The sequence below is a fragment of the Streptomyces sp. NPDC056600 genome (genome assembly GCF_042792855.1).
Lineage (GTDB): Bacteria > Actinomycetota > Actinomycetes > Streptomycetales > Streptomycetaceae > Streptomyces.
Window position 1 is genome coordinate 1 of sequence record NZ_JBHTVQ010000056.1, and the last position, 47,012, is coordinate 47,012.

Annotated in this window: 35 protein-coding genes and 2 tRNA genes; 4 read left to right on the forward strand and 33 right to left on the reverse strand. The window is 73.8% G+C overall.

Going from position 1 to position 47,012, the window contains the following annotated elements; genetic code table 11:
• Nucleotides 1-61: 61 nt before the first annotated feature.
• The 17 genes from holA to ACFRAV_RS24610 all read right to left on the reverse strand — a co-directional run bounded on the left by holA (nucleotide 62) and on the right by ACFRAV_RS24610 (nucleotide 17,648).
• Entirely contained in the window at nucleotides 62-1,051 is a 990-nt protein-coding gene (gene holA, locus ACFRAV_RS24530) for a DNA polymerase III subunit delta (RefSeq protein WP_382558445.1), read from the reverse strand.
• A 62-nt stretch (nucleotides 1,052-1,113) separates the two neighbouring features.
• Entirely contained in the window at nucleotides 1,114-1,359 is a 246-nt protein-coding gene (locus ACFRAV_RS24535; protein WP_382558417.1) for a hypothetical protein, read from the reverse strand.
• Nucleotides 1,360-1,409: 50 nt separating this feature from the next.
• Nucleotides 1,410-2,288, reverse strand: a complete 879-nt coding sequence (locus tag ACFRAV_RS24540) for a YceI family protein (RefSeq protein ID WP_382558418.1) — start codon at nucleotides 2,286-2,288, stop codon at nucleotides 1,410-1,412.
• Between the two features lie 328 nt (nucleotides 2,289-2,616).
• Nucleotides 2,617-5,292: a ComEC/Rec2 family competence protein gene (locus ACFRAV_RS24545; protein ID WP_382558419.1), complete on the reverse strand. Its 2,676-nt coding sequence runs from the start codon at nucleotides 5,290-5,292 to the stop codon at nucleotides 2,617-2,619.
• The gene (locus ACFRAV_RS24550) at nucleotides 5,289-6,197 is read right to left on the reverse strand and encodes a helix-hairpin-helix domain-containing protein (RefSeq protein ID WP_382558420.1); all 909 of its coding nucleotides are present in this window, start codon (nucleotides 6,195-6,197) and stop codon (nucleotides 5,289-5,291) included. The genes ACFRAV_RS24545 and ACFRAV_RS24550 overlap by 4 nt, the downstream gene beginning before the upstream one ends.
• A gap of 522 nt (nucleotides 6,198-6,719) precedes the next feature.
• Nucleotides 6,720-7,565 (reverse strand): DegV family protein, encoded by an 846-nt coding sequence (locus ACFRAV_RS24555; RefSeq protein ID WP_382558421.1) that lies wholly within the window; start codon nucleotides 7,563-7,565, stop codon nucleotides 6,720-6,722.
• 108 nt (nucleotides 7,566-7,673) lie between these two features.
• Nucleotides 7,674-8,429: a hypothetical protein gene (locus ACFRAV_RS24560; RefSeq protein ID WP_382558422.1), complete on the reverse strand. Its 756-nt coding sequence runs from the start codon at nucleotides 8,427-8,429 to the stop codon at nucleotides 7,674-7,676.
• A gap of 179 nt (nucleotides 8,430-8,608) precedes the next feature.
• The gene (gene leuS, locus ACFRAV_RS24565; protein WP_382558423.1) at nucleotides 8,609-11,500 is read right to left on the reverse strand and encodes a leucine--tRNA ligase; all 2,892 of its coding nucleotides are present in this window, start codon (nucleotides 11,498-11,500) and stop codon (nucleotides 8,609-8,611) included.
• 287 nt (nucleotides 11,501-11,787) lie between these two features.
• Nucleotides 11,788-11,860: transfer RNA gene (locus ACFRAV_RS24570), tRNA-Ala, on the reverse strand.
• Nucleotides 11,861-11,985: 125 nt separating this feature from the next.
• Nucleotides 11,986-12,219, reverse strand: coding sequence for a hypothetical protein (locus tag ACFRAV_RS24575; RefSeq protein WP_108955357.1), 234 nt, complete (start codon nucleotides 12,217-12,219; stop codon nucleotides 11,986-11,988).
• 150 nt (nucleotides 12,220-12,369) lie between these two features.
• Nucleotides 12,370-13,152, reverse strand: a complete 783-nt coding sequence (locus ACFRAV_RS24580; protein WP_382558424.1) for a hypothetical protein — start codon at nucleotides 13,150-13,152, stop codon at nucleotides 12,370-12,372.
• Nucleotides 13,153-13,301: 149 nt separating this feature from the next.
• Nucleotides 13,302-13,374: transfer RNA gene (locus ACFRAV_RS24585), tRNA-Ala, on the reverse strand.
• A gap of 111 nt (nucleotides 13,375-13,485) precedes the next feature.
• Nucleotides 13,486-14,160 (reverse strand): histidine phosphatase family protein, encoded by a 675-nt coding sequence (locus tag ACFRAV_RS24590; RefSeq protein ID WP_382558425.1) that lies wholly within the window; start codon nucleotides 14,158-14,160, stop codon nucleotides 13,486-13,488.
• The gene (gene rsfS, locus ACFRAV_RS24595; RefSeq protein ID WP_382558426.1) at nucleotides 14,157-14,606 is read right to left on the reverse strand and encodes a ribosome silencing factor; all 450 of its coding nucleotides are present in this window, start codon (nucleotides 14,604-14,606) and stop codon (nucleotides 14,157-14,159) included. The genes ACFRAV_RS24590 and rsfS overlap by 4 nt, the downstream gene beginning before the upstream one ends.
• A 282-nt stretch (nucleotides 14,607-14,888) precedes the next feature.
• Complete coding sequence (locus ACFRAV_RS24600; RefSeq protein ID WP_382558427.1) at nucleotides 14,889-16,730, reverse strand: LCP family protein; 1,842 nt, start codon at nucleotides 16,728-16,730, stop codon at nucleotides 14,889-14,891.
• A gap of 16 nt (nucleotides 16,731-16,746) precedes the next feature.
• Nucleotides 16,747-17,400 carry a nicotinate-nucleotide adenylyltransferase gene (gene nadD, locus ACFRAV_RS24605; protein WP_382558428.1) on the reverse strand — a complete coding sequence of 218 codons (654 nt, stop codon included), beginning with the start codon at nucleotides 17,398-17,400 and terminating at the stop codon, nucleotides 16,747-16,749.
• Nucleotides 17,401-17,486: 86 nt separating this feature from the next.
• Complete coding sequence (locus ACFRAV_RS24610; RefSeq protein WP_382558429.1) at nucleotides 17,487-17,648, reverse strand: hypothetical protein; 162 nt, start codon at nucleotides 17,646-17,648, stop codon at nucleotides 17,487-17,489.
• 162 nt (nucleotides 17,649-17,810) lie between these two features.
• Here ACFRAV_RS24610 and ACFRAV_RS24615 point away from each other — a divergent pair, with 162 nt between their 5' ends.
• Nucleotides 17,811-18,824, forward strand: a complete 1,014-nt coding sequence (locus tag ACFRAV_RS24615; protein ID WP_351114499.1) for a M48 family metallopeptidase — start codon at nucleotides 17,811-17,813, stop codon at nucleotides 18,822-18,824.
• 48 nt (nucleotides 18,825-18,872) lie between these two features.
• Here ACFRAV_RS24615 and ACFRAV_RS24620 read toward each other — a convergent pair whose 3' ends face one another.
• The 5 genes from ACFRAV_RS24620 to proB all read right to left on the reverse strand — a co-directional run bounded on the left by ACFRAV_RS24620 (nucleotide 18,873) and on the right by proB (nucleotide 24,099).
• Entirely contained in the window at nucleotides 18,873-20,039 is a 1,167-nt protein-coding gene (locus ACFRAV_RS24620; RefSeq protein ID WP_382558430.1) for a hypothetical protein, read from the reverse strand.
• A gap of 93 nt (nucleotides 20,040-20,132) precedes the next feature.
• Nucleotides 20,133-20,822, reverse strand: a complete 690-nt coding sequence (locus ACFRAV_RS24625; RefSeq protein WP_382558431.1) for a hypothetical protein — start codon at nucleotides 20,820-20,822, stop codon at nucleotides 20,133-20,135.
• A 122-nt stretch (nucleotides 20,823-20,944) separates the two neighbouring features.
• Nucleotides 20,945-22,246: a glutamate-5-semialdehyde dehydrogenase gene (locus ACFRAV_RS24630; RefSeq protein WP_382558432.1), complete on the reverse strand. Its 1,302-nt coding sequence runs from the start codon at nucleotides 22,244-22,246 to the stop codon at nucleotides 20,945-20,947.
• Between the two features lie 99 nt (nucleotides 22,247-22,345).
• Nucleotides 22,346-22,813 (reverse strand): hypothetical protein, encoded by a 468-nt coding sequence (locus ACFRAV_RS24635; protein WP_351114495.1) that lies wholly within the window; start codon nucleotides 22,811-22,813, stop codon nucleotides 22,346-22,348.
• Between the two features lie 158 nt (nucleotides 22,814-22,971).
• Complete coding sequence (gene proB / locus ACFRAV_RS24640; RefSeq protein ID WP_351114494.1) at nucleotides 22,972-24,099, reverse strand: glutamate 5-kinase; 1,128 nt, start codon at nucleotides 24,097-24,099, stop codon at nucleotides 22,972-22,974.
• 267 nt (nucleotides 24,100-24,366) lie between these two features.
• Between proB and ACFRAV_RS24645 the strand changes: the two genes are divergently transcribed.
• Nucleotides 24,367-26,376: a hypothetical protein gene (locus ACFRAV_RS24645; RefSeq protein ID WP_382558433.1), complete on the forward strand. Its 2,010-nt coding sequence runs from the start codon at nucleotides 24,367-24,369 to the stop codon at nucleotides 26,374-26,376.
• Nucleotides 26,377-26,628: 252 nt separating this feature from the next.
• On the opposite strand, the gene ACFRAV_RS24650 is transcribed toward ACFRAV_RS24645, so the two are convergent.
• The 8 genes from ACFRAV_RS24650 to galE form a co-directional block, all read right to left on the reverse strand.
• Nucleotides 26,629-27,936, reverse strand: coding sequence for an MFS transporter (locus ACFRAV_RS24650; protein WP_382558434.1), 1,308 nt, complete (start codon nucleotides 27,934-27,936; stop codon nucleotides 26,629-26,631).
• Nucleotides 27,933-28,421 carry a MarR family winged helix-turn-helix transcriptional regulator gene (locus ACFRAV_RS24655; protein WP_382558435.1) on the reverse strand — a complete coding sequence of 163 codons (489 nt, stop codon included), beginning with the start codon at nucleotides 28,419-28,421 and terminating at the stop codon, nucleotides 27,933-27,935. Before ACFRAV_RS24655 ends, ACFRAV_RS24650 begins: the two co-directional genes overlap by 4 nt.
• A 135-nt stretch (nucleotides 28,422-28,556) precedes the next feature.
• Complete coding sequence (locus tag ACFRAV_RS24660; protein WP_382558436.1) at nucleotides 28,557-30,596, reverse strand: hypothetical protein; 2,040 nt, start codon at nucleotides 30,594-30,596, stop codon at nucleotides 28,557-28,559.
• Nucleotides 30,597-30,796: 200 nt separating this feature from the next.
• Nucleotides 30,797-32,296, reverse strand: a complete 1,500-nt coding sequence (locus ACFRAV_RS24665) for an SDR family NAD(P)-dependent oxidoreductase (RefSeq protein WP_382558437.1) — start codon at nucleotides 32,294-32,296, stop codon at nucleotides 30,797-30,799.
• A 271-nt stretch (nucleotides 32,297-32,567) separates the two neighbouring features.
• The gene (gene obgE / locus ACFRAV_RS24670) at nucleotides 32,568-34,007 is read right to left on the reverse strand and encodes a GTPase ObgE (RefSeq protein ID WP_382558438.1); all 1,440 of its coding nucleotides are present in this window, start codon (nucleotides 34,005-34,007) and stop codon (nucleotides 32,568-32,570) included.
• A gap of 130 nt (nucleotides 34,008-34,137) precedes the next feature.
• Nucleotides 34,138-34,392, reverse strand: a complete 255-nt coding sequence (gene rpmA / locus ACFRAV_RS24675; RefSeq protein WP_108955339.1) for a 50S ribosomal protein L27 — start codon at nucleotides 34,390-34,392, stop codon at nucleotides 34,138-34,140.
• A gap of 14 nt (nucleotides 34,393-34,406) precedes the next feature.
• Nucleotides 34,407-34,727, reverse strand: a complete 321-nt coding sequence (gene rplU, locus ACFRAV_RS24680; RefSeq protein ID WP_351114485.1) for a 50S ribosomal protein L21 — start codon at nucleotides 34,725-34,727, stop codon at nucleotides 34,407-34,409.
• A gap of 219 nt (nucleotides 34,728-34,946) precedes the next feature.
• Nucleotides 34,947-35,918: a UDP-glucose 4-epimerase GalE gene (gene galE, locus ACFRAV_RS24685; protein WP_382558439.1), complete on the reverse strand. Its 972-nt coding sequence runs from the start codon at nucleotides 35,916-35,918 to the stop codon at nucleotides 34,947-34,949.
• A gap of 190 nt (nucleotides 35,919-36,108) precedes the next feature.
• Between galE and ACFRAV_RS24690 the strand changes: the two genes are divergently transcribed.
• Both ACFRAV_RS24690 and ACFRAV_RS24695 read left to right on the forward strand, forming a co-directional pair.
• Nucleotides 36,109-39,003 (forward strand): CDP-glycerol glycerophosphotransferase family protein, encoded by a 2,895-nt coding sequence (locus ACFRAV_RS24690; RefSeq protein WP_382558440.1) that lies wholly within the window; start codon nucleotides 36,109-36,111, stop codon nucleotides 39,001-39,003.
• Complete coding sequence (locus tag ACFRAV_RS24695) at nucleotides 39,000-40,139, forward strand: glycosyltransferase family 4 protein (RefSeq protein ID WP_382558441.1); 1,140 nt, start codon at nucleotides 39,000-39,002, stop codon at nucleotides 40,137-40,139. Before ACFRAV_RS24690 ends, ACFRAV_RS24695 begins: the two co-directional genes overlap by 4 nt.
• Nucleotides 40,140-40,280: 141 nt before the next feature.
• Here the strand turns inward: ACFRAV_RS24695 and ACFRAV_RS24700 are convergent, their stop codons facing one another.
• From ACFRAV_RS24700 to ACFRAV_RS24710, 3 genes are all read right to left on the reverse strand, one after another.
• Entirely contained in the window at nucleotides 40,281-44,687 is a 4,407-nt protein-coding gene (locus tag ACFRAV_RS24700) for a ribonuclease E/G (protein ID WP_382558442.1), read from the reverse strand.
• Between the two features lie 248 nt (nucleotides 44,688-44,935).
• Complete coding sequence (locus tag ACFRAV_RS24705; RefSeq protein ID WP_382558443.1) at nucleotides 44,936-45,697, reverse strand: TIGR03936 family radical SAM-associated protein; 762 nt, start codon at nucleotides 45,695-45,697, stop codon at nucleotides 44,936-44,938.
• A 46-nt stretch (nucleotides 45,698-45,743) separates the two neighbouring features.
• A complete protein-coding gene (locus tag ACFRAV_RS24710) occupies nucleotides 45,744-46,916 on the reverse strand; it encodes a hypothetical protein (RefSeq protein WP_382558444.1) in 1,173 nt (390 codons plus the stop codon).
• Nucleotides 46,917-47,012: the final 96 nt, after the last annotated feature.

Sequence of the window (47,012 nt, forward strand, 5' to 3'; positions counted from 1 at the left end):
GACCGGGAAGGATCCCCGGTGGCCCGCCGCCGTTCCGTGCGGCGCGGGCCGCTCCACGCTCTCAGTTCCGGCCGCGGGAGCGGGCGGCGCGGGCGATGGTGACGACGGCCTTCTCCAGCGCGTACTCGGGGTCGGCGCCGGCTCCCTTGACCGCGCCGTCCGCCTCGGCGACGGCGCGCAGGGCGACGGAGACGCCGTCCTCGCTCCAGCCGCGCATCTGCTGACGCACCCGGTCGATCTTCCACGGCGGCATGCCGAGCTCGCGCGCCAGGTCGGCGGGGCGGCCGCCACGGGCGGAGAGCAGCTTGCCGATGGCCCGCACGCCCTGGGCCAGCGCGCTGGTGATGAGGACGGGCGCGACGCCGGTCGACAGCGACCACCGCAGCGCCTCCAGCGCCTCGGCCGCCCGCCCCTCGACGGCCCGGTCGGCCACGGTGAAGCTGGAGGCCTCGGCGCGGCCCGTGTAGTACCGGCCCACGACCTCCTCGTCGACGGTGCCGTCGACGTCGGCGACCAGCTGGGAGACGGCCGAGGCCAGCTCCCGCAGGTCGCTGCCGAGCGCGTCGACCAGCGCCTGGCAGGCCTCGGGAGTGGCGGAGCGCCCGGCGGCGCGGAACTCGCCGCGGACGAAGGCGAGCCGGTCGGCCGGCTTGGTCATCTTGGGGCAGGCGACCTCCCGGGCCCCCGCCTTGCGGGCCGCGTCGAGCAGGCCCTTGCCCTTGGCGCCGCCGGCGTGGACCAGCACCAGGGTGATCTCCTCGGCGGGCGAGGAGAGGTACGCCTTGACGTCCTTGACGGTGTCCGCGGAAAGGTCCTGGGAGTTGCGGACCACTACGACCTTGCGCTCGGCGAACAGCGAGGGGCTGGTCAGCTCGGCGAGGGTGCCGGGCTGCAGCTGGTCCGGGGTGAGGTCGCGGACGTCGGTGTCCGCGTCGGCGGCGCGGGCCGCGGCGACCACCTCCCGCACGGCGCGGTCGAGGAGGAGATCCTCCTGGCCCACGGCCAGGGTGACCGGCGCGAGGAGATCGTCTTGAGCTGTTTTCCTGGCCATCGGCTCCAGCATCCCACGCGTCGCCGACAGCCCGGGCCGGGCGGCCGGGGCCGCCCGTCCGGTCACGGTTCCTCGCGCCAGCCGTCCCACTCACCGGCGAACCCGTCGAGGGCGGCGGGGTCCAGCTCCTCGTCCTCGTCGGCCAGCACGATCAGCCACTGGGCGTCCTCGGCATCGTCCTCGCCGGCCAGGGCGTCCCGGACGATCCGCGGTTCCTCGTCCACCCCGAAGCGGTCGCCGAGGGCCTCGGCCGCCTCCTGTGCCGCGTCACGGTCGGGGAACACCAGCACGTGTCTCACATCGTTCACGCGGACATTTTGCGACATGCCCCGCCGGGCCCCCGCCCCGCCCCCGCCCCTCAGCTCTTGGGAACGACCTGGATGTCCATCTCGATCCGGATGCTCGGGCCGACCGCCGCGATGCCCCGGGCCAGCATGGCCTGCCAGGTGATCGTGAAGTCGTCCCGGTGCAGCTCGGTGCTGGCACGGCAGGCGGCCCGGGTCTCGCCCTCCACCCCGGTCCCGACGCCCAGGTACTCGGTGTCGAGGGTGACGGTGCGGGTGACGCCGTGCAGCGAGAGGGCCCCGGTCACGTGCCAGCGGGAGCCGCCCCGGTGGACGAACCGGTCGCTGTAGAACTCCATCGTCGGGTAGTTGGCGACGTCGAGGAAGTCCGCGGAGCGCAGGTGGTCGTCGCGCATCCGGACCGCCGTGTTGATGGAGGCGGCGTTGATCACGACGTGCATGGCCGACCGGTCCATGGTCTCGCCGATCCGCAGCGCCCCGGCGAAGGAGTCGAAGCGGCCGTGGACCCGCGCCAGGCCGATGTGGCGGGCCGTGAAGGCGATGGTGCTGTGGCCCTGGTCCAGCTCCCACTCGCCGGGGCGCGGCAGTTCGGGCGGCGGGGCCACCTCGAGCCGGATGTCGCCCAGCGCGGCGAGCTGGTCCTCGAGCACCTGGACCGTCGACCGGTGCGGCAGGAAGCCCTCGGCGGACACGGCGACCCGGTACTCGCCCGGCGGGACCGCGGCGAGGAAGCTCCCGAACGGGTCGGTGCCGCCGCCCACCGCCTTGCGGCCGAGCGAGTCGGTGAGCGTGAACTCGGCCCCGGCGACGACCTCGTTGACGGGGTCGATCACCCGGCCGACCACGACTCCGGCCTGGGAGGGTATGCGCAGGGCGGACAGGACGCCGGTGCCGGTCGTCCGGTGGGTCCTGCCGGTCAGCCAGCGGATCATCGGCGTCGGCCTCTCTGCGCTGCGGGGCGGGTGCTTCTCGGTAACATGCGGGTCCTCCTGGGGTGATCGGGCTCGTACGTGAGGTTGCTCGTGCGGGTGGGGCTCGTGCTGGTGCGGCTCGTACGGGTGGGGCTGCTCGTGCTGGTGTGGCTGCTCGTGCCCGTGGGGTGCGTACGGGTCGGGCCGGTACGGTCGGGCACGGTGAAGACGCCCTCCGGGGTGCCGGATTCCGGCGGGTGGCGCTCGGGTGCCGGTCGCCCCGCCGTGCGGGATCCCCGCCGTGCGGGATCCCCGCGGGTGGCGCCGGGTCCCGGTGCGGGGCCCGGGGTCAGCCGGGTCCGGCCGTGGCGGCCCGGAGGCCGCCCTTGCCGCCGACGACCGCCAGCGCTCCGTCCCGGTCGGTCCGCAGCACCAGTGCTCCGCGGGCACGCAGCGCCGCCACGGTGGACGGTGCGGGATGCCCGTAGGAGTTGTCCCTGCCGCAGCTGATCAGGGCCAGGCGCGGCGTCAGACGGAGCATCAGTCCGGTGTCCTGATGCGGCGATCCGTGGTGGGCGACCTTGAGGACGTCGACCCCGCCCGGTCCGGCGAGGAGGGGCGAGGCGGCCAGAGCGCGCTGGGCCGGGGGTTCCAGGTCCCCGAGCAGCAGCAGTCGCAGGCCGGCGGTCCGCACCAGCAGGGTGACGCTGGCGTCGTTCGGGGTGAGCGCCCCGGAGTCCGCCGCCGAGGGGTGGGGGGCGGCCGCGGGCCAGACTACTCGCCACCGCAGCCGCCCGGTATGCCGTTCCTGTCCGGCGAGGGCCTGTGTGACGGGGATCGCAGCCCGGGCGGCGGTGCGGTGTACGAAGGCCGCCTGGTCGACGGGGTCCGGCAGCCCGGTGACCGCGATCTCCGCCACCGCGCGGCCGCGCAGCACCCCCGGCAGGCCCGCCACGTGGTCGGCGTGGAAGTGGGTGAGCACCACCAGCGGGATGCGCTGGACGCCCAGCGTCCGCAGGCACCGGTCGACCGGTTCGGGCTCCGGACCCGCGTCGACCACGACCGCGGCGCCGGCCCCGGCGTTCAGGACCAGGGCGTCGCCCTGCCCGACGTCGCAGACCACCATCCGCCAGTGCGGCGGCGGCCATCCGGTGACCAGCCGGGTCACCTGGGGCGGGCGCAGCACCGCGAGCACCAGCAGCAGACCGCACCCCGCGCACAGCAGCGGGCGCCTTGGCAGCCGGCGCGCCGCCGGCAGCACGGCCAGGGTGACGGCGGCCAGCAGCGCGGCACCGCCCCAGCCCTCGGGCCAGTCCACCCCGGCGCCCGGCAGCCCCGCCCCGGCCCGCGCCACGTCGACCACCCATCCGGCGGGCCATCCCGCGCACCGGGCCAGCAGCCGTGCCACCGGTATGGCGAACGGCGCGGTGAGCAGCGTGGCGAAGCCCAGGACGGTGGCGGGGGCGATCGCGAACTCGGTGAGCAGGTTGCAGGGCACCGCGACCAGGCTGACCCGTCCGGAGAACACCACCACCACCGGGGCGCACACCGCCTGTGCCGCGGCGGCCGCGCCGAGCGCCTCGGCGAGCCGGGGCGGGACCCCGCGGCGGCGCAGCGCCTCGCTCCAGCGGGGGGCGAGGAGCAGCAGCGAGCCGGTGGCCAGCACGGACAGCAGGAAGCCCGGGCTGCGGGCGAGCCAGGGGTCGTACAGCACCAGCAGCAGCACGGCGGCGGCCAGCGCCGGGACCATCGCCCTCCGCCGCCCCGTCGCCAGGGCGAGCAGCACCACCGCCCCGCAGGCGGCGGCCCGCAGCACGCTGGGGTCGGGACGGCAGACCACCACGAAACCGAGGGTGAGCGCGCCGCCGAGGACGGCGGTGGACCGCAGGGTGAGACCCAGCCGGGGCGCCAGTCCACGGCGTTCGGCGCGCTGGGCCGTACCGGGCGGGCCGAGCAGCAGGGCCAGCAGGATCGTCAGGTTGGAGCCGCTGACGGCGAGGACATGGGCGAGGTCGGTCTCCTGGAAGACGTGGTCGAGCTCCGGGGTGATGCGGGAGGTGTCCCCGACGACGAGGCCCGGCAGCAGGGCGCGGGCGTCCGGTTCGAGGCCGTCGGTGGCCTCGCGCAGTCCGGCCCGCAGGCGGCCGGCGGTCCGCTGGGCCCGGTCGGGGCCGGCGACCACGCGCGGGGCGCGACCGCCGCGGCTTCTGAGCACCGCCGCGAACCGGTCGCCGCCGGAACGGGCGGGCGCGAGACGGCCGGTGACGGCGAGGCGGGTGGACGGCAGCAGGGCGAGCCACCGGGCGCGCGCCTCGCCCGGGTCCGCGAGCAGCAGTACGGGGGTGTGGAGGGCCGCCGCCTGCCCGGACGGCCCGTCCAGGCGGCGGATCTCCGCGTCGACGAGAACGGTGGGCGGCACGGAGCGGTTTCCGGTCACCCGGGGACGCGCGAGGCGCGGGTCGGAGGTGAGCAGCACCTCGGCGGTCACGGTGGCCTCACGGTCGGCGAGGGCCGGCACGGGACCGCTGCGCAACTGCGCGCCGTGCAGCCCCGCGGAGGCGGCGGCCCCGGCCGCGCAGAGCAGCACCGCGGCCACCGTCACCCGCGGCCCGGGCCGCGTGGCCGAGGGTGCCGACGAGGCCGACAAGGCCGACGCGGCCACGGGGGCCGGCTCCGTGGGGAGCTGCCCGAGCCGCGTCGCGGGCGGCGCGGACGGCCCGGGTCGCCTTCCGGGTGCTCCGGACCTCCTCACGGCGGGCCCTGGCCCCGTCGCGAGATGGTCCGGCGTTCGAGGGCTGCCCCGGGCGCGGAGCAGGGCCAGGGCGGTCACCAGTCCGGCCACGGCCACCGCCCAGGCGACCGCCGTCGGCGCGGGCAGGGTGACGGCGGCGGTCCCCCAGGCGGCCAGTGCCGGGCCGACCAGCCGGAGGTCCGCGGGGCCCTCCTGCCGCGGGTGCGAGGCGCCCCGGGGTCCGGCCTCGGCGTGGGCGGGGACGCGCTCCGTCGCCCGGGCCGGGCCGGTCACGGCCGGACCAGGTCACGCAGGTCGGCGAAGCGCCGGTCGCCGATGCCGTTGACCTCACGCAGCTCCTCCACCGAGCGGAACCCGCCGGAGCTGGTGCGGTGGTCGACGATGTGCTGGGCCAGTACCGGGCCCACGCCGGGCAACGCGTCCAACTGCTCCACGGTGGCGGTGTTCAGCGACACGGGGGCGGCGGGGCCGGGGGCTCCCGCGGCGGGCGCCGGGCCGGAGGCGGGCGGCGCGGCCCCCGGCTGCGGGTCGATCCCGACCAGCAACTGCTCGCCGTCGACCAGGAACCTGGCTCGGTTGAGCACGCCGGTGTCCGCCCCCGGCCGCACCCCGCCCGCGGCCCGCAGCGCGTCCGCCACCCGGGATCCGGCGGGCAGGCTGTGCACCCCGGGGTCACGGACCTTGCCCCCGACGTCCACCACGATCGGCGGAGCCGTCGCCGGCCCTGACGCGGCGGCGGGCCGGGGCCGGAACGGGCTCGGTTCGGCCCCCGTGACACCGCTCGGCGGAGCCACCGGCCGGGGCCGGGCCGCCAGGTGGTGCTGGAGGGCGAGGGCCACCGCGAGGGCGAGCAGCGCGGCGAGGGCGACGACGCCCCGCCGGTGCAGCGCGCAGGTCGCCCGCAGCCACGGCGGCAGCCGGTCCCGCACCGCCTCCAGCCGGTCGGCGAACGCCCGCCCCGCCTCGGGCCCGGTCTCCTGCGCCGACGACGCCGGGACGGGCTCCGGGAGGGGCGCCGGGACGGGCGGGACCGGCGCGCCGCCGGGCGTCACCGCGAACAGCGCCGCCGCCCGGTGCCGCGTGACCTCCGCCGCCTCGGGGACCCGACGGTGCCGGCCCCGTCCGTGCCCCCCGCCCGCCCCCACGCCGGTCTCAGCGCGGGAGGGCGTACGCGGCATCGCGCGCAGGGCGGCGGGCCTGCTCCCCGGGGGCGGTGCGTCGCGCGCCTCGGGGCCGGCCGTCCCGGTTCCCGGTTCGGGTTCGGCCCACCACGGCCGCCGGGCGGCCCGCATCGTCGCGCCCCCTCCCCCGGGGGCCCTCCCCGACAGCGGCACGGTCCCGGCCACCGGCGGCGCCCCGCCGGTCCCCGGAGCCCGTCCCGGAGCCGGTCCCGGCACCCGCCCCGGAGCGGCCCGGGGCGGCAGGCGTCGCACAGCCGAAAACCCGTCAGCCGCGGCCGGACGCGGCACCCCGGAGGCGGCGCCAGGAACCGCACCGGCAGCGGCGGCGGCGCGCGGCATCGGGAAGGAAGGAGACGTGTGGAGTGAGGTTCCCGTGGTCATGGGCCCAGGATCCGCCGATACCGCACATCGCGATGATCAAGGTGGAAACCTGTGGACGACCGCCCCGGCTGTGGACAACCGCGTCACCCCAAGGAGTGACCCCGAGGAGATCACCCCGAGGAGATCACCACGCGGAGATCACCGCGGGGAGATCACCACGGCCAGCAGCCCCGGCCCCGTGTGCGCCCCGATGACCGCGCCCACCTCGCTGACGTGCAGGTCGGCGAGGCGCGGGACCCGTGCGCGGAGCCGGTCGGCGAGGGCGAGGGCCCGCTCGGGTGCCGCCAGGTGGTGCACCGCCATGTCGACCTCGGCCGCGCCCGCCCGCTCGGCGGCGATCTCCTCCAGCCGCCCGATGGCCCGGGACGCCGTGCGCACCTTCTCCAGCGGCTCGATCCGCCCGTCGGCCAGCTGCAGCAGCGGCTTGACCGCCAGCGCGGACCCGACGAAGGCCTGGGCGGCCCCGATGCGGCCGCCGCGCCGCAGGTACTCCAACGTGTCGACGTACAGGAACGCCGACGTCGCCTCGGCCCGCTTCTCCGCGGCCGCGACCACCTCGTCGACGCCGCCGCCCGCCTCCGCCGTCTCGGCGGCCGCCAGGGCGCAGAAGCCGAGCGCCATCGCCACCATCCCGGTGTCGACGACGCGCACCGGCACCGGAGCCTGCCGCGCGGCCAGCACGGCGGCGTCGTAGGTGCCGGAGAACTCGGCGGACAGGTGGAGCGAGACGATCGCCGAGGCTCCCGTCTCCGCGATCCGCCGGTAGGTCTCGGCGAAGGTCTCGGGGCTGGGCCGCGAGGTGGTGACCGGAAGCTTCCTGCGCAGCGACTCGGCGAGCGAGCGTGCGGAGATCTCGGTGCCCTCCTCCAGCGCCCGGTTGCCGAGGACCACGGTCAGCGGGACGGAGGTGATGCCGTGCCGGGCCGTCGTCCTGGGCGGCAGGTAGGCCGTGGAATCGGTGACGATCGCGACATGGCGGGACATGGCTTGGAGGTTACCTGCCGTACTCCCCGCCCGGCATGCCACCCCGGTGACAGGGGCGTTACCGCGCCCGGGCCGGACGGGTCGTCCGGCCCGCGGGGGCCGCACGGGTCAGGTGGTGCTCTCGGGACGCGCCTGGGGCTGCTTCTCCCACGGGTTGGGGGTGCGCGGCCGCGACGGGTCGAGGGCGGCCGGGCCGGTCCTCGGGCCGGAGGCCGGCCGGCGGGCGGCCCGCGGGTCCGGAGTCCTCTCGCGGCGCGCCCCGGGGTCGTGCCGCCGCTCACGGCCGGCGGGCGGCTCCGGGGCCGCTTCCGGCGCCTCGGCCCGGTCCCAGTGCCGCAGGGCGCCGGCCTCGACGTCGATCTGGGCGCTCAGGGTGTCCAGGTCGTCGGCGGCGAACCGGTGCGCCCGGTCCAGGGCGGCCCAGCGCAGGGCGTCGGCGGAGCTGACGATGCGGTCGGTGCGCTCGCGCAGGCCGGGCAGCCGGTCGGCGAGGGTGGCGCGGTCGGGGTCGGACTCCAGCCGCTTCAGGTCGGCGTCCAGCTCACGGCCGTGGACGCTCAGCCGGTCGAACAGGGCGGCCGACTCCGCCAGCGAGCCGTCCTCCGGGGAGCCCGCCTCCAGCGCCTGCTGGGTGGCGCGCAGCGAGGTGCGCAGCTTGAGGCGCAGCTCGGCGACCTCCCCCGCCGGCCCGGGACGGCCCAGCGAGCGGGCCCTCAGCGTGGTGTCCTCGACCGTGCGGCGCGCCTGGGTGAGGGTGCGGTCCACGCCGCGCCGGGCGGCGCCGACGGCCTTCACCGTCCCCCAGACCGCCAGTGAGACGAGCAGCACGAAGATCACCGCGATCACCGCAAGGATCACATCCACCGCAGTTCCTCCTTCTCGCCCGGCCGTCCGGTGAGGGAGTACGTCCTCTCCCCACTCTCCCACGGTAAACGCCAGGGGCAGGCCCCGAGTTCCACGGAACGCCGGTCCTGCCCCTGATCCTTCCCCGGTTCCGCAGGCCCTGCGTCCCCTAGGGGACCGGCTGCCCGCCCGGGCGGCGCCTACGCCGGGACGATGTTCACCAGCTTGGGTGCGCGGACGATCACCTTGCGCACGCCGGCCCCGGCCAGCGCCGCGACCACCTTCTCGTCGGCCAGGGCGATCTTCTCCAGCTCCGCCTCGGAGACGGACGGCGAGACCTCCAGGCGGGCCTTGACCTTGCCCTTGATCTGCACGACGCAGGTCACCGTCTCGTCGACCAGGTAGGCCGGGTCGGCCACCGGGAAGTCCTGGTGGACGACCGAGCCGGTGTGGCCCAGGCGGCGCCACAGCTCCTCGGCGATGTGCGGGGCCAGCGGGGCGATCATCAGCACCAGCGGCTCGGCCACCGACCGCGGCAGGGCGCCGCCGGACTTGGTCAGGTGGTTGTTCAGCTCGGTGATCTTGGCGATGGCGGTGTTGAACCGCATGCCCTCCAGGTCCTGGCGGACGCCGTCGACGGCCTTGTGCAGGGCCCGCAGGGTGTCCTGATCGGGCTCGGCGTCGTCGACCACGGTGACCTCGCCGGTCGCCTCGTCGACGACGTTGCGCCACACCCGCTGCAGCAGGCGGTACTGGCCGACGACCGCGCGGGTGTCCCACGGGCGGGAGACGTCCAGCGGACCCATCGCCATCTCGTACAGGCGCAGGGTGTCGGCGCCGTACTCGGCGCAGATCTCGTCGGGCGTGACGGCGTTCTTCAGGGACTTGCCCATCTTGCCCAGCACCCGGGAGACCTTCTCTCCCTGGTACCAGTAGGCGCCGTCGCGCTCCTCCACCTCGGCGGCCGGCACGGCGATGCCCCGGCTGTCGCGGTAGACGAAGGCCTGGATCATGCCCTGGTTGAACAGCTTGTGGAAGGGCTCGGCCGAGGAAACGTACCCCAGGTCGAACAGGACCTTCGACCAGAACCGCGCGTACAGCAGGTGCAGCACCGCGTGCTCGGCGCCGCCCACGTACAGGTCGACGCCGCCGTGCGGCATGCCCTCGCGGGGGCCCATCCAGTACTGCTCGATCGCCGGGTCGACCAGCTTCTCGTCGTTGTGCGGGTCCAGGTAGCGCAGCTCGTACCAGCAGGAGCCGGCCCAGTTGGGCATGGTGTTGGTCTCGCGGCGGTACTTCTTCGGCCCGTCGCCCAGGTCCAGGGTGACGTTGACCCAGTCCTCGTCGCGGGACAGCGGGGTCTCCGGCCGGGTGTCCGCGTCGTCCGGGTCGAAGGTGCGCGGCGAGTAGTCGTCGACCTCCGGCAGCTCCAGCGGCAGCATCGACTCGGGCAGCGGGTGCGCCACGCCGTCCTCGTCGTAGACGATCGGGAAGGGCTCGCCCCAGTACCGCTGACGGCTGAACAGCCAGTCGCGCAGGCGGTAGTTGACGGTGCCCTCGCCGATGCCCCGCTCCGCCAGCCAGGCGGTGATCCGGGCCTTGGCCTCGACGACGCCCAGGCCGTCCACGGAGACGTCCTCGCTCGCCGAGTTGATCAGCTTCGCGTCGTAGGAGGCGAATGCCTCGTCCCAGTCGGCCGGGTCGGTGGAGCGGCCGTCGGTGGGCTCGACCACGCAGCGCATCGGCAGGTCGAAGGCGCGGGCGAAGGCGAAGTCGCGGCTGTCGTGGGCCGGGACGGCCATGATCGCGCCGGTGCCGTAGCCCATCAGCACGTAGTCGGCGATGAAGACCGGGATCCGCTCGCCGTCGACCGGGTTGGTCGCGAAGACGCCGGTGAAGACGCCGGTCTTGTCCTTCGCCTCGGCCTGGCGCTCGACGTCCGACTTGGACGCGGCCTGCGCGCGGTAGGCGGCGACCGCCTCGGCCGGGGTGGCGTGACCGCCGGTCCATGCCTCGCGGGTGCCCTCCGGCCAGGCGGCCGGGGTGAACTTCTCCACCAGCGGGTGCTCCGGCGCCAGCACCATGTAGGTGGCGCCGAACAGCGTGTCCTGGCGGGTGGTGAAGACCGTGATCGCGGCGGCTTCGCCTTCGGCGGCGACGGGGAAGTCGACGCGGGCGCCCTCGGAGCGGCCGATCCAGTTGCGCTGCTGCAGCTTGATCGCCTCGGGCCAGTCCAGCCCGTCCAGGTCGTCCAGCAGGCGGTCCGCGTAGGCGGTGATGCGCATGTTCCACTGGCGCAGCTTGGCCTTGAAGACGGGGAAGTTGCCGCGCTCGGAACGGCCGTCGGCGGTGACCTCCTCGTTGGCCAGCACGGTGCCCAGGCCGGGGCACCAGTTGACCGGCGCGTCCGAGGCGTAGGCCAGGCGGTACTCGCTCAGCAGGTCGGCGCGCTCGACGGCGGACAGCTCGGACCAGGCACGGCCGCCGGGAACCGCACGCTCGCCGCTCTCGAACTGCGCGACCAGTTCGGACACCGGGCGGGCCTTGCCGGCCTCGGTGTCGTACCAGGAGTTGAAGATCTGCAGGAAGATCCACTGGGTCCAGCGGTAGTACTCCGGGTCGATCGTGGCGAACGACCGGCGCTTGTCGTGCCCCAGGCCCAGGCGGCGCAGCTGCGCCTTCATGTTGGCCATGTTGGCCTCGGTGGAGACCCGCGGGTGGGTGCCGGTCTGCACCGCGAACTGCTCGGCCGGCAGGCCGAAGGCGTCGAAGCCCAGGGTGTGCAGGACGTTGTGCCCGGTCATCCGCTGGTGGCGGGCGTAGACGTCGGTGGCGATGTAGCCCAGCGGGTGGCCCACGTGCAGGCCCGCACCCGAGGGGTACGGGAACATGTCCATGATGAACTTCTTGGGGCGGGCGGCGACCTCGGGGTCGCCCGCCAGGTCGCCGGACGGGTTGGGGGCCTCGTAGGTCCCCTCGGCGTCCCAGAAGTCCTGCCAGCGTGCCTCGATCTCGGCCGCCAGGGCGGCCGTGTAGCGGTGCGGCGCGACCTCCGCCGACTCGGCGGCGGAAGCGGGGTTCGTCTCGCTCATGATCCTCAAAGCTCCTGATCGACGTCGTCTCTGCTTGGCGTGGCCCGGAAATGAAAAAGCCCCTCGCACAGGAGGGGGCGCCGCGCCGATGCCGGCCACGGAATCTCGTGGTGGCCGGGATTGATCAGCGCGGCTCGCTAAGCAGAAGGCGTACGGCACGCATGGCGTCAGGGTACCGCAGCCCTCACAGACGCTGCGACGGACTTCCGGCCCTCGGAAACCGGGCGGGAACGGGCCGGGAACGCCGAAGGCGAGCCATCCTTCCGGATGACCCGCCTTCGTCACTGTGGAGCTAAGGAGAATTGAACTCCTGACCTCCTGCATGCCATGCAGGCGCTCTACCAACTGAGCTATAGCCCCTTGCGGTGCGCCGTCCGGGCTTCCCTCTGCGGTTCCCCCGGCGACACAGAGAACATTACATGACCGTGGGGGTGGGACACCAAATCGTTTCCGGTCTGTCCCGTTCGCCTGGAAGGTCGCGCCTCTCAGGCGGTTTCGAACGAGTAGAAGCGCTTCAGCGTGCAGAGCTCGTCGAGGAGCCGGCCGTAGATCGGTTCGCCCTCGAGCTCACGGTAGGTCTCGATGGGGTCGCCTTTTATGATCAGCGCCCTGGCGCACTCCTCGCACCAGTACTGGTACTCCTCGTTGACCGGCTCCATGTCCCGCACGATCGGCGTGCCGCTGCCGCACCAGTCGCACTTCCTGCGGTGTGCCCCCACGCGCCAGCTCCCTCCCGTCGGACCGTGCTCCCCTTCCGGCCGTCCGATTCTGCCACGTGGGCCGGTGGCCGGACGGGGACGACGCCGGGGCGGCGGGCTCATCGCCATGCTGATAGGAAAAGATCCCGCCCTTCGGACGGGATCCCTTCCCTACCGCACGTCCACGTAGTCGCCGCTCGACGAGCTGGCGCCGGTGGTCGTGTTGCCGTAGTACCGCCACCGCCAGGTGCCGTCCTGGCTCGCGGTGACCGTCGTCCTCAGCGCGCCGCTGCTGCTCGCCGTGACCTTCTTCACCGTGGTGTACGTCGAGGAACCGGCCGGCTTGAACTGCAGGCTCACCAGGCGCCCGCCGTAGGTGTCGTACCGGTGCTCGGTCCAGTTCGCCCGCTGCACGGTGCCCTTGACGGTGATCGTCCCGCCCTTGGCCACCGGCTCCGGGGAGGCGTTGTGGCTCTGGACGCGGGAGGCCCGCTGGAGGGTGACGGTGGCGGACGTGGTGTCCCCGTCGTACCCCTTCTCGTACCGTCCGCCCAGGCCGTAGGTCTTCCACACCGTGGCGTCGCCGTTCACGAGGTCGTCGTTCACGGTATGGGTCAATATCCACCGCGGGTCGACGCTCGCCGTCTCCTCGCACCGGTTGTAGATGTAGCCGGACTGGACGGTGGTCGCGCAACCCCAGCGGATCGAGGAGTTCACGAGCAGCCGCTCGCTGTTCGTGTCGATGGTCCCCCGGTACGCGTCGACGTCCCAGAAGTCCAGCTTGACGGTGCTGCGCACGGTGTACGTGAGCGGCACCTCGACCGGGTTGGTGATGCCGACCACGATCGGCTTGCCCTCGTTGAAGACGATCTCCGAGAAGGAGATGTCTCCCTCCGCGGCCTGCGCGTTCGGCGTGCCGAGCAGCGTGGCGACGAGCGCGGTCGTGCCTGCCACCAGGACACGACCGAGTTGTGCGGTTCTTTTCATCCCGCCCCTGGTTCTGTGAGGAAGGCCGGTCGGTTGTCGACCGGCGGCGCACACTCTAGATCACGGAAAAACGAAGATCCCGCCCGGTCTGACGACCGGACGGGATCCTCCGAATGTGGAGCTAAGGAGAATTGAACTCCTGACCTCCTGCATGCCATGCAGGCGCTCTACCAACTGAGCTATAGCCCCTTGCTGTTCTCTCCGCCGCTCGGCGGGGCGAACGAGTAGAACTCTAGCCTGTGACCAGCCGGAAAGTGAAATCGGCCGGTCCCGGGCCCCGGACGGGGCCCGGGGACGCGGTCAGGTGTCGTCGCCGAGCACCGGCTCCGGCAGGGAGCCCGCGTTGTGCTCCAGCAGACGCCAGCCGCGGGCGCCCTCGCCCAGCACCGACCAGCAGCAGTTGGACAGGCCGCCCAGGCCCTCCCAGAGGTGGGCGTCCAGGCCCAGCAGCCGGCCGATGGTGGTGCGGATCGTGCCGCCGTGGCTGACGACGACCAGCGTGCCGCCGGCCGGAAGCTTGTCGGCGTGCCGCAGCACGACCGGGGCGGCCCGGTCGGCCACCTCGGTCTCCAGCTCGCCGCCGCCGCGCCGGACCGGCTCGCCCCGCTTCCACGCCAGGTACTCCTCACCGTGCCGGGCGAGGATCTCGTCGTGGGTGAGGCCCTGCCAGACGCCCGCGTAGGTCTCCCGCAGGCCCTCCTCCTGGACGACCTCGAGGCCGGTCAGGGCGGCCAGCTCGGAGGCGGTGTCCACCGCGCGCCGCAGGTCGGAGGCGACGATCGCGTCCGGCGACAGCCCGGCCAGCAGCCGGGCGGCGCGCCGGGCCTGGGCGCGGCCGGTGTCGGTGAGGTCGACGTCCGTGGTGCCCTGGAAGCGGCGCTCCAGGTTCCACGAGGTCTGGCCGTGGCGCCAAAGGATCAGGCGCCGGCCGCGGCCGGCACTCCTCGCGGCGAGCTCTCCCGGGCCGACCGTCACCAGAGGTCACCGTCGTCGAGGCCGGCCTCCTCCTGCGCGGCCCGCTCCTTGGCGTGCTCCTCGGCCTTGCCGCGGGTCGCCTTGGCGTCCTCCGGGAGCTCCAGCTCGGGGCAGTCCTTCCACAGCCGCTCCAGGGCGTAGAAGACGCGCTCCTCGCTGTGCTGGACGTGCACGACGATGTCGACGTAGTCGAGCAGGATCCAGCGGGCGTCGCGGTCGCCCTCACGGCGCACCGGCTTGGCGCCGAGCTCCTTGCTCAGCCGCTCCTCGATCTCGTCGACGATCGACTTGACCTGGCGGTCGTTGGGCGCGGAGGCGAGCAGGAAGGCATCCGTGATCGACAGCACGTCGCTGACGTCGTAGGCGATGATGTCGTGCGCGAGCTTGTCTGCCGCGGCCTGGGCGGCGGTGGTGATGAGCTCGATGGATCGGTCGGTGGCGGTCACTGCCTGGCTTTCCGTCGTCGGACTTCTACCTGTCCAGGGTCTCACGGACGGCCCGGGCCTCCCCACGGATCACCGCGAGGCCATGGCCACACGCCGCCCGTGCCACACGTTCGCCGGGGTCCGCAGCCCGCTGCCCGCAGCCCGCCGCCCGCCGGCGGACGGACCCGGATCGCCCGGTCGCCGGCGCCGGTCACCGGAAGCCGCACCGCCACCGCGCCCCGGACGGCCGGAGCCGGCCCCGCGGTGCTGCGGGACCGGCTCCGTACGACACGGCCGGGCCGGTCAGGAGCCCGGCGCGTAGTCCTGGCCGAGCACCACCGTGACGTCGGCGTTGGCCGCCGTCTTCCCCTTGGCGACGGCCGTGTCCGGCAGGCCCAGGGTGCGGGCCACCTCGGCCGCCTTCTCCTTGTCCCCTGCCTCGGCGTACCGCACCTCGGAGGTGGCGGCCGTCTGCGAGCTGCCCGCGGCGACGTAGGTGTAACCGCCGTTGACCAGCGCGACGCGGGCCAGGTCGGCCAGCGGGTGCTTCTTGGCGTCGGTCTTGCCGCCGGTGGCGTTGCGCACGCTGACGCGGACGCCGTCTCCCTCCTCCGCCGGGCTCTTGGCCTGGCCGCCGAGGATCTTGCCGACGACCTCCTGCCCGGCCTTCTCGCCGAGCGTGCCGTCCTGCTCCACCGGCAGCACCGTGCTGCGGTAGTCGCCGCCCTTGGCGCGGTCGGCGAGACCGGCGAGGAAGCTGCCGAGGTCCTCGTCGGTGAGCGGCGGCTCGATGATCTGGCCCATCGTCTGCACGGTCCGCGTGGCGCCCTCCTTGTCCGAGGAGAGCTTGCGCAGGACGCCCTGCATCACCTGACCGAACCGCTCGAGCTGCGCGCTCTGCGGCTCACCGGCGCCCCGGTAGGTGGCGTACGCGGAGGCCATCCGGCCGCTGAGGGTCTGCTGCTCGCCCTGGTGCACCAGCGGGCCCTCGTCCGGGGCCTTCGGGTCGGGCACGTCGGTGTCGGTGTCGACCTCGATGTGGCCGACCATGTCGACCAGGATCTGGAGGAACGGGGTGTCCAGCCGCCAGGTGCCCTCGATCCGCGTGCCCAGGACGGTGTCCAGGGACTCGCGGGTGCCCGAGGAGCCGTCGTCGCCGACGGACTGGCCGAGCGTGGTGGTGTTGCCGTCCTGGTCGGTGAGGGCCAGCGAGTTGGGCAGCAGCACGGCGCTGCCCTGCTCGGTGGTGGCGTTGTCCACCAGCAGCAGGGTGGAGGTGTCCGAGCCCTTGGTGCTGTGCAGGTGGACGACGATCACGTCGCGCTTCTGCGCCCCGGCGGCGACGTTCGTGCCCTGTGCGGTGTCCGAGGAGGACAGGAAGGGCAGCTTGCCCGCGTACCAGAGGTAGCCGCCGCCGCAGACCACGACCAGGGCCAGCACCACGAGGACCGCCGTCATCCGGGCGCGGGCGCGGCGCTTGGCCTCCTCGCGGCGCTCGGTGCGGTTCTCGGTGAACTGCAGCCAGTCGATGACGTCCTCGGACTCGCCGTCCTGCTCCTCGACGAAGGCGAACTGCTCGGTGTCGTACCCGGCTCCCTGGTCACGGCGCGGGGCCTGCCCGGGAGGTCCCTGCTGCGGGATGCGGGCGTCCCGCTCGGCGACGCCGGGACGGCCCAGGGGCGCACCGGGGCCGCCGTACGGCCGGCCGTGCTGCGCCTGCTGACCGTGCTGCGCCTGCTGACCCGGTCCGGTCCGCTGCCCGGGCTGTCCCTGTGGTCCGGGGCCCGCTCCGGGGCCGGGACGGCCGGGGGCCTGCCGGGGGCCGGGCGGCGGACCGCCGTACTGCCCGCCGTAGGGAGGGCCGGCCGGGGGCACGGGGGCCTGCTGGCCGGTGCCGGGGCCCGCCCCGTAGGCGTCGTACCCGGTCGTGGGCGGCTGCTGCTGCCCGCCGCCCGAGGCGTACGGGTCGTAGCCGTAGCCCTGCGGCTGCTGCTCCTGGCCGCCCTGCCGCGGGGGCGGGTAGCCCTGCGGGCCGGCCTGGCGCGGAGCCTGCCGGTACACGGGCTGCCCGTACTCGTCGTAGCCGACCAGTTCGTACTGGCCGTCCGCGTGTCCCGCGTGTCCCGCGTCGTATCGGTCGTTCACCGGTGCCCCTCTCGGCTCACTCGCCGCGGTACAGCTGGCGCTTGTCGATGTAGCGCACGACTCCGTCCGGCACCAGATACCAGACGGGGGCGCCCTTGGCGACTCTCGCACGGCAGTCCGTGGAGGAGATGGCGAGAGCGGGCACCTCGACGAGCGAGACACCGCCCTCGGGGAGCCCGGGGTCGTGCAAGGTGTGTCCCGGCCGCGTCACGCCGATGAAGTGCGCGAGGGAGAAGAGCTCGTCCGCGTCCCGCCAGGTGAGGATCTGGGCGAGCGCGTCCGCGCCCGTGATGAAGAAGAGATCGGTGTCCGGGTTGAGCGCGCTCAGGTCGCGCAGCGTGTCCGTGGTGTACGTCGGACCGCCGCGGTCGATGTCGATGCGGCTCACCGAGAACTGCGGGTTCTCGGCGGTGGCGATGACCGTCATCAGGTAACGGTCCTCGGCCGGGGTGACCGTCCGGTGGCTCTTCTGCCAGGGCCGGCCGGTGGGCACGAAGACGACCTCGTCCAGGCCGAAGGCGGCGGCGACCTCACTGGCCGCCACCAGGTGCCCGTGGTGGATCGGGTCGAACGTGCCGCCCATCACGCCCAGGCGGCGGCGTCCTCCCCTGTCGGCCCGGCCGGCGGCCGGGACGCCGGCCGGACCGGCAGGCATGTCCTGCTCTCCCATGCGTGCAGACCCTACCGGCCCGGTCGGGGAAGCTTGACCTCGACCTCTCCCACCTGCGGACGGGTCACGGGATCAGTCGTTCCGGTTCACCGGTCGCGGTTGAAGCTCACGGTGATGAAGAGCAGCAGCAGGAGGATCACGAAGGCGCCGAGGCCCGGCAGCAGGGGGTTGAGGTTCATGTGGTGACCGCCCTCGCCGCCTTCCGAGGCGAGGGTGACCAACTGCGCGGCGCTCTGCTGAAAGCTCATCTTCGGCTGGACCAATCCGTATGGGCTGGGTAAGGACGTCGGCTCATCGTAAGCGCCGGTCGGTCGCGGGAACCATCGGCCCCGCCCGCTCGTCCTACCCACAGCAGCACCGGCCGCGCCGGCCGGTCGCGCAGTGGGTGGACGACACGGGCGGGGGGCCTGATGCCGGGCGAGGACAACACCGAGCGGGAGCAGCACACGGCGGCGCGCAGCCGGCGGCGCTTCCCGGGGCTGTCGTCCCGGGCCTACGAGCACCCGGCGGACCGCTCCGCGCTGGTCGCGCTGCGCAAGCTCAGCGGTTTCGACACGGTCTTCAAGGCCCTCAGCGGCCTGATCCCCGAGCGCAGTCTGCGTCTGCTCTTCCTGTCCGACTCCGTCCGGGTGAGCGACGAGCAGTTCCCGCACCTGCACGACATGCTGCGGGACGCCTGCTACATCCTCGACATGCCCAAGGTCCCGGCGATGTACGTGACCCAGGACCCGAAGCCCAACGCGATGTGCGTGGGTCTGGACGAGCCGGTCATCGTGCTGACCACGGGCCTGGTCGAGCTGCTCGACGAGGAGGAGATGCGCGCGGTCGTCGGCCACGAGGCCGGGCACGCGCTCTCCGGTCACGCCGTCTACCGCACGGTGCTGCTCTTCCTCACCACCCTGGCGGTCCGCGTCTCGTGGATCCCGCTGGGCAGCGTCGCGGTGATGGCGATCGTGACGGCGCTGCGCGAGTGGTTCCGCAAGTCCGAGCTGTCCGCGGACCGCGCGGGCCTGCTGGTCGGCCAGGACGTCCACGCGTCGATGCGCGGCCTGATGAAGCTGGCCGGCGGCAACCACCTGCACGAGATGAACGTGGACGCCTTCCTGCGCCAGGCCGAGGAGTACGAGGCGGGCGGCGACCTGCGCGACTCGGTGCTGAAGATCCTCAACGTGCTGCCGCGCTCCCACCCGTTCACCACGGTGCGGGCCGCCGAGCTCAAGCGCTGGGCGTCCTCGCGGGACTACCAGCGGCTGATGGACGGCCACTACCCGCGGCGCGAGGAGGACAAGGACGCCTCGGTGACGGACGCCTTCCGCGAGTCGGCGGCCAGCTACGCGGAGACCGTCCGTACCTCCGCCGACCCGCTGATGAAGCTGGTCGGCGGCGCCACGGACCGCATACGCCGGGGCTTCGGCGGGGAGTGACGCCGGCGGGCCCGGACCGCCCCGGGCCGCGGGGCAACTGCGGCCGGGTCAGAGTTTGGGCATCGCCGCCGGGGAGAGGGTGCCGCACAGTCCGGTCGGGCTGGCGGCCCGGTACGGGTCGGTGCCCGGCGGCGCGGCCTCGTCGGCCCGCTGGCCGGCGAGCAGCGGACGCAGCACCTGGTCGGGGTCCCCGGTGCAGGACAGCGGCCCCGCCTGCACCGAGGCGGCCACCACCCGCACCTGGCGCAGCCGCAGGTTGTCCGGGTCGAACCGAAGCCGCACCTCGCGCCGCACGGTGAACAGGGAGACCTGCTCCTTCTTCTTGCCGCCGTCGTCGGCCCTGCCCGGCCCCTGGGCGCGGTCGGCCCCGTCCGCCCGGGTGGCGCGGTCGTCCCCGGCCTTGGCCAGGGCGTAGACGAAGACGTGGTCGGCGACCACCTCCAGGGTGGCCGCGCCGCGTTCGACGACCTTGAAGGTGCCGTGCACCCGGATCTCCGGGTCGGCGAGCCGTACCCGGGTGGGGTCGAAGCGGACCAGCCAGCCCAGCGGCGCGGAGGCGTCCGCGTCGGCCTCCTCCGCGTCCGCGGCCGCGCCCTTGGCGCTCTCGCCCATGCTCCGGTCGAACTGGTCGAACTGGTCGGGGTCGAGCAGCACCCGCACCGAGCGGGTGGCGTCGCCCATCAGCACCTTCGGGTCGAGCGAGGAGCCGATGACGTAGTCCCGGGCCGCGGCGAGCGCGGCGATGACCTGGCCGTCCGAGAAGTGCTCGGTACGCCGGGCGGGAGGCATCGTGACGCCCTTCTCCCCGGTCTCGTAGGCGCGCGCCGGGCTCGCCTCGTAGAGCCGGTCCGCGTCGCCGGCGCCGGGCACGGCCTGCGGAGGGGCCAGCGGGACGACGGTCACCCGCACCGGGTCGGCGACCCGGCGGGCGGAGGACGGCAGGTGGGGGGAGCGCACGCCCAGGTAGACGGCGGTGACGAAGGCGATCATGACCAGCAGGGCCAGCACCAGGGCCTGCCGGGAGAGCCGGTGGATTCCGGTGGGCCGGGTCCGTACCGGCGGCGAGTGATCGGCGAGACGTTCCTGCGCGCTGTACTCCTGGAGGCGGGCAGCCTTGACGAACGATTCGTCGAAGACGACGGATCGGTACTCGTCCTCGCTGCCGCCCGCGGCGCCGTCGGGTGTGCCGTCGGGTGGCTCTCCGGGCCCGCCCATACTTTCAGAGTGGGTTCTGCCGCCTCGCGGTAAACGCCCCCGTCCGGGCCATCTGCCGCTCCCGCCGTCCGCGGCGCACGCGGGACGGGGCGGTCAGGGTGTGGCGGCGGGGGTGCGCGGGACGGCCTGCACGGGGGGTCTGGAGTACTCGGCGGAGGCGGACGGTCCGACCGCGGTGTCCGGGGCGGGCGCCGGTGTGGGACGGGTCGAGACGGGTGGCGGGACCTGGCCGGTCTGCCCGGCGGAGCCGCGGTGGACGGCGCTGAAGGCCAGCGCGACCATGCCCATTCCCATCACCAGGGCGAGCACCCAGGCGACCGGCCGGTGCCATCTTCCCGGCCGGACGGAACCGCCCGGACGGCCGAACAGTCCCGGCGCGAAGTCGGCCGCCGCGTCGCCTCCGGGCATACCCGGACCGCCGGGGTCCTGGCCGGTGCGGGCGACGAACTCACGGGAGGAGGCGTCGGGGCCGCCGAGGCCGGGAGGGATGTGGGCGAGGCCGAACTCCTCGGGGCCGGTGGCCTCGTCGTGGCGGTCCTCGTCGGGCCCGGGACCGCCGGCCAGGCGGGCCCGGCGCGCGGCCTCCGCCTCGGAGGCCTCGGCCCGTGCCTGGGCGGCCGCCACCAGGCGCTCGACGGCCGTCGGCTCGTGGACCGGGGCCGCCCGCACGAAGTCCTCGTCGAAGACCACGGGGGCGAACTCCTCGTCCGGCGCCCCGCGGTCCTGGTCGTCGTCAGGTCCTCCGCCGTCAGGGAACGGCGTGCCCCCCACGTCCTCCGCCACCGCTCCAGAGTAGACGTGCCGGGTCAATTTGGGCAGACCGTACGGAAATTCGGCGAAGGGCTCGTGACCGCCCGGACCGGCGCCACGGGACGCCGGACGACGTCACGGGGCGCCGGACGACGTCAGGGGCGGACGTGCCCGTCCCCGGTGACGATGTACTTGGTGCTGGTCAGCTCCGGGAGGCCCATCGGTCCCCGGGCGTGCAGCTTCTGGGTGGAGATGCCGATCTCCGCGCCGAAGCCGAACTGACCGCCGTCGGTGAACCGGGTGGAGGCGTTCACCGCGACGGTGGTGGAGTCGACCAGCTGGGTGAAGCGGCGTGCCGCCTGCTGGGAGGTGGTGACGATCGCCTCGGTGTGGCCGGAGCTCCAGCGGCGGATGTGCGCGACGGCGGCGTCCAGCGAATCGACCACCGCGGCGGCGATGTCGTAGGAGAGGTACTCGGTCTCCCAGTCCTCCTCGGTGGCCTCCACGACGGTGGCCTTGGTCTCCCCGGCCAGCGCGCGCACCCGCTCGTCGCCGTGCACGGTCACCCCGGCCCCGGCGAGGGCCGCCAGGGCGCGCGGCACGAAGGCCTCGGCGACGTCCCGGTGGACCAGCAGGGTCTCGGCGGAGTTGCAGACGCTGACCCGGTGGGCCTTGGAGTTGAGCAGGATCTCCACCGCCATGTCCAGGTCGGCGTCCGCGTCCACGTAGACGTGGCAGTTTCCGGTGCCGGTCTCGATCACCGGGACGGTGGACTGCTCGACGACGGTGCGGATCAGCGAGGCGCCGCCGCGCGGGATGAGGACGTCCACCAGGCCGCGGGCGCGCATCAGCTCGTGCACCGACTCACGGCTCTCGCCCGGCACCAGCTGCACCGCGTCGGCCGGCAGCCCGGAGGCCTCGACCGCGTCGCGCAGGACGGCCACGAGAGCGGTGTTGGAGGAGTAGGCGGAGGACGAGCCGCGCAGCAGCACCGCGTTGCCCGACTTCAGGCAGAGCGCGGCGGCGTCCACGGTGACGTTGGGGCGGGCCTCGTAGATGATGCCGACCACGCCGAGCGGGACGCGGACCTGGCGCAGGTCGATGCCGTTGGGCAGCGTGGAGCCGCGGACGACCTCGCCGACCGGGTCCGGCAGCGCGGCCACGTCGCGCACGTCCGAGGCGATGGCGGCGATCCGCTCCGGGGTGAGCGTCAGCCGGTCGATGACGGACTCGGCGGTGCCGGCCGCGCGGGCGCGCGCCACGTCCTCGGCGTTGGCCTCGACGATCTCCGCGACGCGGGCCTCGAGGGCGTCCGCCACGGCGTGCAGGGCGGCGTCCTTGCGGGAGCGCGGGAGCGGGGCCAGGTCGGCGGAGGCGGTGCGGGCCCGGCGGGCCACACCGGTCACCGTGGGCTCCGTGGACTCCGTTGCGGCTGCGGTCGTCGTGAGCGTGCTCATACCGCGAAGGGTAGCGCCGCGGGGGCGTCCGGCGACGACCGTTCCACCTGGCGGTCGGGGCGCCCCGGCGGGCGATGCCGGGAGGCCCCGCGCGCGAGGTCAGAAGGGGTGGACGCCCATCCGGGTGGCCGGGGGCGGACCCTGTCCGGCGGCCACCCGCAGGTGGTAGGTCTCGCGGTCGACGACCTCAAGGCCGACGATCTCCCACCGCGGCAGGTTGGCCGTCCGCCGGTGCTCGCCCCACAGCCGCAGCGCGACCGCGGCCGCGTCGTGCAGATCGCGGGCCTCCTCCCAGTAACGGATCTCCGCGTGGCCGGTGGCGTAGCGGCTGGTCAGCAGGAAGGGGTGGTCGTGGGCCAGCTGCTCCAGCGCCCGCCGGACCTCCGGCAGCGGCACCTCGGCGCCGGAGACGCTCAGGGTGACGTGCCACAGCCGCGGGAGTTCCTCGGGCACGGACGGACCGCCCTGGAACAGGTCGCCGGGCGAGACGCTGGTGAGGCCGCGCCGCGGCGCCGCTCCCCCGCCGGCCGGGCGGGACGCCGCCGATCCCGGGCGCACTCGTCTCACAACGGCCTCCTTCGCACGGTGCTCACGGTGGTCGCCCGGCTGCTGCCCTGGCGTGTGTGACCCCCACCAGTGCAGCAGGCGACGGCGCTCCGTGGGGCCGTTTTACGGAACGTCCCCCACCGGATTCCGGCCACCCGGGCCGAAAGCCGCCGCCCGCCTCAGCGGCGCAGCAGCACCAGGTCGTCCCTGTGTACGACCTCTCGTTCGTAGGCGGGGCCGAGATCGCGTGCCAGTTCCCTGGTCGAGCGGCCGATCAGGCGGGGAATCTCACGTGCGTCGAAGTTCACCAGACCGCGGGCCACGGCCCGGCCCTCGCCGTCCCGCAGCTCGACCGGGTCACCGGCGTGGAAGTCGCCCTCGACCCCCGCGATGCCGGCCGGCAGCAGCGAGGTGCGCCGCTCCACGACGGCCCGCACGGCGCCGTCGTCCAGGGTCAGGGACCCCTGCGGCGCGGAGGCGTGCTCGAGCCACAGCAGGCGGTCGGCCGAGCGGTTGCCGGTGGCGTGGAAGTAGGTGCCGGTGTCCCGGCCCTTCAGCGCGTCCGCGGCCCGGCTGGCGCTGGTGAGGACCACCGGGATCCCGGCCTCGGCGGCGATCCTGGCGGCCTCCACCTTGGTGACCATCCCGCCGGTGCCCACCCCGGCCTTGCCGGCGCTCCCGATCTCCACGCCCTCGAGGTCCTCGGGGCCGCGGATCTCGCTCAGCCGGGAGGTGCCGGGGCGCGCGGGGTCGCCGTCGTACAGCCCGTCCACGTCGGACAGGAGGACCAGGAGGTCGGCACGGACAAGATGGGCGACAAGCGCCGCAAGGCGGTCGTTGTCCCCGAAACGGATCTCGTCGGTCGCTACCGTGTCGTTCTCGTTGACAACCGGCAGCGCTCCCATGGCGAGCAATTTGTCGAGCGTTCGGGCTGCGTTACGGTGGTGGGCACGCCGACTCGTATCATCGGCCGTCAGCAGCACCTGACCCACCCGCACGCCGTAGCGTGCGAAGGACGCGGTGTAGCGAGCAACCAGCAGGCCTTGCCCCACGCTGGCTGCTGCCTGCTGCCGGGCCAGGTCGCGGGGCCGGCGACGCAGACCCAGAGGGGCGAGTCCCGCAGCGATGGCACCGGAGGAAACCAGGACGACATCCCTCTCGCCACCGTCCCTGCCCGCCGCCAGGACGTCGACCAACGCGTCGACCCGGTCGGCGTCCAGGCCGCCCTCAGCCGTGGTCAACGACGAGGAACCCACCTTGACGACGATCCTGCGAGCCCCGGTCACGGCCTGCCTTGCCCCTGTCACCTTGAACGTTGTCCCCTCACCTGGTTCTCAGCTGCCCGTCCGGCAATCTACGCGACCCGGACGTCGCGGCGCGCGTGCGTTCCATCCCACGGACGTGACGCCCGCGGACCCCGCGCAGGTCTTGATCCGTGCACGGGCGTCCGAGGCGTGTCGTCGGAGCGTTCAAGCGCGTTGAAACTGAGTCCCTAGACGCAACACGTCCGCGCAGCCCTTTGGAGTGACGCAGTGCCCACACCCGTCCCCCGTCGGCAGACCGCCGAACGAGGCATGGTCACCGCTCTTCTGGCGGTGTCGTTCCTCACACTCGCCGTCACGGCCGTGGTCCCGAACGTGCCCGCCATGATCGCGGCTGCGGTCGTCTCCATCGCCGTCGAGGTGTTCCTCTACCGCTCGCAGCGGGGCCTGGTCGCGATGTTCGCCAAGATGCACGTGGACACCACGGTGCGCCATCTGCTGCGGGACCTGCTGATCGTCGTCGCCCTGGTCCGCCTCCAGGAGCAGAACGACGAGAGCGGGCTGGCCGCGCCGCTGCTGGTGCTGCTCGCGTTCTACGGGCTGCACTTCGCGATCCAGGCCGTCTCGGTGGTCGTCCGCCGGGCGCGCACCACTCCGGTGCTCACCAGGAACATCGACACCTCCGGTCTGCCGCTGACCGCCGCCCCGCCCGCGCTGCTGCTGCGCCGTCCCGGGCACCGGCTGCTGATCCTCGGCCTGCCCGCCACCGCGGGCCTGCTGGGCGCCGGGGCGAGCGGCGAGGCGCTGTGGGGCGTCGCCGGCGTCGGGGTCTCCGCGCTCGCCGCGCTGGCCGGCCTGGTCGTGCTGGGCAGCCACCTGCTGCCGGGCCGCCGTTCGCCGTCCGAGGCCGCGGTGCTCAAGTGGTTCGACAAGTGGCTGGCCGAGTACAAGCCGACCCACGGCATGTACTTCTCCGGCGGAGCCGCCTCCGCCTACCAGGCGAACATGTGGCTCGACTCGCTGGCGAAGCTGGACGGGCGCCCGGTGATCGTGCTGCGCGAGCGCTTCATGATGCAGAAGATCACCGCGACCGACATCCCGATCGTCTGCCTGCCGCAGGTCCACCACCTGATGCGCCTGGAGCACTCCACGCTCCAGGCCCTGATCCACCCGTCGAACTCGGGCAAGACCTCGCAGGTGCTGCGCATCCCGACGATCAAGCACACCTTCGTCAACCACGGCGAGAGCGACAAGCTGTCCTCCTGCAACCCGTACGCCAAGGCGTACGACGAGGTGTGGGTGGCCGGTCCCGAGGCCCGCGAGCGGTACGCGCTGGCCGACGTCGGCGTCGAGGACAAGGACATCGTGGAGATCGGCCGTCCGCAGCTGGACGGGATCGTCACCTACAAGGGCGCCCCGCAGGGCGAGTACACCGACGTCCTGTACGCCCCCACCTGGGAGGGCTGGGACGGCAACCCGGGCAACACCTCGGTGGTCGCGGCCGGCGAGAACCTGGTCCGGGCGCTGCTGGCCGACCCCAAGGTCCGCCTGGTCTACAAGCCGCACCCGCTGACCGGTTCGGTCGACCCGCGGGCCGGCGCCGCCGACCTGCGCATCCGTGAGCTGATCCTGGCCGCCAACCGCGAGCGCACCGGCCCGCGTCCCGGCCCGGAGGCCGTGGCCGAGCTGGCGCGGCGGACGGCGGAGCTGGACCGGCTCACCACCTCCACGTTCCGGGAGTCCGCGGACAACCTGGAGCGGATGATGCTGCAGACCGCCCCGGAGCCGGGGCGCGCCGCCGCGGTCACCGCGGCCACCTCCGCCTGGGTGGAGGCCTACTGGGCGGCGCTGCCCGAGTGGGAGCACCAGATCGTCACGGACGCGCGTCCCGACATCCAGACCTGCTTCAACCGGGCGGACCTGCTGATCAGCGACGTGTCCAGCGTGATCTCGGACTACATGGCGAGCGGCAAGCCGTACGCGGTGGCCAACACCTCCGGGCTGAGCGAGACCGCCTTCCGCGAGGCGTTCCCGACGGTGCGGGCGGCGACGGTGCTGACGCCGGACGCGGCGGGTGTGCCGGCGCTGCTGGAGCTGGTGCGCGACCCCGAGCTGGACGACCTGCAGGAGGCTCGCGCGGAGCTGAAGCTGCGACTGCTCGGGCCCTCCGAGCCGCCGTCGCAGGTGCGGTTCAACGAGGCGATGCGGGCGCTGTGCGAGTCCGCGCTGCAGCACCGCCGCCGGATGACCGAGCGGGAGGCCCACATCCCCGGCCAGCGGGCCGCCGCCCCCTCGGGCGACCCCGAACTCACCACCGGCTGACCCTCCCCGCCCCGGCCCGCCCGGGTGCCCGTCCCGTCCCGGACGCGGCACCCGGGCGGTGCCATGTCCGCACCCGGCGGGCACGGCGGGCCCCGCGTCACCGGGCGTACGGCGGCGGCACCGCGACGGACTGCGGCATTTGAGGCGTAGGGCGGCAGCGCGGCGGACGGCGGCATCACGGCCGGACGGCGGCATCACGGCCGGACGGCGGCGGCGCGGCGGCGCGGCGGCGCGGCGGCGCGGCGGACGGAGTCAGTGCACCTGTTCGGCGGCCGGAGCCGCTCCGCCGCCCGCGGGGGCGTGCGGCTCAGCGGCGGCGGAGCCGGACGGTGTGCGGTAGCCGCGCAGGGGCGGGTTGAGCGCCCAGACGGCGCCGATCGCCAGGGCGGCGGAGAGCCCGCCGAGGACCAGGGAGACCGACGCAGAGGTGGCCGAGGCCAGCAGGCCGCCACGGAGGTTGCCGAGCTCGGGGCCCGCGACGCCGATGACGTGCTCCACCGAGGAGACCCGCCCCCGGTACGCGTCCGGGGCCTCCCGCTGGACCAGGGCGCCACGGGTGACCACGGACACGGTGTCGGCCGCGCCCGCCACCGCCAGGCATCCGAGGGCCGCCCACAGAGGTCCCGTCAGGCCGAAACCGGCGAGCGCCAGGCTCCAGACCACCGCCGCGGACAGCTGGACCAGGCCGGCACGGCGGCGGCGCGTGACCGTGCCGGACAGCAGACCGGCCGTGATCCCCCCGACCGCCACGGCCGAGAGGAACAGGCCGAGGGTCTGCGGATGACCCCCGTAGCGGACCTCGTTGACCAGCGGGAAGAGCGCGACGGGCATGGCGAGCAGCGTCGCGGACAGGTCGGTGGCCATCGAGCCCCACAGCGTCGGGCGGCGCAGCACGATCCGCCAACCGCCACGCTCCGGCCGGGGCCTGCCGTCTCCCGTCCCGGCTCCCGCGGGCGGCATGGCGGGCAGGCGGAGCAGCGCGAGCGCCGAGACCGCCACGGCCGCGGCCTGGACCGCGTAGGCGCCGGCGTAGCCCCAGTGGGCGATGACCAGCCCGGCCGCCGCGGGGCCGGTCAGCATCGCCGCCTGGAACGAGACGCTGGTCAGCGCGAGCCCGGCCGCGACCTGGTCGTCCGGCAGCAGCCGGACCGGGAAGGTACGCCGGGCGGGAGCGCCGAGCGCGCCGCAGCTCGCCCCCACGGCCACCAGGGCGAGCAGCACCGGCACGCTCCGATTCTCCGCCAGGGCCTGGACGCACAACCCGGCGGCGGCCAGCAGCTGGCCCGTGGTGGTGGCCCGCACCACCGTGCGGCGGTCGAAGGCGTCCGCCACCGTGCCGCCGATCAGCCCGAACAGGACCATCGGCACGCCGGTGGCCAGCCCGATGGCGCCGGTGCCCACCGGGCTGCGGGTCAGTTCCCAGACCTGGGCCAGTACCGCCACGGTGGCCGCCTGCCCGCCGAACTGCGCGGCGGAGGTGCCGATCCACAGGTCGCGGAACGGCCGGCTGCCGCGCAGCGGGCGGGTGTCGAGGAACCGCGGGCCGAGGCGCCGGCTCATCGAGGGGGCTCAGCCAGGTGGTGGAGGATCCGCCGCCGCATCGACCGGCGCTCCAGCGCCCGCCGCACCTCCTCGACGACGGCGGTCATGGCGTACGGGACCTCGCCGTCCAGCTCGGCGACCGTGGCGTGGGTGGCGCGCCACTCCGCCTCCAGGAACGGCACCAGGGAGCGGCCGCGCTCAGTCAGGTCGATCCGCCGGGTACGGGCGTCGGGCCCGGGCTCGGAGGTGACGAGACCTTCCTTGCGCATCGCCGCGACGGTCTGGCTGATCGCGGAGTGCGAACGGTCCAGCGACTGCGCCAGCTCGCGGATGGTCAGGGGTCCGGTGTGGGCGAGCCGGATCAACGGATAGGCGAACCGCGGCCGCACGCCCTCGATGCCGCGCTCCACGTAGACCTGCTCGATCTCTGCGTCCATGGCCGCCAGGAGCTCGTGCAGGGAGTGCCAGGGGTCGGGTCGCGTGGTGGGGTCCGAGGATGTCACAGCGCTAATATAACAGCGCTGTGACATCGAGTCGGGAGGCAGCCGTCGTCAGCCTTCGGGGGCGCCTTCGTCAACGTGTGGCCTCCGTCGACGCCCCCGTCGCCCCGAGGGCGGCGCCGGGGGCGTCGACGGGGGTCAGTGGCTGGGGACCTCGGCGGGGGCGCCGGCGCGGGCCTGGCCGAGGTTGCGGGCCTCGGCCTTGAGGGCGAGGGCGGCGACGGCCGCGTTGAACCGGACCAGGGACGGCGGCTCGTCCGCCCCCAGCAGGTACTCCTTGAGCTCGCGCCGCGCCCCGGCGAGGACGTCCGCCGCCGGGTCCCGTACCGCCGCGAGCAGCTCCTCCAGCTCCGTCGCCTCGTTGGAGAGGATCACCGCCGCGCGGACCGCGGTGTTCTGCCGGACGAACTCCTCCGCCCCCAGGCCGGCCGAGTCCACCACCGCGTACGGTTTGCCGCTGGCGATGAAGTCGGAGACCACGCTGGAGATGTCGGAGACCATCGCGTCGGAGACGTTGAAGCAGTCGTACAGCAGCGGCTCGGCCCCGGTGATCACCCGGTGCTCCCACTCGGGGAAGGACCGCCAGTACGCGTCGTTCCACCGCGCGCGCAGCCGGGCGATCTCGTCGTAGACCGTGAGGTCCGCCACCCCGTCCCGGGTGGCCACCGCCTCGTCGCCGTCGGTCCCGCCGCCGGAGAGCTCGGCGAGCCGCGCCTCGATGCGGGCCAGCTCCTCCCGCGCCGCCTCCACCGCCGCCTCGTCACGGACGAAGCCGGGGTCCAGTGCCCGCGCGGCGGCCGCCTGCTCCACCAGCGCGGTGAGCCGCTCGTGGGCCTCCTTCGCCCTGGGGCTGCGGGTGCCGGTGAAGGGGTGCGGCTTGTACAGCACCCGCACCGGCCGGTCCGCCGCCAGCAGCCGCCGGACGATGTTCTCGCCGGCCGCCATCAGGGAGGTGTTGCCGGGGGCGTCGTCCCAGCCTTCCCAGGTGGGCGCGTAGAGCACCGTCGGCACCCCGGTCCGCTCCCGGCGGCCGGCCCGGATGGGGGCCAGCTGCGGGCGGCCGACCTCGACGACGTCCTCGTCGCGGACCCCGACGTCCACCACGGCCCACCGGTCGCGCCCGGCCCGGCCGGCCGTCCAGACCTCGTCGTAGACCTTGCTGTACGGGTTGACGCTGGCGACCTTGTCGCTGTCGCCGTGGCCGATGAAGGCGTGCTTCATGGTCGGCACCCGCAACAGGTGGATGTTCTTGCCGACGTTGGCCGCGTACAGCGCCACCCGGACCGTGGACAGGTCGAGGTTCATCAGGTGGACGCCGCCGGGCACGCAGACCACCGGGACGGTGGTGGGCGCGAGCCGCTCCAGCACGACCCGCTCCCGCAGGACGATCAGCGGCCGGGTGTCCAGCCGCTCCATGGTCTCCAGCCACATGTTGACCTGGTAGGCCGACTCCTTGGCCCCGGAGAAGTACAGGACCGTCTCCGGCCGGTAGGCGCGCAGCCAGGTCTCCATCGCGTCGAGCACCGACTCGGCCGAGGGGGCGCGGCGCGGCCCGATCAGGTACGGCAGCAGGACCACGGTGTAGAGCCCGCCCAGACCGAGGGTGGCGACGATGCCGAGGCCGCCCCACAGGCCCTGGCCGAGGAAGGCGGAGAGCAGGCCGCCCACGAAGACCGGCAGGTCGAGGTGGAGCATCTTCTCGCCGGAACGATGCAGCAGGCGCCGCGAGGGGGCGTCCGGTATCCGGACGGCCGTCGCCAGGGCGATGTTCCGGGTGGCCACCGGCAGCGTGCGCCGGATCCTGATCAGCGCCACCAGCGCGCCGTGCACCGCCTGCAGTCCGTAGAAGCTGATGAAGCAGGCGACCAGGGCGTAGAAGAACACCCCGTACGCCAGCCCCAGCCGGGCCAGCAGCAGGACCAGGATCAGCTGGCGCACCAGGAAGCGGATGGCCAGGCCCGCCCGCACCATGCTGAGCCGGTTGACCAGGTAGCTGTTGCGGCGGTGCAGGTAGTGGTCGGCCCCGTAGGTCACGGCGGCGGCGACGGAGAACAGGGGGATGTTCGGCAGCAGCGCGGCGATCATCAGGGCGGGGAAGCCCACCACGATGAGGGCGGCCGCGGCGACCAGTTCCCCCACGCTGCCCACCCGGGCGGCGCGAACGGCTGTCGATATCACGTCTGACCTTGCTCCTGGAGAGGTGCCGGCTTGGTGCGTGAACGGTGGGCGCATAACTCCGACAGTTCCGGAAAAGACCGTGCGTTTTCCCGATTGGTGCGACTCGTGCGGTATTCAGCTGTTCAGGTGATCAGGCCCCTGCCGTCGCACCTCTCGATGCAGCCACAGAGGCCTGAACGATTTCTGGCAATTGCGGCCGATTATGCCACGCCGTCGTGCCGGTCAAGAACAGTAGCGAGTGCCTGCTCGAAGCCGGACGCCTGGCCGGCGACCGCCGTCGGATCCTGCTGCCGCACGTCGATGACGTGACCGGTGAGGTCGGAGAGCAGCACGTCCAGCGAGGTCCGGGCGACCGCCCGGGAGGAGAGGAGCGAGTCCACCGGCTCCTGGCCGAAGGCCTTCGTCCGCATGGGTGTCGCCGTGCGTTCGGGGTTGACGCAGTTGACCCGCACCCCGTCGGCGGCCCACTCGTCGGCCAGCGCCTGGGTGAGGTTGACGACCGCCGCCTTGGTGGAGGAGTAGAGGCTGTAGTCGGCGCGGCCCCGGGTGTAGCTGCTGGAGGTGTAGAGCAGCAGCTGGCCCTTGGTCGCGGCGAGGTACCGGTACGCCGCGCGGGCGATCTGCACGGGAGCCAGGTAGTTGACCCGCAGGGCCTCCAGGATGGTGTCGTTGTCCGTCTCGTCGAGCCTGCCGATGCGCAGCACGCCGGCCGTGTTGATGACGTAGTCGATCCGGCCGCTCTCCGCGTAAGCCTTGCTGAGCGCCTTCTCGACGTCCTCGGCGTTCTCCACGTGCGTGCCGGTGGTGGAGCGGCTCAGCGCGTACACCGAGGCGCCGTACCCCGCGGCGAGGTCCGCGACGTCCTTGCCGATGCCGTAGGAGCCGCCGAAGACCACCACCGTGCGCCCGGTGAGCAGCTCCCGGTAGCACTCCTCGCCGCGGGGCTCCGGGGCCGCCGTGGAGGCCAGCTGGAAGAGCTTGTCGGCGATGAAGACGTCCACCGGCTGGGTGACCTTCATGTTGTACTCGTCGCCGGCGACCACGTGGATGGGCACGTCGGGCAGGTACTTGAGGACCACCGAGCAGTCGTCGGTGGCCTGGAAGTGAGGGTCCTGGGCGGCGATCTCGTAGGCGTGACGGATCGTCGAGAGCTTGAACGCCTGGGGCGTCTGGCCGCGGCGCAGCCGGGAGCGGTCAGGGATCTCGGTGATGAACTCCCCGTCCTCCCCGTGGGTGCGGGTGACGATGATGGTGTCCGCCGACGGGATCGCCACGTCCACCGCCTGGTAGCGCTCCAGTGCGCGCACGCACGCGTCGATGACCCGACGCCCGAGCAGCGGGCGCACCGCGTCGTGGAAGAGGACGTCGAGGTCCTCCCCCTCGGCGAGGCCCTCCCCCAGCACCTCGATGGCGCGCCGGGTGGTCTCGTTGCGGGTGGCGCCGCCCTCGACGATCCGCCGCACCTTGGTGAACCCCGCGCGCTCCACGATCCGCTCGACGTCCGGCACGTAGCCGGGCGCCATCAGGACCACCACGTCGTCGATGGAATCGGTCTGTTCGAACGTGTGCAGGGTGTGCTCGATGACCGCCTTTCCGGCGATCTTGATCAGCTGCTTGGGAATCTGCAGCCCGACCCGCTGCCCGGTTCCGCCGGCGAGGATCACTGCGGTCGTGCGAGGAACGGTTATGCGCTGCGACACGGGAGATTCCATCCTTGGCATCAGCGGTCCGGGCTCGGGAGATCGGGTGATCCCCCACCACTTGGTACCACACTGCCTTCGTGGTTTCGTTTCCCGCAAACAACCTGCTCACACGCATTCCGCCTGCGTACCAGGACGCACAAGCGGAATACATTCTTTCGATTCTCGACCCATATGCGCTAATCGGCGAACAGGTGTATCAAAAACAGATCCGGCCGGATCTCCCCGCTGAGCGGGGCGGATCCGGCCGGAATTCGGTGTGTCGGAGTGACTAGAAAGGCTTGAAGTCCTCGAACTCCTGGGTGGCGTCGTCGCGCTCGGCCTGGCGGTCGCGGCGGCGCTGGGCGGCGGGGCGGGGCTCCTCGAAGCGGTGGTCCTCGCCGCGGCGGCCGAGCATCTCGGCGCCGGCGGTGACCGTCGGCTCCCAGTCGAAGACCACGGCGTTGTCCTCGGGGCCGATGGCGACGCCGTCGCCGGACCGGGCGCCCGCCTTCATCAGGGCCGCCTCGACGCCGAGGCGGTTGAGGCGGTCGGCCAGGAAGCCCACGGCCTCGTCGTTGTTGAAGTCCGTCTGCCGCACCCAGCGCTCCGGCTTCTCGCCGCGGACGCGGTACAGGCCGTCCTCCTCACGGGTGACGGTGAAGCCGGAGTCGTCCACCGCCTTGGGCCGGATGACGATGCGGGTCGCCTCGTCCTTGGGCTTGCGGGCGCGGTGCTTGGCCACCAGCTCGGCCAGCGCGAAGGAGAGCTCCTTGAGCCCCGTGCGGGCCACCGCGGACACCTCGAAGACGCGGTAGCCGCGCTCCTCCAGGTCGGGGCGGACCATCTCGGCGAGGTCCTTGCCGTCCGGCACGTCGATCTTGTTGAGGACGACCAGCCGGGGGCGCTTGTCCAGGCCGCCGCCGTAGCTGCGGAGCTCCTCCTCGATGACGTCGAGGTCGGAGACCGGGTCGCGGTCGGACTCCAGGGTGGCGGTGTCCAGCACGTGGACCAGCACGCTGCAGCGCTCGACGTGGCGCAGGAACTCCAGGCCCAGGCCCTTGCCCTGGCTGGCCCCCGGGATGAGGCCGGGGACGTCGGCGACGGTGTAGACCGTCGAGCCGGCCGTCACCACGCCCAGGTTCGGGACCAGGGTGGTGAAGGGGTAGTCGGCGATCTTCGGCTTGGCGGCGCTCATCACCGAGATCAGCGAGGACTTGCCGGCGCTCGGGTAGCCGACCAGGGCCACGTCGGCGACGGTCTTGAGCTCGAGGACGACGTCCCCGGCGTCGCCCGGCTCGCCCAGCAGCGCGAAGCCGGGGGCCTTGCGGCGGGCCGAGGCCAGCGCCGCGTTGCCGAGGCCGCCGCGGCCGCCCTGGGCGGCGACGAAGGACGTGCCCTCGCCGACGAGGTCGGCCAGCACGTTGCCCTGCTTGTCGAGCACCACGGTGCCGTCCGGGACGGCCAGGACCAGGTCCTCGCCCTCCTTGCCGGCACGGTTGCCGCCCTCGCCGGGCTTGCCGTTGGTGGCCTTGCGGTGCGGGGAGTGGTGGTAGTCGAGCAGCGTCGTGACCGACTGGTCGACGACCAGGATCACGTCGCCGCCACGGCCGCCGTTGCCGCCGTCCGGGCCGCCCAGGGGCTTGAACTTCTCCCGGTGCACGGAGGCACAGCCGTGGCCCCCGTTACCCGCGGCGACATGCAGTTCGACGCGGTCCACGAAGGTGGTCATGGTCAGGTGCCTCCAGTACGTCAAGTCTTGGGTCAGACAAGTGCTCGCGTGTCGGACAACACGCGAAAGGCGGACCTACTTCCCCGGAGGGAAGTGAGGTCCGCCTCGCGAATGAGTTCGGTCAGCCTGCTCAGGCGACCGGAACGATGTTCACGACCTTGCGGCCACGGTGGGTGCCGAACTGCACCGCACCGGCCTCGAGGGCGAACAGCGTGTCGTCGCCGCCGCGGCCGACGCCCGCACCCGGGTGGAAGTGGGTGCCGCGCTGGCGGACCAGGATCTCACCGGCGTTGACGGTCTGACCGCCGAAGCGCTTCACACCGAGCCGCTGAGCGTTGGAGTCGCGACCGTTCCGGGTGGACGATGCGCCCTTCTTGTGTGCCATGTCTCCTCAGTCCCTTACTTCGCAGCCGTGGGGATCGACGTGACCTTGATCGCCGTGTACTGCTGGCGGTGGCCCTGCCGACGACGGTAGCCCGTCTTGTTCTTGTAGCGCAGAATGTCGATCTTCTGGCCCTTGTGGTGGTCCACGATCTCGGCCTGGACCTTGATGCCGTCCAGGACCCACGGGTCGCTGGTGACGGAGTCGCCGTCGACAACGAGCAGGGTCGAGAGCTCGACCGTGTCGCCAACCTTGGCAGTGGAAATCTTGTCAACCTCAACGATGTCGCCCACAGCAACCTTGTGCTGGCGACCACCGCTGCGCACGATGGCGTACACGCGGATCTCACTCTCTCGCTCGGAAACGGCACCCCCGCAGTCCAGCCTCCCTGTGACAAGGGACCGGCCTCTCCCGGGGCGCGGCACGAAGCCTGCGGCCGGCCGGGAGGAATGAGGTTTACGGGGATGTGGCGTGTCGATGGACACGCCGAGGGTCAAGGTTACGGTGACCGGGGCTGGAGGGTCAAACCGGCCCCGACCCGCCCCGACCGGCCGCTCTCAGCGGTGCAGGTGCCGCCACCCGTCCCAGGCGGAACGGATCATGTCGTCCAGGTCGTGGCGCGCGGACCAGCCGAGTTCGGCGGCGATCCGCTCGGAGGAGGCCACCACGCTCGCCGGGTCGCCGGCGCGGCGCGGGCCGATCTCGGGCGTCAGGTCTTCGTTGCCGGTGACCTTCAGGATCTGGTCGATCATCTCGCGGACCGAGCTGCCCTCGCCCCGCCCGATGTTCAGGACCAGCGCGGTGCCCGCCTCGGCACCGGCCAGGCGCCTCGCGGCGGCCAGGTGGGCGGAGGCGATGTCCAGGACGTGGATGTAGTCCCGGACGCAGGTGCCGTCCGAGGTGGCGTAGTCGTCGCCGAAGACCACGGGCGCCTGACCGGCCTCGACGCGGCCGAAGACCATGGGGACGATGTTGCTCGTGCCGACGTCGGCCAGTTCGGGTGCGGCGGTGCCGGCCACGTTGAAGTAGCGCATGGCCGCCGACCGGATGCCGTACGCCCGGGAGGCGGCGGCGATCAGCCACTCGCCGGTGAGCTTGGTGGCGCCGTACGGGTTGATGGGGGCGCAGGGGGTGTCCTCGGTGACCAGGTCCACGTCGGGCATCCCGTACACGGCGGCGGACGAGGAGAAGACGATGCTGCCCACGCCGGTGGCGGTCATCGCCTCCAGCAGCGTCTGCAGCCCGGTGACGTTCTCCCGGTAGTAGTGGAGCGGCCGCTCCACGGACTCCGCCACCTGCTTCTTGCCCGCGATGTGCACCACGCCGGTGACCCGGTGCTCGCGCATCGTCCGCTCCAGCAGCGGACCGTCCAGGACGCTGCCCGTCACCAGGGGCACGCCCGCGGGCACCCGCTCCGCGAAGCCGGTGGACAGGTCGTCGAACACCACGACGTCCTCCCCGCCCTCGGTCATGGCGCGCACCACATGGGCGCCGATGTATCCGGCGCCGCCTGTGACCAGCCAGCTCATGTGTGTACCTCCTGGGTGTCGACCGGCGTCCAGACTCCCCCATCGCCCCGGCGGAAGCGAGCCGGGTGCGCCGCCGCGGTGGACTCGCGGGCCGGGGGCGCCGCGGGTTGAATGGGGAAACGCCCTGATTGTCCCTGGCCGCCCTGCCCGCCCGTCCACGGAGCCCCGCCCATCCCCGGAGGTGCCGCCGGTGTCCGCCCAGCACGACAGGAGTCAGCACGAGGACGTGCCCGACATCAGCGTCGTGGTCATCGTCTACAACGACGAGCGGCGTCTGCCGGACGCGGTGCGGTCCGTGCTGGAGCAGACCCTGCGCAACGTCGAGGTGGTGATCGCCGACGACTGCTCCACCGACGGGTCCTTCGAGGTGGCCCGGCGGCTGGCGGCCGCGTCGGACCGGGTGCGGGCGCTGCGGCTGCCGGAGAACAGCGGCGGCTGCGGGGAGCCGCGCAACCAGGGCGTCGCGGCGGCCCGCGGCCGCTACGTGATGTTCCTGGACAGCGACGACACCCTGGAGCCGAACGCCTGCCGCAACATGCTGGAGGCCGCCGAGGACACCGGCGCGGACCTGGTCTCCGGGCTCTGCCTGCGGGTGCACGTGGACAGCCGGTGGGGCACCACCGCCCCCTGGTACCCGTGGCTCTACCGCAGGACCCGCACCCTGGACTCGATCGCCGAGCTCCCCGACCTGCTGGTCTACGACACCCTGTCGACCAACAAGTGCTACCGCCGCGCGTGGCTGCTGGCCGAGGGGCTGACCTTCCCCCGCGGCATCCACTACGAGGACCTGCTCTTCTCTGCCCGCGCCTACCTGGCCGCCTCCCGCATCACGCTGATCCCCAACACGGTCTACCACTGGAACGTGGTGCGGAAGGCGGAGGCCAAGTCGATCAGCAACCGCCGGCACGAGATCAACAACTTCGCCGACCGGCTGGAGATCCACCGCCGGATCGACCGGATCCTCGCCGCCGAGGGCCACGAGGAGCTGCGGCTGCACAAGGACCGCAAGTTCCTCAAGCACGATCTCGTCCTCTACCTGCGCGAGCTCCCCTTCCTGGACGACGACTACCGGCGCCGCTTCGCCGAGATGGCCGACGGCTACCTCCGTGAGTTCCCCGAGGAGGCGTACGAGGGGCTGTCGCCGGTCCACCGGCTGTGCGCCTACCTACTGCTGCGGGAGGACTGGGAGCACCTGATGCCGGCCGTCGACACCCTGATCAACAGGAACAAGGTGTCCAGTCCGCTCGTCGAGCGCGACGGCCGCGTCTACTGGTGCGAGGAGCACCTCGACGACCCGCTGGGCCGCGCCGTCCTGGACGTCACCGACCTCGACCTCCACGACAAGCCGGTCTCCCGGCTGTACCTGCGCAACGCGCTCACCGGCTACCGCGAGTCGCCCGAGGGCGTCACCCTGTCGGGCGCGGTCGTCAACCCGCTGGGCGCGGTCGCGCCGGACGCCCGGCTCACCGCCGAGCTGGAGTTCCGGGCCCGGCGCCGCAGCCTGCGCTCCTTCCGCTTCCGGGTGCGCTCGGTGCGCCACCGGGGCCGGTCGATCACCTGGGAGGCGGACGTGCCGCTGGCCCGCAAGCTGCGGCCGGTGGGCGTCCTGGACGACGTGTGGGACGTGCGGATGCACCTCACCGTGGACGGCGAGCGCACCACCACCCGCCTCACCGCGGGCCGCACCGACCTCGGCGCCGACGAGGACGGCACCGTCCGGGTGCGGCCGCTGCTGAGCCGGCTGGCGGCGGACCGCCTCCGGCCGCGGGTCTCCTCCCACGGCCACCTGGCCTTCCACCTGGTGCAGCACGGCACGCTCCCCCGGCGCACCTCCGGCCTGCTGCGCCACCACATGCAGAGCCCGCCGGCCCGGCTCACCAAGAAGGCGCTGCGCGGCGCCCTCGCCCTGCGCGAGGAGCTGCGCTCGGGCCGCCGCAAGATCGACGCGTACCACCGGATGATCCGCGTGCTGCCGGTCCGCAGGGGCACGGTCGTCTTCGAGAGCCACCTCGGCAAGCAGTACGGCGACAGCCCTCGCGCCCTGTACGAGGAGCTGCGCCGCCGCGGCGTGCCGGTGCGGGCCGTCTGGTCGTACCAGGGGTCGCCCAAGGGCTTCCCGGCCGACGCCGAGCTGGTGCGCCGCTGGTCCTGGCGGTACATGAGGGAGCTGGCCCAGGCCGAGTTCTGGATCGACAACCAGGGCTTCCCGCTGAAGCTGGCCAAGCGCCCCGGGACGACGTACATCCAGACCTGGCACGGCTCCGCGCTCAAGCGGATGGGCTTCGACGCCCCTCAGCTGCGGACCATGCCGGAGGCCGAACGGCGGCTCTACCAGCGGGCCGTGGACCGCTTCGACCACTTCGTGGTCCGCGGGCGGCACGACGAGGTCACCCTCGCCCAGGCCTTCCGGATCCCGGACGAGAAGCTGCTGCGCACCGGCTACCCCCGCAACGACGCCCTGGTGCGGGCCCGCGAGTCCAGCGCGCCCTCCCGCCGGGCGGAGGAGCTGGCACTGCGCCTGGGCGTCCGCCGCGACCTGCCGGTGGTGCTGTACGCCCCGACCTTCCGGGCGCTGGACGGCGGCGGGGTGCGCTCCTTCGAGTTCCCCTTCGACGTCGAGGAGTTCGCGCGGCGGTTCGGCGACCGGCTCACCCTGCTGGTCCGCACCCACTACCTCAACAGCGTCACCCTGCCGCCCTCGGTCCACAGGCGGGTGATCGACGCCGGCCGGGAACCCGACATCACCCCTGTGCTGCTGCTCGCGGACGTCCTGGTCACCGACTGGTCGTCCGTGATGTTCGACTACTCGCTCCTGCAGCGGCCGATGGTGTTCTTCACCTACGACGAGGAGGAGTACACGGAGGGCCGCGGCACCTACTTCGACCTGTCCGAGGAGGCGCCGGGCCCGGTGGTGCGCACGGCCGACGAGCTCTTCGAGGTCCTCTCCCGCCTGGACGACCCGGCGGGCCCGGCCGCGTACAAGGCGCGGCTCAAGGAGTTCATGACCCGGTACGGCGAGTACGACCAGGGCGACGCCGCCGCCCGGATCGTCGACCGTTTCTTCGGACCGGAGGAGGCACGGTGACGCGCGACATCGTCCTCGTCGGCAACGAGGTCAACGAGCTGGGCGGCGTGGGCCGCTGGCAGACCTCCATGGCGCGGCTGTTCGCCGAGCGCGGGCACCGGGTGACCGTGGTCGGCGTCGCCCCGCCCGGCGCGCCCTTCGCCCTGGGCGAGGAGCCTCCCTTCGACACCCTCACGCTGCACCGCGAACGCCCGCCCGCGCCGCGGCGCACCCGCGGCCTGCGACGGCTGGACCTGGCGGCGGTGCGTCACGAGGCGCTGCGGGAGCGGGAGATGCGGGAGGCCGCCGGGCGGCTGTCCGCCGTCCTGCGCGCCCGCCGACCCGGCGCCACGGTGATCGTCACCCAGGTGTGGGCGATGGAGTGGGTCGCCCTCGCGGACACCTCCGGCCACACCGTCATCGGCATGAGCCACGAGTCGTTCGACACCTCCCGGGGCTCCTCCCGCTTCGCCCGGGTCAAGGAGCACTACCGCGACGTCGACCGGCTGCTGCTGCTCACCCGCGAGGACGCCGACCGGTGGATCGGCCAGGGCTTCAACCACGTCGGCTTCATGCCGAACCCCACGCCGCTGCGCTCCCCCGCCCCTTCGCCGCGCACGGACCGGACGGTCGTCTCCATCGGGAGGCTGGGCTACGAGAAGGGCGTCGACATGCTGCTCGACACCTGGGCCGAGGTGGCCCCCCGGCACCCCGGGTGGCGGCTGCGGATCCACGGGGCCGGGCCGGACGAGGAGGCCCTGCGGCGGCAGTGCTCCGAGCTGGGCCTGGACGGTTCGGTGGAGTGGGCGGGGCTGACCGAGGACGTCGCCGGGGCGCTGCGGCGCTCGTCCGTGTTCGTCCTGTCCTCCCGCGGGGAGGGCTTCCCGCTGGCCCTGCTGGAGGCGATGTCCTGCGCGGTGCCCTGCGTCGCCTTCGACTGCGCTCCGGGCGTCCGCGAGATCGTGCGGGACGAGGAGGACGGCCTGCTGGCCCGCCCGGGCAACGTCCTGGAGCTGGGCCGTCACCTGGACCGGCTCCTGTCGGACGCGGCCCTGCGCGACCGGATGGGCGAACGGGCCCGGGAGAACGTGCGGCGCTTCTCCCCCGAGGCGATCACCGACCGGTGGGAGCGGCTCTTCGACCTGCTGGAACGCTGAGCCCGGGACGCCCGCGCGGTGGGGCGCCGCGGGGCCGCGCGGCAGGAGACCGCGAGGCCGGGGAAGCGGGAAGCCCGCCGGTTCCGCTCCCGGGTGGGGAGGGGAACCGGCGGGCTTCCTGGTGCGGCGGGGCCGCCGTGATCAGTCCTCCGTGGAGGCGGTGACCGAGGACGGCGCCTGCTGCTCGGCGGCAGCGGTCTTCTTCGCCGTCTTCTTGGCGGCGGCCTTCTTCGTCGTGGCCTTCTTGGCCGTCGACTTGGCAGCCGTCGTCTTCGCGGTGGTCGCCTTCTTGACGGCGGCCTTCTTGGCCGGCGCCTTCTTGGCGGCCGTCTTCTTCACCGCGGCCTTCTTGGCGGTCTTCCGGGCCGGCTTGGCCTCCTCCGAGCCCTCCTCGGCACCGGCCTCCGCGGCCTCGGGAGCCTCAGGGGCCTCCGCGACCTCGGCGGCGTCCTGGCCCGCGGCCGGGAGGACCACCACGGCGGCCTCCTCCGACGCCGTCGGCGCCGTCGCCTTGCGGACCGCGCGGCGACGCGGACGCGCCGGGGGCGCGGCCTCGGTCACCGGCTCGGCGGCCTCGGCGGCGGGCTCCGCGACCGGCTCGGCCTGCGGCTCGGCGGCGGGGGCCTGCTCGACCACCGTCACCGCGGCCTCCTCGGCGGCGGCCGTCGCTCCGGCCGGCGCCCCGGCGGGCGCGGAGACCCGGCGGGTGGCGCGGCGGCGACCACGACGGGGCGCCTCCTCGGCCTCCGGCTCGGCGGCCTCACCGGAGGGCACCACCGGGTCCTGCACGGCGGCCGGCTCGGCCTGCGCCTCGGCGGCGGGCTCGGCGACCACCGGACGGGCGGCCTCCTCGGCGGCCGTCACGTCCTGCGCGGTCGGCTCCGCCTGCTCGGCGGCCTCGGCACGGGCGTCCTGGGCGGCCTGCTCGGCCCGGCGACGGCTGCGCGCCTGCGCCTTGGTCTCGCGCGGCTCGCGGGTCTCCCGGGCCTCGGTCTCCTCGGCACGCGGAGCGCCGGCGGGCGACGTGGCCCGGCGGCTCGTCCGGCGGCGACCACGGCGGCCGGCCGCGGCCTCCGCCTCGGCGACGGAGCTGTACAGCTCCTCGTCCGCCGTGAAGTCGGGCGCGGGCAGCTCGACCGGCTCCTCGGTGGCCTCCGTGACGGTGGACGCCTCGCGCTCGAGCTCGGCCTCCTCCTCGGCGGAGGGGGCCTCGGCGATCAGGTCGGACGGCTCGTGCTCGTGGGGCTGCTCCTGCTGCCCGTCACGCGAACCGCCGCGCTTCTTCTTCTTGCCACCGCCACCGCCGCCGACGGCGGTCGGCTGCTCCATGTGGACGACCAGGCCGCGGCCGTTGCAGTGGACGCAGGTCTCGGAGAAGGACTCCAGCAGACCCTGGCCGACCCGCTTGCGGGTCATCTGCACCAGGCCCAGCGAGGTGACCTCGGCCACCTGGTGCTTGGTCCGGTCCCGGCCCAGGCACTCGAGCAGGCGCCGCAGCACCAGGTCGCGGTTGGACTCGAGCACCATGTCGATGAAGTCGATGACGATGATGCCGCCGAGGTCGCGCAGCCGCAGCTGGCGGACGATCTCCTCGGCCGCCTCCAGGTTGTTCCTGGTGACGGTCTCCTCGAGGTTGCCGCCCTGACCGGTGAACTTGCCGGTGTTGACGTCGACGACGATCATCGCCTCGGTCCGGTCGATCACCAGCGAGCCGCCGCTGGGCAGCCAGACCTTGCGGTCCAGCGCCTTGGCGAGCTGCTCGTCGATCCGGTACGTGGCGAACACGTCGACCTCGGAGGTCCACCGCTGCAGGCGCTCCGCCAGGTCCGGCGCGACGCCGGCCACGTAGCCGTGGATGGTCTGCCAGGCCTCGTCGCCGCTGACGACGACCTTGGTGAAGTCCTCGTTGAAGATGTCGCGGACGACCCGGACGGTCATGTCCGGCTCGCCGTAGAGCAGCGTCGGCGCGTTGCCCTTCTTCGCCTTCTGCTGGATCTCCTCCCACTGCCCCTGCAGACGCTCGACGTCGCGGCGCAGCTCGTCCTCGCTGGCGCCCTCGGCGGCGGTGCGCACGATGACACCGGCGTCCTCGGGGACGATCTTCTTGAGGATGGTCTTCAGCCGGGCGCGCTCGGTGTCGGGCAGCTTGCGGCTGATCCCGGTCATCGACCCCTCGGGGACGTAGACCAGGTAGCGGCCGGGCAGCGAGACCTGGCTGGTCAGGCGGGCGCCCTTGTGGCCGATCGGGTCCTTGGTGACCTGGACCAGGACGGACTGGCCGGACTTCAGAGCGGTCTCGATGCGGCGCGGCCCGTGGGCCATGCCGAGCGCCTCGAAGTTGACCTCGCCGGCGTAGAGCACGGCGTTGCGGCCCTTGCCGATGTCGATGAAGGCGGCCTCCATCGACGGCAGGACGTTCTGCACCTTGCCGAGGTAGACGTTGCCGACGTAGGAGGTCGACTGCTCCTTGTTGACGTAGTGCTCGACGAGGATGTTGTCCTCGAGCACGCCGATCTGGGTGCGGTCGCCGTGCTGGCGGACCACCATCACGCGCTCGACGGCCTCGCGGCGGGCCAGGAACTCGGCCTCGGTGATGATCGGCACGCGGCGGCGGCCCTGCTCGCGGCCCTCGCGGCGGCGCTGCTTCTTCGCCTCCAGGCGGGTGGAGCCCTTGATGGACTGCACCTCGTCGGCGGCGGAGTCACCGGGGCCGGAGCGCTCCTCCTTCTTGCGGGGCTCGCGGACCTTCACGACGGTGCGCTCGGGGTCGTCCTGCGACGCCTCGGCCTCGGGGGAGGAGTCGCCGGCACGACGGCGGCGGCGACGACGGCGGCGGGAGCTGCTGGAGCCGCCGGACTGCTCGCGCTCGGTGTCGCCCTCGCGCTCGTCCTCGTCGACGTCCTCGGAGGCGTCCGAGGTGTCCTCGGCGATCTGCTCCGCGGTGTCCTCGGCGTCCTGCTCGGCCTGCTCGACGGCGGTCTCGTCGGTGTCCGCCTCGTCGGCGGAGTCGGCGTCGCGCTCGCCGCTGTCGGCGTCGCCGGACTCGCCGCGACGACGGCGGCGGCCGCCCCGGCGGCGACGGCGGCGGGAGCCGGTCTCCTCGTAGTCGCCCTCGCCCTGGTCGCCCCGGTCGGCCTGCTCGGCGTCCTCGGCGGACTCCTCGTCCGCGGCCTCCTCGACGGGGGCGGCGGGCGCGGCGGGCGCCTCGGCGCGCGGCTGCTCGGCGGCGGGGGCGTTGTCCTCACCGCCGCGGCGGCGGCGGTTGCGGCGGCGGGCGCCGGTCTGCTCGGTCTCCTCGGCGGACTCCTCCACCGCGGCGGGCTTCTCCGGCTCGGTGTCCTTGGCGGCCTCCTGCGCGGCCTCGTAGGCGGCGCGCTCCGGCGTCTGGAACATCGGCTCGGTGAAGACCGGGGCCCGGAAGACGGGGGCGGCGGCCGGACGGCCCTGGCGGCGCGGGGCCTCGCTGTCGGCACCGCGCGGCGCGGTGAAACCGCCCGCGGGGCGGCGCACGGCACGGCGGCGGGGACGGCGGCCCTCGGCCTCGTCCTCGGCGACCTGCTCCGCGGCGGCCTCGGCCTTCGCGGGCTTGGGCTCGGCGGCCCTCGTCGCGGCGGCCTTGGTCTCGGCCTTGGTCTCGGCCGCCTTGGTCTCGGCGGCGCTCTCCTCGGCGCGGCGCTCCTCGGCGCGGGCGAGCTCCTCCGCGGACGGGGCGGCGGCCGGACGGGTGGCACGGCGGCGGGTACGGCGCGGCGCGGCGGAGGTCTCCGCCACGGCGGCCGGGGCCTCGGCGGCGGGGGCCTCGGCCTCGGCGGCGGCCTCCTCCGTCTGCTCGGCCTCGTCCTCCGGCTCCTCGACCGCGGAGGTCTCGGCGGCGGGGGCCTCGGCGGGCGTGACGACCTCGGCGGCCTCCGGGGCGCCGGCGGGCGCGGAGGCGCGGCGCACGGCACGGCGACGGCGCGGGGCCGGAGCCTCCTCGGCGGGCGTCTCGGTCGCGGCCGGGGTCTCGGCCTGCGTCTCCTCGACGGCGGTGTCCTCGTCCTTGGCGACGGCGGCTGCCTGCTCGGCGGCCGACGGCGCGGTGGAGGGGCGCACGGCGCGGCGACGGGTACGGCGCGGCGCGGCGGCGGGCTCGTCGGCGGCGGGGGCCTCGGCCTCGGCGGCCGGGGTCTCCGCGGCCGGCTTGTCGGCGGGCTTCTCCGCGGCCGGGGTCCCGGCGGCGGTGTCGGCACCGGCCTCGCCGGGCGTACCGGCGGGCGCCGCGGCGCGGCGGACCGCACGGCGGCGGCGCGGGGCCGGGGCGGCGTCCTCGGCGGCGGGCGCGCCTGCCTCGGCGGCCGGAGCCGACGCGGACTGCTCCGCGGCCGAAGCCTCGGTGGCGCCGGTGCTGTCCATGGCGGCGGCCTCGGTGGCGCCGGTGCTCTCGGTGGCCCCGGTCGGCGGACCCGCCGGCCGGGACGCGGCCCTGCGCCGACGACGCGGCGGCAGGGTGTCGCTGGGGCTGTTGTTCTGTTCGGAACCCTCGTTGGTGGGTTCGGTCGGTCCGAGCATGCGGGCGTATCTCCCGTCAGGCTCCCGGGCGCCGCGCCTGGTCCGGCGGGTACCGGTGACGTCCGCGGCTCGCGCGATGCGCGTCGCCGCCGTCCGGGGCGCGGGCGCCGCACGGGAGCACTACTAGTCCTGTCTCACCGGTTCCGTACGCCGATTTGCGGACGGCCTGGCGAAAGTCTTGTGGTGTCGTGCGCGCTGCCCGACCCAGGTGGCTCCCGAGTTCGAGGGCGGCGCTACGGCGTTCGTCCCTACGCGGGACCTTCCGGCGCCGGCGCCTGCGCGGCGGCAGAGGGATCTGCCTCGCGGTCGGGCGCGAGCGGGTCGGTCACCGTGCCGGTCTCTTCGTCGAAGAGCCCCTGCGCCAGCCTGGTCACCGCTGCGGGGACCGGCGGCGCCAGGTCAGCCACCACACGGAGGCCGGACAGGACGTCGTCGGGTCGCACGGCAGGCGTCACGTGCCGAACAACCAGGCGCAGTATCGCACAGGGGTGGTCACCGGGCCCATCGTCGCCACCGGCGGCCCGGGCTTCCAGGCTGACGACGGCGCCGCGGGCGTCGAAGGTACGGACACCGTTCTTGGCCATGCGCTGCACTTCGACGGTCTCGGCCTTCTCGAAGGCCTCGACCGCGCGGGCGGCGTCCTCGTGAGCCACGCCTTCCAGGCGAAGCTCCCACACGGATGCCGTGAGCCGGTCGGCGAGGCCGGAGGTGCGGGCCTGCACCGCGTCGATCACGTCGAGCCCGTCGGGCAGCGACTCGTCGAGCAGCTCACGCAGCTTCTGCGGGTCACGCGGCTCGGTGAGCGCGATCTCCAGGTATTCCGCCTCACTGCCCGTGCCGGTGGGTGCGGCATTGGCGTACGACACCTTCGGATGCGGCGTGAACCCCGCCGAGTACGCCATGGGTACGTCGGCGCGGCGCAGCGCGCGCTCGAAGGCGCGCTGGAAGTCGCGATGGCTGGTGAACCGGAGGCGGCCGCGCTTGGTGTAACGCAGTCGGACGCGCTGCACCGCGGGTGCCGGCGGCGGGCCTTCGGGCTGTCGCTTGCCCAGTGCTCTAATCCTTCGTGAGTGCGGTCGTACTGCTACCAAGAGTACGCGCTTCCGGGCGGCCGAGTTCCCGCCGGTCCGCCGTACCCGCCCGCACCGAAGCCTCGCGGGGGGCTCCGAACAGGGCGGTGCGCAGCTCACGGCGCACCTCACGGACCGTCACGCGGGCGACGGCGAACGCCTTCCCGACGGCGCGGCCCGCCTCCCGGAGCACCTGGCCGACCGGGCGCAGCACGGCGTCCCGGACGAATCGCCCGGCCGGCGCGAGCACCGCCCGGAAGGCCCGGCGGACCGGCTCGACGAAGATCCACCGCAGCAGCGTGGCGAGGAGGCGGCCCACCGCCAGGGAGATCCGTCCGGCGATCCGCCAGGCGTGTCCGAGCGCCTCCCCCACCTCACGGGCGACGACCGCGAGCACCCGCCCGACGGCGGTGAGCGGCGCCACCACCAACCGTTGCATCAGCCACCCCAGCACCGCCGCGGCGCCCCGGACGGTCCAGGCGATCCCGCGGCCCAGCGGCGCGAGCACCCACCGGTACAGGGCGACGGCCGGGGCGACGAGCAGCCACCGCACCAGCCACGCCGCGGCCGCGCCGAGCGCACGCAGCACGGCCCACATCCCGTGGGCCAGCCACCGTCCGGCGTGTCCCAGCGGGGTGAGGACATGCCGGTACAGCCACCGGGCGCCGTCGGCGAGCCGCCGCCCCAGCCACCGCAGGGCGTGCCCGGCCGGGGTGAGCGCCCACCGGTACAGCAGGACCGCCGGGGCCAGCAGCAGCCACCGCACCAGCCACACCACGACCACGGCGGCGCCGCGTCCGGTCTCCCGCAGCACCCACCACGCACCGTCGAGGAGCAGGGCGACACCGCGCCCGATCCCCGTCAGCACCCACCACAGGCCGCGCCCGACCGGCGTGAGGATCCAGCGGTACAGCCACCGGGCCGGCGTCACCAGCAGGACCCGGCCCAGCCAGGTCACGGCGCGTGTGAAGCCGCGCCACAGCGGGGCGAGGAGGGCGGTCCGGACGAAGCGCCCGGCGACGACCAGCAGGTCCCACACCATCCGCAGCGGCAGCAGCACGACGAGCGCCACCAGCCGCACCGGCAGCCGCACGGCCGCCACCAGGCATCCCTCGTCACGGCGTGCCGCGACGGGTTCCGTCTTCTTCTCCAGGTCCACGTCCTGTCAGACGCGCGGACGGTGCTCCAGGGTGCGTCCCGTGACGGAACCGGTACGCACGACGCCGCCGCCGGCTCCCGTGCGGGTGCCGGCGGC

Bases quoted from the DNA above. Each gene is read 5' to 3' on its own strand.
- ACFRAV_RS24615 (WP_351114499.1), top strand. From the start codon at position 17,811: ATGCCGGGCGAGGACAACACCGAGCGGGAGCAGCACACGGCGGCGCGC.
- holA (WP_382558445.1), bottom strand. From the start codon at position 1,051: ATGGCCAGGAAAACAGCTCAAGACGATCTCCTCGCGCCGGTCACCCTG.
- nadD (WP_382558428.1), bottom strand. From the start codon at position 17,400: ATGGGAGAGCAGGACATGCCTGCCGGTCCGGCCGGCGTCCCGGCCGCC.
- rpmA (WP_108955339.1), bottom strand. From the start codon at position 34,392: ATGGCACACAAGAAGGGCGCATCGTCCACCCGGAACGGTCGCGACTCC.
- ACFRAV_RS24700 (WP_382558442.1), bottom strand. From the start codon at position 44,687: ATGCTCGGACCGACCGAACCCACCAACGAGGGTTCCGAACAGAACAAC.
- ACFRAV_RS24555 (WP_382558421.1), bottom strand. From the start codon at position 7,565: ATGTCCCGCCATGTCGCGATCGTCACCGATTCCACGGCCTACCTGCCG.
- obgE (WP_382558438.1), bottom strand. From the start codon at position 34,007: ATGACCACCTTCGTGGACCGCGTCGAACTGCATGTCGCCGCGGGTAAC.
- ACFRAV_RS24645 (WP_382558433.1), top strand. From the start codon at position 24,367: ATGGTCACCGCTCTTCTGGCGGTGTCGTTCCTCACACTCGCCGTCACG.
- ACFRAV_RS24610 (WP_382558429.1), bottom strand. From the start codon at position 17,648: ATGAGCTTTCAGCAGAGCGCCGCGCAGTTGGTCACCCTCGCCTCGGAA.
- ACFRAV_RS24540 (WP_382558418.1), bottom strand. From the start codon at position 2,288: ATGATCCGCTGGCTGACCGGCAGGACCCACCGGACGACCGGCACCGGC.
- ACFRAV_RS24550 (WP_382558420.1), bottom strand. From the start codon at position 6,197: ATGCCGCGTACGCCCTCCCGCGCTGAGACCGGCGTGGGGGCGGGCGGG.
- ACFRAV_RS24620 (WP_382558430.1), bottom strand. From the start codon at position 20,039: ATGGGCGGGCCCGGAGAGCCACCCGACGGCACACCCGACGGCGCCGCG.
- galE (WP_382558439.1), bottom strand. From the start codon at position 35,918: ATGAGCTGGCTGGTCACAGGCGGCGCCGGATACATCGGCGCCCATGTG.
- ACFRAV_RS24630 (WP_382558432.1), bottom strand. From the start codon at position 22,246: ATGAGCACGCTCACGACGACCGCAGCCGCAACGGAGTCCACGGAGCCC.
- leuS (WP_382558423.1), bottom strand. From the start codon at position 11,500: ATGAGCGAGACGAACCCCGCTTCCGCCGCCGAGTCGGCGGAGGTCGCG.
- ACFRAV_RS24650 (WP_382558434.1), bottom strand. From the start codon at position 27,936: ATGAGCCGGCGCCTCGGCCCGCGGTTCCTCGACACCCGCCCGCTGCGC.